Origin of the sequence: Stenotrophomonas maltophilia group sp. Smal13, assembly GCF_030236855.1 — a bacterium.
GTDB classification, from domain to species: Bacteria; Pseudomonadota; Gammaproteobacteria; order Xanthomonadales; family Xanthomonadaceae; genus Stenotrophomonas; species Stenotrophomonas maltophilia_A.
The window spans coordinates 1-56,293 of record NZ_JASJSQ010000010.1 but is presented as its reverse complement, the minus strand read 5'-3'; the positions used below and the strand labels follow the sequence as shown (position 1 = coordinate 56,293).

General features: G+C 67.4%; 49 protein-coding genes, 1 other RNA gene, 1 pseudogene and 1 riboswitch (1 of these 52 cut by a window edge). Of the genes and pseudogenes, 34 read left to right on the top strand and 17 right to left on the bottom strand.

The features are described from left to right. The 4 genes from ribB to thiL all read left to right on the top strand — a co-directional run. Positions 1-97: the end of a 3,4-dihydroxy-2-butanone-4-phosphate synthase gene (gene ribB / locus QRO95_RS05590; protein WP_004143417.1), read on the top strand. The gene continues 1,004 nt to the left of window position 1, outside the view; the window shows 97 of its 1,101 coding nt (coding positions 1,005-1,101); its start codon lies off the left edge, out of view; the stop codon is at positions 95-97. A 194-nt stretch (positions 98-291) separates the two neighbouring features. Then, on the top strand, positions 292-759 hold the full coding sequence (ribH, locus tag QRO95_RS05585; protein WP_005408061.1) for a 6,7-dimethyl-8-ribityllumazine synthase: 468 nt from the start codon (positions 292-294) through the stop codon (positions 757-759). Next, entirely contained in the window at positions 756-1,235 is a 480-nt protein-coding gene (gene nusB / locus QRO95_RS05580; RefSeq protein WP_005408062.1) for a transcription antitermination factor NusB, read from the top strand. The genes ribH and nusB overlap by 4 nt, the downstream gene beginning before the upstream one ends. Positions 1,236-1,355: 120 nt before the next feature. Then, positions 1,356-2,318, top strand: a complete 963-nt coding sequence (gene thiL, locus QRO95_RS05575; protein ID WP_080355242.1) for a thiamine-phosphate kinase — start codon at positions 1,356-1,358, stop codon at positions 2,316-2,318. A gap of 230 nt (positions 2,319-2,548) precedes the next feature. Here thiL and QRO95_RS05570 read toward each other — a convergent pair whose 3' ends face one another. The 5 genes from QRO95_RS05570 to QRO95_RS05550 form a co-directional block, all read right to left on the bottom strand. After that, positions 2,549-2,734, bottom strand: a complete 186-nt coding sequence (locus QRO95_RS05570) for a hypothetical protein (protein WP_032128040.1) — start codon at positions 2,732-2,734, stop codon at positions 2,549-2,551. 341 nt (positions 2,735-3,075) lie between these two features. Then, positions 3,076-4,461: an FAD-binding oxidoreductase gene (locus tag QRO95_RS05565; RefSeq protein WP_285301875.1), complete on the bottom strand. Its 1,386-nt coding sequence runs from the start codon at positions 4,459-4,461 to the stop codon at positions 3,076-3,078. Further along, positions 4,458-5,213 carry a metal-dependent hydrolase gene (locus QRO95_RS05560; RefSeq protein ID WP_285301874.1) on the bottom strand — a complete coding sequence of 252 codons (756 nt, stop codon included), beginning with the start codon at positions 5,211-5,213 and terminating at the stop codon, positions 4,458-4,460. The genes QRO95_RS05565 and QRO95_RS05560 overlap by 4 nt, the downstream gene beginning before the upstream one ends. A 110-nt stretch (positions 5,214-5,323) precedes the next feature. Next, positions 5,324-5,692, bottom strand: a complete 369-nt coding sequence (locus tag QRO95_RS05555) for a YraN family protein (RefSeq protein WP_285301873.1) — start codon at positions 5,690-5,692, stop codon at positions 5,324-5,326. Next, positions 5,682-7,403, bottom strand: a complete 1,722-nt coding sequence (locus QRO95_RS05550) for a penicillin-binding protein activator (RefSeq protein WP_285301872.1) — start codon at positions 7,401-7,403, stop codon at positions 5,682-5,684. Before QRO95_RS05550 ends, QRO95_RS05555 begins: the two co-directional genes overlap by 11 nt. A gap of 81 nt (positions 7,404-7,484) precedes the next feature. Here QRO95_RS05550 and rsmI point away from each other — a divergent pair, with 81 nt between their 5' ends. Both rsmI and rnpB read left to right on the top strand, forming a co-directional pair. Then, positions 7,485-8,303 carry a 16S rRNA (cytidine(1402)-2'-O)-methyltransferase gene (gene rsmI, locus QRO95_RS05545; protein ID WP_005412235.1) on the top strand — a complete coding sequence of 273 codons (819 nt, stop codon included), beginning with the start codon at positions 7,485-7,487 and terminating at the stop codon, positions 8,301-8,303. 179 nt (positions 8,304-8,482) lie between these two features. Next, positions 8,483-8,834, top strand: an RNA gene (gene rnpB / locus QRO95_RS05540) — RNase P RNA component class A. A gap of 123 nt (positions 8,835-8,957) precedes the next feature. Here rnpB and QRO95_RS05535 read toward each other — a convergent pair. Beyond that, the gene (locus QRO95_RS05535) at positions 8,958-9,437 is read right to left on the bottom strand and encodes a DM13 domain-containing protein (protein WP_049461627.1); all 480 of its coding nucleotides are present in this window, start codon (positions 9,435-9,437) and stop codon (positions 8,958-8,960) included. A gap of 284 nt (positions 9,438-9,721) precedes the next feature. After that, positions 9,722-10,510: an NRDE family protein gene (locus QRO95_RS05530; RefSeq protein WP_049425018.1), complete on the bottom strand. Its 789-nt coding sequence runs from the start codon at positions 10,508-10,510 to the stop codon at positions 9,722-9,724. A 323-nt stretch (positions 10,511-10,833) separates the two neighbouring features. Between QRO95_RS05530 and mraZ the strand changes: the two genes are divergently transcribed. The 15 genes and pseudogenes from mraZ to lpxC all read left to right on the top strand — a co-directional run bounded on the left by mraZ (position 10,834) and on the right by lpxC (position 27,681). Then, entirely contained in the window at positions 10,834-11,280 is a 447-nt protein-coding gene (gene mraZ, locus QRO95_RS05525; RefSeq protein WP_004143635.1) for a division/cell wall cluster transcriptional repressor MraZ, read from the top strand. Positions 11,281-11,294: 14 nt separating this feature from the next. Next, a complete protein-coding gene (rsmH, locus tag QRO95_RS05520) occupies positions 11,295-12,263 on the top strand; it encodes a 16S rRNA (cytosine(1402)-N(4))-methyltransferase RsmH (protein WP_049425020.1) in 969 nt (322 codons plus the stop codon). After that, positions 12,260-12,523, top strand: coding sequence for a cell division protein FtsL (ftsL, locus tag QRO95_RS05515; protein ID WP_005412242.1), 264 nt, complete (start codon positions 12,260-12,262; stop codon positions 12,521-12,523). The genes rsmH and ftsL overlap by 4 nt, the downstream gene beginning before the upstream one ends. Beyond that, a complete protein-coding gene (locus QRO95_RS05510; protein ID WP_049425022.1) occupies positions 12,520-14,364 on the top strand; it encodes a penicillin-binding protein 2 in 1,845 nt (614 codons plus the stop codon). Before ftsL ends, QRO95_RS05510 begins: the two co-directional genes overlap by 4 nt. Then, positions 14,361-15,869 (top strand): UDP-N-acetylmuramoyl-L-alanyl-D-glutamate--2,6-diaminopimelate ligase, encoded by a 1,509-nt coding sequence (locus QRO95_RS05505; protein ID WP_049425024.1) that lies wholly within the window; start codon positions 14,361-14,363, stop codon positions 15,867-15,869. The genes QRO95_RS05510 and QRO95_RS05505 overlap by 4 nt, the downstream gene beginning before the upstream one ends. Then, positions 15,866-17,260, top strand: a complete 1,395-nt coding sequence (murF, locus tag QRO95_RS05500) for a UDP-N-acetylmuramoyl-tripeptide--D-alanyl-D-alanine ligase (protein WP_285301871.1) — start codon at positions 15,866-15,868, stop codon at positions 17,258-17,260. The genes QRO95_RS05505 and murF overlap by 4 nt, the downstream gene beginning before the upstream one ends. Then, positions 17,250-18,335, top strand: a complete 1,086-nt coding sequence (mraY, locus tag QRO95_RS05495; protein WP_010481929.1) for a phospho-N-acetylmuramoyl-pentapeptide-transferase — start codon at positions 17,250-17,252, stop codon at positions 18,333-18,335. Before murF ends, mraY begins: the two co-directional genes overlap by 11 nt. A gap of 1 nt (position 18,336) precedes the next feature. Then, positions 18,337-19,659 (top strand): putative lipid II flippase FtsW, encoded by a 1,323-nt coding sequence (gene ftsW / locus QRO95_RS05490; protein ID WP_049399807.1) that lies wholly within the window; start codon positions 18,337-18,339, stop codon positions 19,657-19,659. Beyond that, positions 19,656-20,744 carry an undecaprenyldiphospho-muramoylpentapeptide beta-N-acetylglucosaminyltransferase gene (gene murG, locus QRO95_RS05485; protein ID WP_285301869.1) on the top strand — a complete coding sequence of 363 codons (1,089 nt, stop codon included), beginning with the start codon at positions 19,656-19,658 and terminating at the stop codon, positions 20,742-20,744. Before ftsW ends, murG begins: the two co-directional genes overlap by 4 nt. A gap of 40 nt (positions 20,745-20,784) precedes the next feature. After that, positions 20,785-22,221, top strand: coding sequence for a UDP-N-acetylmuramate--L-alanine ligase (murC, locus tag QRO95_RS05480; RefSeq protein ID WP_012510048.1), 1,437 nt, complete (start codon positions 20,785-20,787; stop codon positions 22,219-22,221). Continuing rightward, entirely contained in the window at positions 22,218-23,180 is a 963-nt protein-coding gene (locus tag QRO95_RS05475) for a D-alanine--D-alanine ligase (protein ID WP_285301868.1), read from the top strand. The genes murC and QRO95_RS05475 overlap by 4 nt, the downstream gene beginning before the upstream one ends. Continuing rightward, positions 23,177-23,854: pseudogene (locus QRO95_RS05470) on the top strand (cell division protein FtsQ/DivIB); the annotation flags it as partial. The gene QRO95_RS05475 and the pseudogene QRO95_RS05470, both read left to right, overlap by 4 nt. Positions 23,855-23,922: 68 nt before the next feature. Next, complete coding sequence (ftsA, locus tag QRO95_RS05465; RefSeq protein WP_005408083.1) at positions 23,923-25,158, top strand: cell division protein FtsA; 1,236 nt, start codon at positions 23,923-23,925, stop codon at positions 25,156-25,158. A gap of 170 nt (positions 25,159-25,328) precedes the next feature. Next, entirely contained in the window at positions 25,329-26,564 is a 1,236-nt protein-coding gene (gene ftsZ / locus QRO95_RS05460; RefSeq protein ID WP_043397963.1) for a cell division protein FtsZ, read from the top strand. A 205-nt stretch (positions 26,565-26,769) separates the two neighbouring features. Continuing rightward, positions 26,770-27,681 carry a UDP-3-O-acyl-N-acetylglucosamine deacetylase gene (gene lpxC / locus QRO95_RS05455; protein WP_005408085.1) on the top strand — a complete coding sequence of 304 codons (912 nt, stop codon included), beginning with the start codon at positions 26,770-26,772 and terminating at the stop codon, positions 27,679-27,681. A 282-nt stretch (positions 27,682-27,963) separates the two neighbouring features. Here the strand turns inward: lpxC and QRO95_RS05450 are convergent, their stop codons facing one another. Further along, positions 27,964-28,413, bottom strand: coding sequence for a DUF721 domain-containing protein (locus QRO95_RS05450; protein ID WP_005408086.1), 450 nt, complete (start codon positions 28,411-28,413; stop codon positions 27,964-27,966). 12 nt (positions 28,414-28,425) lie between these two features. On the opposite strand from QRO95_RS05450, the gene QRO95_RS05445 reads away from it, so the two are divergent. From QRO95_RS05445 to QRO95_RS05435, 3 genes are all read left to right on the top strand, one after another. After that, a complete protein-coding gene (locus tag QRO95_RS05445) occupies positions 28,426-29,382 on the top strand; it encodes a M23 family metallopeptidase (RefSeq protein WP_107432410.1) in 957 nt (318 codons plus the stop codon). A 341-nt stretch (positions 29,383-29,723) separates the two neighbouring features. Beyond that, on the top strand, positions 29,724-32,456 hold the full coding sequence (gene secA, locus QRO95_RS05440; protein ID WP_285301867.1) for a preprotein translocase subunit SecA: 2,733 nt from the start codon (positions 29,724-29,726) through the stop codon (positions 32,454-32,456). A 113-nt stretch (positions 32,457-32,569) separates the two neighbouring features. Beyond that, positions 32,570-33,526 carry a Nudix family hydrolase gene (locus tag QRO95_RS05435; RefSeq protein ID WP_134951140.1) on the top strand — a complete coding sequence of 319 codons (957 nt, stop codon included), beginning with the start codon at positions 32,570-32,572 and terminating at the stop codon, positions 33,524-33,526. An 87-nt stretch (positions 33,527-33,613) separates the two neighbouring features. Here QRO95_RS05435 and QRO95_RS05430 read toward each other — a convergent pair whose 3' ends face one another. Both QRO95_RS05430 and metF read right to left on the bottom strand, forming a co-directional pair. Further along, positions 33,614-34,198, bottom strand: a complete 585-nt coding sequence (locus QRO95_RS05430; RefSeq protein WP_285301866.1) for a DUF4124 domain-containing protein — start codon at positions 34,196-34,198, stop codon at positions 33,614-33,616. Positions 34,199-34,238: 40 nt separating this feature from the next. Continuing rightward, positions 34,239-35,066, bottom strand: coding sequence for a methylenetetrahydrofolate reductase [NAD(P)H] (metF, locus tag QRO95_RS05425; protein ID WP_049399801.1), 828 nt, complete (start codon positions 35,064-35,066; stop codon positions 34,239-34,241). Between the two features lie 203 nt (positions 35,067-35,269). On the opposite strand from metF, the gene QRO95_RS05420 reads away from it, so the two are divergent. The 3 genes from QRO95_RS05420 to QRO95_RS05410 are packed head-to-tail and all read left to right on the top strand — an operon-like array spanning position 35,270 to position 37,995. Then, positions 35,270-36,196, top strand: a complete 927-nt coding sequence (locus QRO95_RS05420) for an alpha/beta fold hydrolase (protein WP_121504881.1) — start codon at positions 35,270-35,272, stop codon at positions 36,194-36,196. Positions 36,197-36,220: 24 nt separating this feature from the next. Beyond that, on the top strand, positions 36,221-37,267 hold the full coding sequence (locus tag QRO95_RS05415) for a sensor histidine kinase (RefSeq protein ID WP_285301863.1): 1,047 nt from the start codon (positions 36,221-36,223) through the stop codon (positions 37,265-37,267). Further along, a complete protein-coding gene (locus QRO95_RS05410; protein WP_285301862.1) occupies positions 37,264-37,995 on the top strand; it encodes a LytTR family DNA-binding domain-containing protein in 732 nt (243 codons plus the stop codon). Before QRO95_RS05415 ends, QRO95_RS05410 begins: the two co-directional genes overlap by 4 nt. Positions 37,996-38,001: 6 nt before the next feature. Here the strand turns inward: QRO95_RS05410 and QRO95_RS05405 are convergent, their stop codons facing one another. After that, positions 38,002-39,519 carry an amidohydrolase family protein gene (locus QRO95_RS05405; protein ID WP_285301860.1) on the bottom strand — a complete coding sequence of 506 codons (1,518 nt, stop codon included), beginning with the start codon at positions 39,517-39,519 and terminating at the stop codon, positions 38,002-38,004. Positions 39,520-39,655: 136 nt separating this feature from the next. Between QRO95_RS05405 and QRO95_RS05400 the strand changes: the two genes are divergently transcribed. Beyond that, positions 39,656-40,213: a DUF3228 family protein gene (locus tag QRO95_RS05400; RefSeq protein ID WP_065722784.1), complete on the top strand. Its 558-nt coding sequence runs from the start codon at positions 39,656-39,658 to the stop codon at positions 40,211-40,213. A gap of 91 nt (positions 40,214-40,304) precedes the next feature. Continuing rightward, positions 40,305-40,937, top strand: a complete 633-nt coding sequence (locus QRO95_RS05395; RefSeq protein ID WP_175392800.1) for an energy transducer TonB — start codon at positions 40,305-40,307, stop codon at positions 40,935-40,937. Here the strand turns inward: QRO95_RS05395 and QRO95_RS05390 are convergent. From QRO95_RS05390 to ahcY, 3 genes are all read right to left on the bottom strand, one after another. Then, on the bottom strand, positions 40,934-41,437 hold the full coding sequence (locus QRO95_RS05390) for a hypothetical protein (RefSeq protein ID WP_049425051.1): 504 nt from the start codon (positions 41,435-41,437) through the stop codon (positions 40,934-40,936). The genes QRO95_RS05395 and QRO95_RS05390 overlap by 4 nt on opposite strands. After that, positions 41,437-41,910: a Cys-tRNA(Pro) deacylase gene (gene ybaK, locus QRO95_RS05385; RefSeq protein ID WP_110714254.1), complete on the bottom strand. Its 474-nt coding sequence runs from the start codon at positions 41,908-41,910 to the stop codon at positions 41,437-41,439. Before ybaK ends, QRO95_RS05390 begins: the two co-directional genes overlap by 1 nt. Positions 41,911-42,159: 249 nt before the next feature. After that, positions 42,160-43,605: an adenosylhomocysteinase gene (gene ahcY / locus QRO95_RS05380; protein WP_014036003.1), complete on the bottom strand. Its 1,446-nt coding sequence runs from the start codon at positions 43,603-43,605 to the stop codon at positions 42,160-42,162. A 36-nt stretch (positions 43,606-43,641) separates the two neighbouring features. Then, a riboswitch (S-adenosyl-L-homocysteine riboswitch) is annotated at positions 43,642-43,725 on the bottom strand. A 119-nt stretch (positions 43,726-43,844) separates the two neighbouring features. Between ahcY and QRO95_RS05375 the strand changes: the two genes are divergently transcribed. Both QRO95_RS05375 and ppc read left to right on the top strand, forming a co-directional pair. After that, positions 43,845-46,361, top strand: a complete 2,517-nt coding sequence (locus tag QRO95_RS05375; protein WP_285301857.1) for a prolyl oligopeptidase family serine peptidase — start codon at positions 43,845-43,847, stop codon at positions 46,359-46,361. A 172-nt stretch (positions 46,362-46,533) separates the two neighbouring features. Then, entirely contained in the window at positions 46,534-49,245 is a 2,712-nt protein-coding gene (gene ppc / locus QRO95_RS05370) for a phosphoenolpyruvate carboxylase (protein WP_285301891.1), read from the top strand. A gap of 126 nt (positions 49,246-49,371) precedes the next feature. On the opposite strand, the gene QRO95_RS05365 is transcribed toward ppc, so the two are convergent. Beyond that, the gene (locus QRO95_RS05365) at positions 49,372-49,878 is read right to left on the bottom strand and encodes an acyl-CoA thioesterase (protein ID WP_049399791.1); all 507 of its coding nucleotides are present in this window, start codon (positions 49,876-49,878) and stop codon (positions 49,372-49,374) included. Positions 49,879-50,016: 138 nt separating this feature from the next. After that, complete coding sequence (metK, locus tag QRO95_RS05360) at positions 50,017-51,228, bottom strand: methionine adenosyltransferase (RefSeq protein WP_012510070.1); 1,212 nt, start codon at positions 51,226-51,228, stop codon at positions 50,017-50,019. 336 nt (positions 51,229-51,564) lie between these two features. Between metK and QRO95_RS05355 the strand changes: the two genes are divergently transcribed. The 3 genes from QRO95_RS05355 (at position 51,565) to QRO95_RS05345 (ending at position 55,289) form a co-directional block, all read left to right on the top strand. Beyond that, the gene (locus tag QRO95_RS05355) at positions 51,565-53,280 is read left to right on the top strand and encodes a lysophospholipid acyltransferase family protein (protein WP_164079793.1); all 1,716 of its coding nucleotides are present in this window, start codon (positions 51,565-51,567) and stop codon (positions 53,278-53,280) included. Beyond that, complete coding sequence (locus tag QRO95_RS05350) at positions 53,277-54,077, top strand: UDP-2,3-diacylglucosamine diphosphatase (RefSeq protein ID WP_032129692.1); 801 nt, start codon at positions 53,277-53,279, stop codon at positions 54,075-54,077. The genes QRO95_RS05355 and QRO95_RS05350 overlap by 4 nt, the downstream gene beginning before the upstream one ends. Positions 54,078-54,221: 144 nt before the next feature. After that, positions 54,222-55,289, top strand: coding sequence for a metal-dependent hydrolase (locus QRO95_RS05345; RefSeq protein WP_285301856.1), 1,068 nt, complete (start codon positions 54,222-54,224; stop codon positions 55,287-55,289). A 172-nt stretch (positions 55,290-55,461) separates the two neighbouring features. On the opposite strand, the gene QRO95_RS05340 is transcribed toward QRO95_RS05345, so the two are convergent. Next, on the bottom strand, positions 55,462-56,289 hold the full coding sequence (locus QRO95_RS05340; protein ID WP_285301890.1) for a class I SAM-dependent methyltransferase: 828 nt from the start codon (positions 56,287-56,289) through the stop codon (positions 55,462-55,464). Positions 56,290-56,293: the final 4 nt, after the last annotated feature.

The window sequence follows — 56,293 nt, the reverse complement described above, 5'->3', positions numbered from 1 at the left end:
CCTGGGCCTGGGCAAGCTGCGCGTACTGGGCACCCCGCGCCGCCAGATCGGCCTGGCCGGCTACGGCCTGGAAGTGGTGGAGACGGTGACCCTGTAAGGGGTAGTGCCGGCCGTTGGCCGGCAACCGCAGTCCCCGTGATTGCCGGCCAGCGGCCGGCACTACCGGTGGGTGGCGACCCCGTGCCACCGGTGGGTGCCGACCGTTGGTCGGCACGCCCCGGGCCCCCATCGGCCACGGCCGGGGCCCATCCACGCTAGAATTACCCCCTTATCGAGTCCCCCAAGCCGCATATGAGCCACTTCGAAGGCGATCTTCGCACTCCCGAATCGGCGCGCTTCGCCATCCTGGCCAGCCGCTGGAACGCCCGCATCACCGACACGCTGGTCGCTGGCGCCCGCCAGAGCCTGGCTGGCAACGGCATCACCGAAGCCAACATCGACGTGATCCGCGTGCCGGGTGCCTGGGAACTGCCGCTGGTGGCCGCGCGCCTGGCCGCCGCCCATGAGCACGCCGCCATCCTCACCCTGGGCTGCGTGATCCGTGGCGATACCCGTCACTACGAACACGTGGCCGACCGCTGCGCCGAAGGCCTGATGCGCGTGCAGCTGGACTTCGGCGTGCCGGTGCTGAACGGCGTGCTGGCGGTGGAACGCGTTGAAGACGCCGAGGCCCGCGCAGGCGGGAGCCACGGCAACAAGGGCGAGGAAGTCGCACTCGCCGCATTGGAAATGGTCAATCTTCTGGAGCAGCTGCCATGAACAAGAACACCCAGGGCAAGCCCTCCGGTAAACCCGTCCGCCGCGATGGTGTCGATCCGGTGCTGCGCTCGCGCGCCCGCCGTCGTGCTGTGCAGGCCATCTACGCCTGGCAGATCTCCGGCGGCAACGCCCAGTCGCTGATCGCCCAGTTCGCCCACGAGCAGGCCCGCGAAATCGCCGACCTGGCGTACTTCGAAGCACTGCTGCACGGCGTGCTCGACAACCGCCGCGACATCGACGAAGCGCTCGGCCCGTACCTGGACCGTGGCATCGAAGAAGTGGACGCGATCGAACGCGCGGTGCTGCGCCTGGCGGCGTACGAGCTGCGCTACCGCTTGGACGTGCCGTACCGCGTGGTGATCAACGAAGCCATCGAATCGGCCAAGCGCTTCGGTTCCGAGCATGGCCATACCTACGTCAACGGCGTGCTGGATCGTGCCGCCGTGGAATGGCGGAAGGTCGAATCGGGTCACTGACCCACCTGTGGTAGTGCCGGCCGCTGGCCGGCAGCTGCAGGGATCCTGAGGTTGCCGGCCAGCGGCCGGCACTACCGCCCACCGCGCCCTGCGCGGCACGTACAACAGCGGGAGCACCCCATGTCCCTGGCCGAATTCGCCCTCATTGACCGCATCCGCGCCCGCACCCTCGAGCGCGACGACATCCTGCTCGGCATCGGCGACGACGCTGCGCTGCTGCAGCCGCGTGCCAATGAGCAACTGGTGGTCACTGCCGACACGCTCAACAGCGGCGTGCATTTCCCGGTGGAAACCCCGGCCTTCGATATCGGCTGGAAGACCCTGGCGGTCAACCTGTCGGACCTGGCCGCGATGGGCGCGCGCCCGGCGTGGTGCACGCTGGCGTTGTCGCTGCCGGAAGCCTCCGAAGACTGGATCGATGCGTTCGCCGATGGCTTCTTTGCCCTGGCCGATCAGCACGACATTGCGTTGATCGGCGGTGACACCACGCGCGGTCCGTTGTCGCTGTCGGTGACCGCGATGGGCCAGGTGGGACGTGGCCAGGCGCTGCGTCGCGACCGCGCGCAGGTGGGCGATGACATCTGGGTGAGCGGCACGCTCGGCGATGCCGCCGGTGCGCTGCGCCTGTGGCAGCAAGCTGCGCTGAGCATCGCCACCGCCACGCTGCTGGCCGACTACGAAAGCCTGCGCCTGCGCCTGCTGCGGCCGACGCCGCGTGTGACCCTGGGCCTGCGCCTGCGTGCGTTCGCGCACGCGGCGGTGGATGTGTCCGATGGCCTGCTGGCCGATCTGGGTCACATCACCACGCGCAGCAACGTGGCCGCACATGTCGATGCCGATTCGTTGCCGATCTCGCACGCGCTGCGCGAGCTGCTCGGCCGCGATGGCGCGCGCGACTGCGCACTGCGCGGTGGCGACGACTACGAACTGTGCTTCACCGCCGCCGCTGACCAGCGCGACGCGCTGCACTACCTGGCCGAATCGCTGGACGTGCCGCTCACCCGCATCGGTCGCATTGCCGAAGGGCAGGGCGTGCATGTGGATGGCGAAGCCGCCGACGGCGGATACCAGCACTTCGTCTGATTGATGACGCCGGGCATGGCCCGGCGCTGCCACGCGACTGAAACCGCCGGGCATGACCGGGTGCTGCCGTATCGGTGCGCGGTTGCTGGATGACATCGACGCTGCAGAGCCGAGCCTACGCTCGGCTCACGCGCGAAGCGCGGCTTTCATCGCGATGTGCCCCATGGCAGCCGAGCATGGGCTCGGCTCTGCAAATGTCGCTAAGCTGCCTGCAACTGCACATCCAGTACTCAGTCAGCCTGCGGCTGCCTGCCGCGACGCTGCTGCAGGCAGGACTCACACGTGACCGTTGCCAGCGACCGCGCATCGTTGACCGCGGCCAGGGCCTGCTCCAGGATCGGCGCGAGGTCATGTGGCAGGCGCGCAGCGGCTTCGCCAAGAGTGGTGATGACATGGGGATAGAGAGGCTTGTACATCTCGGCATCCTTGTTCGCAGGGCGTGGGCGCTGTTGCTTCGACCCAACCCATTCGGCGGTTGCCAACGGCTCACAGAGATGCCGATGGTGCTGTCACTGCAGGCTCGCTGGACCAGGCAGCTGGCGCTCACGACGGGCGTGGGTCAGAGCTGTGTGGTGCTGTTGGCGATATGGTCCTGGCAAAGGAGCAGTTTTCCCATGCAACAAGTTGCAAAGCACACTGGACACCGGATGGAGCTTCAGTTGACGGCTGGCAGCGTGAAGGTCCGTAGCGGGTACAGTGCGACGCCTCCAGCTGGGGAGGGCTCCTGCGGGTCGTCGTCAACACATTGGCAGTGGCACTACACCGGCGGCAGCACCTTGCCGGGGTTGAGGATGCCGTCCGGGTCCAGCGCGGCCTTGATCGCTCGCATCGTCGCCAGCGTTTCTGCGGTGAAGGCCTTCGCCATGAAATCTCGCTTGGCCAGGCCAATGCCGTGTTCTCCCGACAGCGTGCCGCCCAACGCCAGCGTCAGCTCGAAGATCTTTGGCAGCGCGGCATGCGCGCGCGCGTTCTCGTCGGCATCATCCGGGTGGTAGAGGATGTTGACGTGCAGGTTGCCGTTGCCGGCATGGCCGAAGGTGACGATGGTCAACGTGTACTCGCGTGCCAGCGCCTGTACCCCGGCGACCAGATCCGGAATGCGCGACACCGGTACCACCACGTCTTCGTTGATCTTGCCCGGCGCGACGCTGCGCAGTGCGGGCGACAACGCTTTGCGTGCGGCCCACAGCTGATCGCGTGCACGACCTTCCATCGCCACATCCAGTTCGATCATGCCGTCGCCCTCTGCGGCGCTGGCCAGCGCCTGCAGCAGGTAGGGCAGGGTGTCGTGGTCACCATCGGCTTCGACCAGCAGCATCGCACCAGCCTCCGGCACGTCGGCACCATTCAGCCGCAGCAGCTCCAGGCTGCGTGCGTCCATGAACTCCAGGCGGGTGGGTACCACCGGCTGCGACATCAACCGCGACACGGCGGCCGCAGCAGCATCGGCATCGCGGTACAGCACACGCAGGCCGGCCTGGCTGACTGGCAACGGGGTCAGTTTGAGCGTGGCTTCTACGATCAGTGCCAGCGTGCCTTCGCTGCCCACCAGCAGATGCGTGAGGTCATAGCCGGTGGCGTCCTTGGTGTAGGCACCGCCGCAGCGGATCACGTCGCCGGTGCCGGTAACGGCAACCAGGCCCAGCACGTTGTCGCGGCTGGTGCCGTACTTCACCGCGCGCGGGCCGCCGGCATTGCAGGCCAGGTTGCCGCCGATGCTGCAGATCTCGGCGCTGGATGGATCCGGCGCCCAGAACAGGCCATGCGGGGCCAGCGCCTGCTGCAGGGCGCCGTTGTGCACGCCCGGTTGCACCACCGCGCAACGGTCACCGGCGCGGATCTCGACGATGCGGTCCATGCGGGTGAACGACAGCACGATACTGCCGGGCAGCGGCACCGCCGCGCCGGTGGTGCCGGTACCAGCGCCACGTGCGACCAGGGCCACGCCATGCGCACGGCAGGCCCGCACCAAAGCCTGCACCTGTTCGATGTCGGCTGGCAGCGCCACCGCCGCCGGGCGCTGGTGACGCCATGAGTTGTCCTGCGCGTTCGCCTCCAGCGCGCCGTCATCCATGCGCCAGCCCTCCGCGCCCAGCAGGGCGGACAGTTCGGCAACCAGTGCAGCAGGCAGGGCAGGACTCATGACGGATCTCGTGGGGCAACGGGAGCGGGTTGGATCAGTTTCCAGGCAACAACGGCGCCGGCTAGTGGCAGCCACACCCAGCGCAGTTCCGACATTACGGTGGCGAGGCCACGCGCGCTGAAGAACTGTGGCGCGAAGGGTGAAACGCGGATGGGTCGCCACGGCGCGAAGAAGCGCTGCTCACTCCATGGCCAGGCCAGGGCGACACCGAGGCCGCCGGAGGTCATCGCATCCAGCAACGGATGGCTGGCGGCGCAGACGAAGACGAACACCGCCGCTTGTAGGGTCGATGCTACCGTTGGCCCTGCCTTGGTGGGTGCCAACCTTGGTTGGCACGAAACCGCCGACCAAGGTCGGCGACTACCTAAGCTGCGTGGTGCCGACCAAGGTCGGCTGCTACCAGAGCGTGCCATTGCCTCTTCGGTAGGTGCAAACCTTGGTTGGCACAGAAGCGCCGACCAAGGTCGGCGGCTACCGGAGCTGTGTGGCGCCGACCAAGGTTGGCGGCTACCAAAGAACGCCAACACCGCGGCCAATGCCGCCAGCACGCCGGCAAACAGCAACGAATGGCTGGCACCGCGATGTCCGAACGCATCGGCGTAGGGAATATGCAGTGCAAAGGCCAGCACGTCGGCATCGGGCAGCATCGCAGCGATCACACCGGCCGCCAGCAGGCGCGGTGGGATGCGGCCACGGTCAGCGGCGCACCAGAGCGCCAACGGCACAGCGGCATGGGTGATGATCGACGGCATCAGTCACGCACCGTGGTCGTGCCGGCCAGGCTGCGCTCTGGTAGGTGCCAACCTTGGTTGGCACCGAGGCGCCGACCACGGTCGGCCTCTACCAGAGCGGACGGTAACCATCAGCAGTCATCCAGTCGGAACGCATCACGCAGCCACCGCAGCTGCGGCGGTTCACCACTGGCTTCAACCACATCAAAACGGCAGGGTGCATTGGCCAGCGCCGGGTTGTCCTGCAGGTACAGCTGTGCGGCATGCGCCAGTCGTCGGCATTTGCGCACATCCACCGAGGCAGCGCCGCCACCGAAATCGGAGCGCGCGCGATAGCGCACTTCCACGAACACCACGGTGCCGGCGTCATCCATCACCAGGTCCAGTTCACCGCCGCGATAGCGCACGTTGCGCGCACGTCGCTGCAGTCCGGCCTGTTGCAGATGCAGCTCGGCGGCGGCTTCCACCGCCGAGCCACGTTGGCTGCGCTCAGCGACCACCGACGATCGGCATCGGCCGGCCGCCATTGAAGGTGGACCATGCCGGCTGGCGCAGGATGTTGCCGTTGCTGTCCAGGAACAGCGTGCCGGTGGCACCGTCCAGGCCGCCCTCGTTGGACAGCTTGTCCAGATAGGCGGTGATCTTCCAGGCATCGGCACCGAAAGCGAACAGGCGGCCAGCGGCGCCGCGAGCGCTGGGCAGCGCGCTGGCCACCTGGCTGGCCGACGGCAGGCCGGACACGCTGCGCACATTCCAGGCTTCGTTCGGGTACACGATGCCGTCCAGCGCCACGTCTTCTTCCACCTTGCCGCTGCCGACGGTCAGCTGCGAGGTGCCGACGCGGGTCGCGCCACCGGCACCGGCCAACGCCAGCTGCGGCGCCAGCAACCGGGCCTGCGGGGCGCGCACGGCGAGGAACACGGCATCGACCTGACCGGCATTGCGCACCTGCGCGCCGACATCGCCGACGGCTTCGCTGACATTGACCGTGGCCACCACCTGGCCGCCGCGCTGTGCGAAGCGCTGGGCAAAGGCGGCGGCGGAACGGCGGCCGGTGTCGTCGTTGCTGCTGATCACCAGCGCGCGGTTGCGCTCGCGGCCACGCAGGTACTCGGCGGCGACGATGCCGTCGTCTTCCGGTGCCAGCGAGAAACCAGCGCTGCCGGCCGGCGGTGCATCCTTGCCGCGGTTCAGGGCCAGCACCGGTACCTGCAGCTGCTGGCGGCCGTACACGGCGTCCACTTCGTCGCGGCCCAGCGGGCCGACCACGAAGTCGGCACCGGAGGCGACGGCCTTGTCGTAGGCGGCGAGGGCACCAGCCGGGGTGCCAGCGGTGTCGAAGAAATTGATGTCCGGGCGGCGACGGCTTTCACCGTAGTAGGCGCTCAACAGGCCGTCGCGCACCGGCTGCGCGGCGGTGGCCAGGCGGCCGCTGAGCGGCAGCAGCACGGCCAGCTTGGCCGGCGGTCGGTAGCCGTCGCTCATCGCCGGCGGACGCTTGCTGGTATCAAACTGGGCCGCGCCATCGCGGTCGAACGGGCGCGGCAGCGGCAGGCCGCGCGCGATCAGCGCACGGCCGGCGAAGTTGTACAGAGGATCGTTGGCCGGCAGGGCAGCGGCACGGCTGCGCAAAGTGGCGTCGTCGAGGGTACCGAGCAGGCCGGAGATGGCGGCCTGGTTCTCGCTGCGCGCACTGCCGGTCAGGCTGGCATGGGCGCGTGCACGTTCGGTGGCGGCGCCGAAGGCATCGCCGGTGCCCTGCAGCGCGTTGGCGCGGGCCAGATACCAGCGCGTACGCAGCGCCGGCAGCACGTTGTCGCCGTGGTCCTTCAGCAGGGCCAGGGCCTGCGCCGGCTGCTTGTCGGCCAGTGCCAGCTCGGCGCCGGTCAGCTGGTAGCGCTGCAGGCTGGCGCCGGACAGCTGGCGGGCGGTGAGCTGGCCCAGCAGGCTGCGCGCGCGCGCACTGTCACCGGCCAGGTGCCAGGCCCAGGCCGCGTCGGCCAGCGCGTTGCTGCGAGCGCCGCCGCGCAGGGTGGCGGCCAGGGCTTCCAGCTGCAGCGCGGCGTCGCGTGGCTTGCCCTGTTCGATCAGCGCCAGCGCCTGGCTCTGGGCCGGCGAATCGGGCGTGCTGGTCAGGCTGGTGGTGGCACAACCGGCCAGCAGCATCAGCGACAACGACAGGGCGGAGATCCGTGCGGCGGGCTTGTTCATGATCGGGTCCATGCGATGAGGGCAGCGGCCTTGGCCGGGTACACGCTACGATTCTACCCTTGCCCCGTGAGTACCGCTGAAATGAGTGTGCCAACCCTGTACGTCGTCGCCACCCCGATCGGCAACCTGGCCGATCTGAGCCCGCGCGCGCAGGAGGTGCTGCGGTCGGTGGCGGCCATCTGTGCTGAAGACACCCGCCGCAGTGGCCAGCTGCTGTCCCATTTCGGCATCCAGCAGCCGTTGGTGGCCCTGCACGAACACAATGAAGAGGCCCTGGCCCAGCGCCTGGTCTCGCGCCTGCAGGCCGGTGAATCGCTGGCGCTGGTCAGTGATGCCGGCACCCCGCTGGTCAGTGACCCCGGTTTCCGCCTGGTGCGTGCTGCGCGCGCGGCGGGCATCAAGGTCAGCCCGATTCCCGGCGCCTGTGCCGCCATCGCTGCGCTGAGCGTGGCCGGCCTGCCCAGCGACCGTTTCAGTTTCGAGGGTTTCCTGCCGGCCAAGGCCAGTGGCCGCCGCGACCGCCTGCAGGCGCTGGCCGGTGAAGTACGCACCATGGTGTTCTACGAATCCTCGCACCGCATCGCCGAATCGCTGGCCGACATGGCGGCGATCTTCGGCGGTGAGCGCCCGGCGGTGTTGGCCCGCGAGCTGACCAAGCTGTTCGAGACCGTGCTTGATGGTGACCTGGCCGGCCTGCTGGCGAAGGTGGAAGCTGACGAGAACCAGCGCAAGGGCGAGTTCGTGGTGATGGTGCAGGGTGCTGGCGACGATGAGGAAGCGCAGCTGGCGCATGGCCGCCGTGTCTACGCCAAATTGAGCGAGCATCTGCCGCCGTCGACCGCCGCCAAGCTGGCTGCCGAGCTGACCGGCGCACCGCGCAAGGCGTTGTACGGGAGTTGATGGATCGTGCGGACCAAGGTCCGCACCCACCAGAGCGGAATCCGCACCCACCAGAGCCGCGCGGGTTTCGCCGGCCCTGTCCAGTGAATCGGTAGATCCACGCCATGCGTGGATGGCTGAACCTGACGCCGCGATCAGCACGGCAGGAAGGGCGTGCGTAGGCTAGAATGTGCACTGGCGGAGCCGGCCAGACAGTCGCGTCATCCCTTCGGGGGTGCCGAGGAAAGTCCGGGCTCCATAGGGCAAGGTGCCAGGTAACGCCTGGGCGGCGCAAGCCGACGGAAAGTGCAACAGAAAGATACCGCCTACGTCTTCTTCGGAAGGCCGGTAAGGGTGAAATGGTGCGGTAAGAGCGCACCGCGAGTCTGGCAACAGACCGGCACGGCAAACCCCACCTGGAGCAAGACCAAATAGGGATCCTTTGGCGCGGCCCGCGTTGGATCCGGGTAGGTTGCTTGAGCGTTGCGGTGACGTAACGCCTAGAGGAATGACTGTCCACGACAGAACCCGGCTTATCGGCCGGCTCCGCCTCTTTCTTCCATATGCGTGAACCGCGCATCGGTAGTGCCGGCCGCTGGCCGGCAGCTTCACGATGCCTGCAGGGCGGACAGAGTGCCGGCCAGCGGCCGGCACTACCTCGACGTCGCGCGTTCGTCAGCCCGGCGTACGGTACTGTCCTGCGGAAATGAACTGCGAGAAGCGCTCGCACCACACCACGACCGTGGTGTAGTCGTCCACGTTGACGTCATCGGGTACATCGACCAGGAAACGGTTGAAGGTCTTCACCTCGCCGATACGCCGGGCCTGCGCCTTGATCTTCAGGAAGTCCGCCTTGTTGTCGACGAAATCGCGGACCAGGTAGACCTTGTAGTCCGGGCCGGGTCCCATCTTCCCGTCGAAGGCCACCTGGCGTGCGCTGACGCTGACCTTGCCTTCCGCCCAGTGCACCGCGTCGCTGCCCTTGAGGTCGCGGCGGAACGTGGTGTGGTGGGTGGCGTCGTTCATGGCGGCCTGCACCTGTGCCGCCGGCGGATCATCAGGAGCGATCAGGATCGGCAGGAAGTACACGCCCAGGCCGAAGCCTAGGCCGAGGGTGAGCAGATGGGTGGCGAGCAGGATGAGGGTGCGGCGCATGGGGCCTCCATGTGGATGTGGATCGCGCGGCATGGTGCCGGGCATGACCACCTTGGGAGGTTGCGGGCGGCATTTATAGACACAGTGCCAAGCGCAAAAAGGGCACAGTGGGGTGGCTGCGGCAACGCAGGCCCTGTGGCGCGGGCGGAAAGGCGCTGCGTCGGGAAGCTGAAGGACGTTGGCAGCCTTGGATCGCAGTGACGGGTAGTGCCGGCCGCTGGCCGGCAACGGCGTGGCCTGCCCGAAGATCCGGAGGTTGCCGGCCAGCGGCCGGCACGACCCGGTCAGAAAATGACGTGACTCTGTCCGTTGGCTGCGCCCTGTGGGCCAAAGCGTCGCTCGTGGATCTGGCCGTGGCCGTCGGCGTCGATCAGCAGCACGGTGCTGGCGCGGGTGCCGTAGTCGTCGCCGCGGATGAAGGCGGGGCTCAGCCAGCGCTCGCGTTCCAGGCCGATGCCAGTGTCGGGCAGGTCGCTGTCGGCGGGGCGATGCTCGTCGGCCAGGGCGGCCCAGAGCGGGGTCAGGTCCGGGGTCAGATCCTTTTCGCTTTGCGAAAGGGATCTGACCCGGTCTTCCTGCAGCCAGGCTTCAAGGGCCGCCATCAGCCGCCGGGTCTTCGGCCAGGGCGCGTCCAGCGCACCGTTGGACATGCCATGCACGCCCGGGCCCAGACTCTGCCGCTCGGCGGGGTGGTTGCCCAGGAACTCCAGGCTGTGGCCGTCGGCCAGCAACAGGTTGAACGGCGCGTAGGCGCCGGCCACGGTTGCCAGTCGGTCGATATGCACGGCGGCCGGGTCGCGGCCGCGCAGGAAGTCGGCCACCAGCGCGCCCCGTGAAGGACCGGTCTGGGAGGCCAGCGGATCACGCACATTGGTGACCACCGCCATCCGGCCTGCGGCACCGACGCCCGCCCAGCCGCCGCCGGAGCGCAGGTCGCGCCCCCCGATGACGGAGGTCTCATCTTGCCAGGGGGCCAGCGCCGCCGTCGGGCGGGCGTGGAACTCATCACGGTTGCCGGTCATCACCAGCCGCCAGCGCGGGTGGTGCATCCAGCCAAGAGCGAGCAGGCACATGGCCTCATTGTGCACGGTTTGCGCAGTCTGGCGCCGCTTCCAGCCCGTTTTGGATGAATGCGCGGCCGATGTTTCACGCGCTGTCCACAGCCCTGAACTTCCGTTCAATCTCAAAAATTGAGACGGATCAGCAACTTGTGGATAAGCCTTGAGCAATTCTCTAAAGGTTGTTGCAAGCCATTGATGTGGCTGGCGATTTCCCCGCTGAAAAGTTGTTGACAACCCTTCGGCCGCTGCTAAGGTGGGCATCAGAGGGAAATCCGGGTGTTTTGTGGGTTTTCGTGGTTCAATGTTTCACCGGGCGAAGGATAGGTGCACGCGTCGTGTTCCAGGGCGAGACGGCCATCACAGTTGACGATAAAGGGCGCATGGCGGTTCCCACCGCTTACCGCGACCTCGTCGCGCGCGCCAGCAACAACCGTCTCGTGCTGACCTACAACCCGTTCGAAGCCGGCTGCCTGTGGCTGTATGCAGAGTCGGAATGGGAGCGGGTCCGCGACGACGTGATGTCCAAGCCCAACACCCAGCGCGTCGTGCGCCTGTTGCAGCAGAAGCTGGTCGGCTCGGCCGCCCATCTTGAGCTGGACGGCAACGGTCGCATCAGCATCCCCGCCAGCCACCGCGGTGCGGTGGGCATTGAGAAGAAGGCGGTATTGCTCGGTATGGGCGACAAGTTCGAATTGTGGAGCGAGCAGGCGCATCGGGCCCTGATCCAGCAGACATTGTCTGACGAGGATCTGGGTGATGGGTTGCTCGACCTGAAGTTGTGAGCCGGGGTGCCCGGATGCGCCCAGAAGCGCAGGCCGGTCACCTTCCGGTGTCGCAGTCGCCGGCGGTGCACCTGCCGGTCCTGTACACCCAGGTCCTTGAAGGCCTGAGGGTGATCGAAAACGGACGTTATCTGGATGGCACGTTCGGTCGTGGCGGTCATGCACGTGGCGTGCTCACCCAGCTCGGTCCCGAGGGGCGCCTGCTGGTCATGGACAAGGATCCGGAAGCCATCGCCGTAGCCGAGCGCGATTTCGCGCCGGACCCGCGCGTGTCCATCTTCCGTGGCAGCTTCGCCCAGCTGCTGCAGTGGGATGCGACGGCTGAAGGCCTGGACGGCGTCCTGTTCGACCTGGGCGTGTCGTCGCCGCAGCTGGACGTGGCCGAGCGTGGCTTCAGCTTCGGCAAGGACGGCCCGCTGGACATGCGCATGGACCCGGACAACGGTGAAAGCGCCGCACAATGGATCAACCGCGTTGAAGAACGCGAGATTGCCGACGTGCTGTGGACCTACGGCGAAGAGCGCCAGAGCCGCCGTATCGCCCGTGCCATCGTGGCCCGCCGCGAGAAGCAGCCGTTCTCCCGCACCGCCGAACTGGCTGAGCTGATCGCCTCGGTGATGCCGCGCGGCAAGGACAAGATCCACCCGGCCACGCGGAGCTTCCAGGCCATCCGCATCCACATCAACCGCGAGCTGGCCGATCTGGAAGCCGGGCTCGATGCGGCCGTGGAACGGCTCAAGCCCGGCGGCCGCCTGGCGATCATCAGCTTCCACTCGCTGGAAGATCGAATCGTCAAGCAGTACATGAACCGCCTGGCCAAGGCGCCGCCGGCCAACCGCCGCCTGCCCGAGGCGGAGGTGTTCGTGCCGACCCTGGATCTGATCGGTGGCGCCATCAAGGCTACCGACGAAGAACTGGCGGCCAACCCGCGTGCCCGCAGCGCCGTGCTGCGCGTGGCCCAGAAGCGGGAGGCTGATGCATGAGCCGGCTGCTGCTGATCATCCTGTTGGCCTCGACCGTGGCCTCGGCGATCGGCGTCGTGTTCGTGCGTCACCGTCACCGGCAGACGTTCATCGAGCTGTCGCGCGCTGAGCGCAAGCGCGATGACATCAATCTGGAATTCGGCCGCCTGCAGCTGGAGCAGGCCACCCTGGCCGAAGCCAACCGTGTCGATCGCATCGCCCGCGAGAAGCTCGGCATGAAGTTCCCCGAGGCCGCCGACATCGTGGTGGTGCGCCCATGAGCAAGACCGGCCGCAACCGCCCGCGCAACGCCTTCAACCTGCGCCAGCGCCTGCGTTGGGTTGCCCTGGCGCTCGGCCTGTGCTCGGTGTCGCTGGTGGGCCGTGCGGCCTACGTGCAGATCATCAACAGCGACTTCTACCAGCGCCAGGGCGAGGCCCGCTACCTGCGCGAGCTGCCGATCAAGACCTCGCGCGGCATGATCACCGACCGCAACGGCGAGCCGCTGGCGGTGTCGACCCCGGTCGCTTCGATCTGGGTCAACCCGCAGGACCTGCTGCGTTCGCCTGAGCGCATCCCTGAGCTGGCCCAGGCGGTCGGCATGTCGGTGGATGAACTGAGCAGCCGCCTGTCGCAGAAGTCGGACAAGGAATTCATGTACCTGCGCCGCCGGATCAATCCGGACGAGGCAGAGAAGGTGGTCGCGCTGAAGATTCCGGGCGTGGCCGCGCAGCGCGAGTTCCGCCGCTTCTACCCGCAGGGTGAGGCGATGGCGCACGTGCTGGGCTTCACCAACATCGACGACCGCGGCCAGGAAGGCCTGGAGCTGGCGTTCGACGAATGGTTGCGTGGCAAGGCCGGCGCCAAGCGGGTGATCCGCAACCGCAAGGGCGAGACCGTCGAAAGCGATCTGCTGCGCGCCGCCGAACCGGGCAAGGACCTGACCCTCAGCATCGACCGCCGCATCCAGTACCTGGCGTTCAAGGAACTGCGCAACGCGCTGGTGGCCAACAAGGCGGCCGGCGGTTCGATGGTGATCATGGACGTGACCACCGGCGAGATCCTGGCCATGGTCAACCTGCCGACCTACAACCCGAATTCGCTGACCGGCGCGCTGCCCGATGCGCGCCGTAACCGCGCGGTGACCGACCTGGTCGAGCCGGGTTCGACGATGAAGCCGCTGACCATCGCCACCGCATTGCAGGCCGGTGCGGTGACCAAGGACACCGTCATCGACACCAATCCGGGCTACATGCAGGTGGCGCGCTTCACCATCCGCGACGTGCCGCGCAACAACGGCGTGTTGAACGTGACTGGTGTGATCACCCGCAGTTCCAACATCGGCGCGGCCAAGGTCGCGGCGAAGATGCCGGACCAGGTGTTCTATGACGGCGTGCGCCGCTTCGGCTATGGCTCGGTGCCGCACAGCGGCTTCCCGGGTGAATCCGGCGGCGTCGTGCGGCGCCCGGCCAACTGGGACGGTGCCACCAAAACCACCATGTCCTACGGCTACGGCCTGAATGTGACCCCGCTGCAGATCGCCACCGCCTATTCGGCGCTGGCCAATGGCGGCAAATTGATCGCGCCGACCTTTGTCAAAGGCCAGCGCAACGAAGCGCATCAGATCATCGATGAGAGCGTCGCCAGGCAGGTGGTGGCGATGATGGAAACGGTTGTTACCCAAGGCGGCGCCAAGCAGGCGGCGGTGCTGGGTTACCGCGTGGCCGGCAAGACCGGTACCGCGCGCAAGACCGGCCCGGGTGGTTACGAGCGTGGCCATTACAACGCGCTGTTCGCCGGCGTGGTGCCGGCCACCAATCCGCGCTTCGCGACCGTCATCGTCATCAACGACCCGCAGGCCGGCAAGTTCTACGGCGGCCTGGTGTCGGCGCCGGTCTACCACAACGTGATGGAAGGCACCCTGCGCCTGATGGACGTGCCGCTGGACGACCTGCAGTCGTGGCTGGCCGCACAGCAGTCCGGCAAGGTCGGTCACTCGGCCTCGATCCTGCCCGCGCCGCCGGCCGAGGCCGCGCTGCCGGTGGATGCCGCCGCTGAATTCGACGCTGCGCTGCCCAGCGCGCAAGCCCAGACGCCGCCCGCTACGGGAGGCACGCAATGAGTCCTTCGATGTTGCTTTCGCAGTTGCTTCCGGATGTGGCCCTGGCGGGCCACGATCCCGTTCTGACCGGCCTGGTGCTGGACAGCCGCGCCGTGCGCCCCGGCAATGCCTTCGTCGCCATCGCCGGTTTCGGCGCGCATGGCCTGGGCTTTGTCGAGCAGGCCCGTGCGGCCGGCGCTGGCGCCATCCTGTTCGAACCGCCGGCACCGGTCGAACTGCCGGCACCGGACGATGCGATCGCTGTGCCGGGCCTGCGCGCGCGCATGGGTGCGATGGCCGACCAGTTCCATGGCGCGCCGTCGCGGGCGATGGCGATGGTGGGCGTGACCGGCACCAACGGCAAGACCTCCACCGTGCAGCTGCTGGCCCAGGCCTGGCACCTGCTCGGAACGCCCAGTGGCAGTATCGGCACGTTGGGCGCCGGACTTTATGGTTCGGTTGAGCCGACCGGTTTCACTACGCCGCTGGTGCTGCAGATGCATGCGCTGCTGGCGCAGCTGCGTGATGCCGGTGCGCGCGCGGTGGCGATGGAAGTCAGCTCGCACGCGCTGGACCAGGGCCGCGTGGATGCGGTGCACTACGACGTGGCGGTGTTTACCAATCTCACCCGCGACCATCTGGACTACCACGGCGACATGGCCAGCTACGGCGCGGCCAAGGCACGGCTGTTCCATCGCCCGGGACTGAAGGCCGCGGTGATCAATCTTGACGACGCGTTCGGTCGCCAGCTGTTCGCCGGCCTCCCGGCGGGCGTGCAACCGATCGGCCTGAGCTCGCGCGGTGCCACCGATGCCAGCGTGCGCGCCGAGGCGCTGCAGCTGGACGGCCGTGGCATTGCCTTCGAACTGGTCATCGACGGCCAGCGCGCGGCGGTGCAGTCGCCGCTGCTGGGCCGCTTCAACGTGGACAACCTGCTGGCCGTGGCCGGCACCCTGCACGCGCAGGGTCAGCCGCTGCCGCGCATTGCCGAGGTGTTGTCGGCGCTGCAGCCGATCCGTGGCCGCATGAACCGCCTGGGCGGCGAAGACGGCCTGCCGACCGTGGTGGTCGATTACGCGCATACCCCGGACGCACTGGAACAGGCGCTGGACAGCCTGCACGGCCACCTGCAGGGCACGCTGTTCTGCGTGTTCGGCTGCGGTGGCGAGCGTGATACCGGCAAGCGCCCGCAGATGGCCGCGATCGCCGAGCGCTTGGCCAACCAGGTCATCGTCACCGACGACAATCCGCGTGGCGAAGATGGCGACGTGATCGTAGCCGACATCCTGGCCGGCTTCACCGATGCCTCCGCCGTGACCGTGCAGCGCAGCCGCGCGCGTGCGATCGGCCTGGCGGTGAAGCGTGCCGGTGCCGGCGACATCATCCTGATCGCTGGCAAGGGCCACGAGCCGTACCAGGAAGTGAATGGCGTGCGCCATGACTTCGACGACACCGAAGTGGCCGCCGCTGCGTTGGCCGCCAAGGCCGGTGTGCTCAGCGCGCAGGCCGGGGAGGGCATCGCATGAAGCGCACTCTGCTTTCGCTGATCGCACACTGGGCCGGCGGCGAGATCCACGGCGACGACGTGGCCATCGATGCGGTCAGCAATGACACCCGCAGCCTCGGCCCGGGCAGCCTGTATGTGGCGCTGCGCGGTGAGCGTTTCGATGGCCATGACTTTGCCGCCGACGCGCAGGCGCGCGGTGCCAGCGCGCTGCTGGTCGAGCGCCTGCTGCCGATCGAACTGCCGCAGGTGCTGGTGGCCGACAGCGAACTGGCGCTGGCGAAGATCGCCACCGGCATGCAGCGTGACCGTGATACCGAGGTGTTCGCGATCACCGGCAGCAACGGCAAGACCAGCGTGAAGAGCCTGCTGCTGTCGATCCTGCAGCAGGTGGCCCGTCATGCGCACAAGGTGGTCTACGCCAACCCGGGCAACCGCAACAACGAGATCGGCCTGCCGCTGGCAGTGATCGATGCCCCGGAAGATGCCGACTACGCTGTCTACGAGATGGGCGCGGGCAAGCCGGGTGACATCGCCTACCTGACCGATATCGCCCGCCCGCGCTATGCGCTGGTCAACAACATCGCCCCGGCGCACCTGGAACGAATGGGCAGCCTGCTCGGCGTGGCAGTGACCAAGGGCGCGATCTATGCCGCGCTGCCGGCCGATGGCGTGGCCGTGATCAACGTCGACGATGCCTACGGCCGCTGGTTCGAACAGCACTTCGTCGGCACCCCGCCGCGCTGCCGCGTACTGCGCTATGGCTTGGAGCACACCGCGGACATCACCGCGCGCGACATCCGCGCCGGCGCGCAGGGCAGCCAGTTCACCCTGGTCGCACCGGGCGGCGAAGCCCGCGTGGTGCTGGGCCTGCCGGGTCGCCACAACGTCAGCAATGCGCTGGCCGCTGCCAGCCTGGCGCTGGCCGCCGGTGTCGATCTGGCGCTGATCGCGGCCGGCCTGGCCGAAGCACAGCCGGTACCGGGCCGCCAGATCGCCCATCAGCTGCGCAACGGCGCGGTGCTGGTGGACGACAGCTACAACGCCAACCCCGGTTCGCTGGCCGCGGCCATCGACGCCCTTGCCGCCGCACCGGAAGATGGTTGGCTGGTGCTGGGCGACATGCGCGAGCTGGGTCCGGACGCCGAAGCGCTGCACGCGCAGGCAGGGCTCCGCGCGCGCGCTGCTGGCCTGAAGCGCCTGTATGCGCTGGGCCCGCTCAGCGCCGCTGCCGCCACCGCCTTCGGTGAAGGCGGCCGTCATTTCGCCACCCATGACGCGCTGTCGCAGGCGCTGAAGGACGAGCTGCACGCCGGCGTGCGCTGCCTGGTCAAGGGTTCCCGTGGCAGCGCCATGGACACGATTGTCAAAGCGCTGCTGGCGCAAGGAGAGGAATCCCCGCATGTTGTATGAACTGGCTCGATGGTTGCAGCAGTTGGAGAGCCTGTTCGGGCTGTTCAACTACCAGACGTTCCGCGCCATCCTTGCCGCGTTGACGGCCCTGTTCCTGTCGCTGTGGCTCGGCCCGGCGATGATCCGCAAGCTTGCCCAGTTCAAGGGCGGCCAGCCGATCCGCAAGGACGGTCCGCAGACCCATTTCTCCAAGGCCGGTACGCCGACCATGGGCGGTTCGCTGATCCTGCTCACCATCACCCTGTCGGTGCTGATGTGGGCCGACCTGCGCAACCGCTACGTGTGGCTGGTGCTGGCGGTGATGCTGTGCTTCGGCGCCATCGGCTGGTATGACGACTGGATCAAGATCGTCCGCCGCGACCCGAACGGCCTGAAGTCGCGCTGGAAGTACCTGCTGCAGTCGATCTTCGGCCTGGCCGCGGGCCTGTTCCTGTTCTACACGGCCGACGTGCCGGCAGCACTGACCTTCTACATCCCGATGTTCAAGTCGATCGCGCTGCCGCTGGCCGGCATCGGATTCGTGGCCATCGCCTACTTCTGGATCGTCGGCTTCTCCAACGCGGTGAACCTGACCGACGGCCTGGACGGCCTGGCGATCATGCCGACCGTGCTGGTGGCCTGCGCACTGGGCGTGTTCGCCTACGCCTCGGGCAACGTGGTGTTCGCCAACTACCTGCAGATCCCGCAGATCCCGGGCGCCGGCGAGCTGGTCATCATCTGCGCGGCCATCGCCGGTGCGGGCCTGGGGTTCCTGTGGTTCAACACCTATCCGGCCATGGTGTTCATGGGCGACATCGGCGCGCTGGCGCTGGGTGCGGTGCTGGGTACGATCGCAGTGATCACCCGCCAGGAGCTGGTGCTGGTGATCATGGGCGGCGTGTTCGTCATCGAAACGCTGTCGGTGATGATCCAGGTCGCCTCGTTCAAGCTGACCGGCAAGCGCGTGTTCCGCATGGCGCCGATCCACCACCACTTCGAACTGAAGGGCTGGCCGGAGCCGCGCGTGATCGTGCGCTTCTGGATCATCTCGGTCGTGCTCGTGCTGATCGGCCTGGCCACGTTGAAGGTGCGCTGAGATGAACGACCTGTCCCGCCAGGCAACACGCCTTGAGGCCATCGAAGGCAGCTACGACAAGTGGCTGCTGGGCGCGATCATCGCGCTCACGGGCATCGGCGTGGTGATGGTGGCGTCCAGCTCGATCGCTCTGATGAGCAGCCCGTTCTACTACCTCAACCGCCACCTGATCTTCCTGGCGGTGGGTATCGTGCTGGCGGTCGTTGCCGCCCGCACTGAACTGAAGTCCATCGAGCAGTACAACCAGATGCTGCTGCTGGGCTGCTTCGTGCTGCTGTTGGCGGTGTTCGCACCGGGCCTGGGCAGCACGGTCAACGGCGCACGCCGCTGGATCAATCTGGGCATCTCCAAGTTCCAGACGGTGGAAGCGGTGAAGGTGCTCTATATCGTCTGGCTGTCCAGCTACCTGGTGCGCTTCCGCGACGAGGTCAACGCGACCTGGCCGGCGATGCTCAAGCCACTGGGCGTGGCCGGTGCGCTGGTGCTGTTGCTGCTGCTGCAGCCGGACTTCGGTTCCTCGACCCTGCTGCTGGCGATCACCGCCGGCATGCTGGTGCTGGGCGGTGTGAACATGCCGCGCATGTCGATGCCGGTGATCATCGGCCTGGTCGGCATGAGCGCGCTGGCGATCATCGAACCGTACCGCATGCGCCGCATCACCTCCTTCCTCGACCCGTGGGCCGACCAGCAGGGCGACGGCTACCAGCTGTCCAACGCGCTGATGGCCGTGGGCCGCGGCGAGTGGACCGGCGTTGGCCTGGGCAACTCGGTGCAGAAGCTGTACTACCTGCCGGAAGCACATACCGACTTCATCTTCTCGGTTACTGCCGAGGAATTCGGTTTCCTCGGCACCTGCGTGATCGTGGCCCTGTACGCGCTGCTGGTCGGCCGCACGTTCTGGCTGGGCATGCGCTGCGTGGAAATGAAGCGCCACTTCTCCGGTTACATCGCCTTCGGCATCGGCCTGTGGATCAGCATGCAGACCTTCGTCTCGATCGGCGTGAACCTGGGCATCCTGCCGACCAAGGGCCTGACCCTGCCGCTGATCTCCTCCGGCGGTTCGTCGGTGCTGATGACCTGTGTGGCGATGGGCCTGCTGCTGCGCGTCTCCTATGAACTCAAGCGCGCCGAGCGTCGCCAGGCCGTGCGCATCGGTGGTGGCGACGAGGCCGTGGCCGATGCACCCGTGGACGCGCCGGCCGCACCGGCTGCGGCCAGCGTGCCGATGAGCGCCGAGCCGACGGCTGCCGCTGCAGCGAACGCCGCACGCGGTACCAGCCGCCTGCAGTCGCGCATCGAACCGACCTTCGGGAGGCTGTCATGAGCGCAGCCACCGATAACGTGCGCCCGGTGATGATCCTGGCCGGTGGCACCGGCGGTCACATCTTCCCCGGCCTGGCCGTGGCCCGCGTGCTGCGCGCCCGCGGCGTACCGGTCACCTGGATGGGCGCCGATGGTGCGATGGAAACCCGCCTGGTGCCGCAGCACGACATTCCGATCGACACGCTGGCCATCACCGGCCTGCGCGGCAAAGGCAAGCTGGCCCTGCTGGGCGCGCCGTGGCGGCTGATGCGCGCGCTGCGTGCCGCCGGCATGATCATCCGCAAGCGCCAGCCGCGTGCGGTGGTCGCCTTCGGTGGTTTCGCGTCCGGCCCGGGGGGCATGGCCACACGCCTGCACGGCCTGCCGCTGCTGGTGCACGAACAGAATCGCGCTCCCGGCATGACCAACCGCATCCTGTCGCGCTATGCGCGCCGGCTGCTGACCGGTTTCCCGGGCACCTTCGCCAAGGGCGAGGAGTTCGTCGGTAACCCGGTGCGCGCCGAAATCGCCGCCATCGCACCACCGGAACAACGCTTCGCCGACCGTCATGGCCCGCTGCGCGTGCTGGTGGTGGGCGGCAGCCAGGGCGCGCGCGCACTCAACACCGGCATGCCGCAGGCGATCGCCGCACTGGGTACCGGGGTTCCGGTGCAGGTGCGCCACCAGAGCGGCGAGAAGATGCATGCCGAAGCGGTCGAGGCGTATGCCAAGGCCGGCGTGCAGGCAGAAATCACGCCGTTCATCGCCGACATGGCCGAGGCCTTTGCCTGGGCCGATCTGGTGGTGTGCCGTGCGGGCGCTTCGACGCTGGCCGAGCTGTGTGCGGTGGGTGTCGGCAGCGTGCTGGTGCCTTTCCCCGCTGCCGTCGACGATCACCAGACCCGCAATGCAGAGTACCTGGTCGAGCGCGGCGCGGCGGTTTTGCTGAAGCAGGACGGAACGCTGGCCGACGGCATTGCCGCACTGCTGCGCGATCTGTCCGAAAATCCCGCCCGCCGCATGCAGATGGCGCAAGCCGCGCGTGCCCTGGCCAAGGTCGATGCCGCCGAGCGCATCGCCGATATCATTCTTGAGGAAGCTGTATGAAGAAGGCATGCCACCGCGCCTGCCCTGCGCGAGGCCGCGCATGATCCGTCGCCTGCACGACACCAACGACCTGGTGCGCGCGTTCCCGCGCGTGCATTTCGTCGGCATCGGCGGCACCGGCATGAGCGGTATCGCCGAAGTGATGCTGACGCTGGGCTATGAGGTGTCCGGCTCGGACAACGCCGACAACGTGGCGACCCGTCGCCTGGCCAGCCTGGGTGCGCGCATCATGCGCGGCCACTCCGCAGCCAACGTGCTGGGCACCGACTGCGTGGTGGTCTCCAGTGCCATCCGCGAAGACAACCCGGAACTGATGGAAGCGCGCAGCCAGCGCATTCCGATCATGCCGCGTGCGGCGATGCTGGCCGAGCTGATGCGCTTCCGTCGCGGCATCGCCGTGGCCGGTACCCATGGCAAGACCACCACCACCAGTCTCACCGCGGCGGTGCTGAGCGAAGGCGGCCTGGACCCGACGTTCGTGATCGGTGGCCAGCTGCTGGCTGCCGGCGCCAACGCCAAGCTGGGCGGTGGACAGTGGCTGGTGGCCGAGGCCGACGAAAGCGATGGCAGCTTCCTGCGCCTGAACCCGCTGATGTCGATCATCACCAACATTGACGCCGATCACCTGGAGAACTACGGCAACGACTTTGCCCGCGTGCAGGCGGCGTTCGCCGAGTTCCTGCAGCGCCTGCCGTTCTACGGCCTGGCGGTGCTGTGCATCGACGATCCGGAAGTCGCGGCTCTGGCTGCCAAGACCCCGCGCCACGTGATGAGCTACGGCATGAGCCCGCAGGCCGACGTGCGCGCCGAGAACGTGGTGCAGGAAGGCTCGCGCATGCGCTTCACCCTGCGCCTGCCGCAGGGCACCAGCCAGGAAGTGGTGCTGGCGCTGCCGGGCAAGCACAACGTACTCAACGCGCTGGCCGCCGCTGCGGTGGGCTGGCAGCTGGGCGTGGCACCGGACGCGATCGCGCGCGCACTGGAAGGCTTCGCCGGTGTCGGCCGTCGCTTCAACGATCTGGGCGAAGTGACCACCGCCAGCGGCGCCAAGGTCCGCATCATCGACGACTACGGTCATCACCCGAGCGAGCTGGAAGCGGTGTTCGCCGCCGCCCGTGGTGGCTGGGCCGACAAGCGCCTGGTGGTGGCCTTCCAGCCGCACCGCTACAGCCGTACCCGCGACCAGTTCGACAAGTTCGCCGCGGTGCTGTCCAGCGTCGATGCACTGGTGCTGAGCGAGGTCTACCCGGCCGGCGAGGAACCGATTGCTGGTGCCGATTCGCATGCGTTGGCCCGCGCCATCCGTGCGCGTGGCCGCAGCGAGCCGGTGGTGGTGGGCAAGGCCGCCGAGCTGGCCAGCGTGCTGCCGGACGTGCTGCAGGACGGTGACCTGCTGCTGATGATGGGTGCCGGCGACATCGGTGCCGTGGCCACCCATATCGCGGTGGAAGGCTTCAAGGGGGAGGGCGAGGCGTGAGCGCGCTGACCTTCCGGCCGCTGCGCGTGACCGACCCGGCCGTGTTCGGCCGCGTCGCCGTGCTGCTCGGCGGCAGCTCCAGCGAACGCGAGGTGTCGCTGGACTCCGGCCGCAACGTACTGGAAGCGCTGCAGTCGCGCGGCGTCGATGCGTTCGCGGTGGATGGCATTCCGGCGCTGGCCAAGGCGCTCGCCGCCGGTGGCATCGATCGCGTGTTCAACATCCTGCATGGCCACAACGGTGGCGGTGAGGACGGCATCGTGCAGGGCCTGATGGACGCCTTCGGCGTGCCGTACACCGGCTCGAACGTGCTGGGCTCGGCGCTGAGCATGGACAAGATCCGCACCAAGCAGGTGTGGCTGTCGCTGGGCCTGCCCACCCCGCAGTACCGGAAGGTGGACGCGACCACGGTGCATGCACTGGCAGCCGAACTGGGCCTGCCGGTAGTGGTGAAGCCGGCCAATGAAGGCTCCAGTGTGGGTATCAGCCGGGTCACCGACGATGCCGGCCTCGATGAAGCCGTGGCGCTGGCCGCGCGCTACGACGGCCAGCTGCTGATGGAACAGATGGTGGTGGGCGACGAGCTGACCGTGGCCATCCTCGGCGATGTCGCACTGCCGTCGATCCGCATCGTGCCCAAGGGCCAGTGGTACGACTACAACGCCAAGTACATCGCCGAGGACACCCAGTACCTGTGCCCAGGCCTGGACGGTGACGACGAAGAGGAAATCCGCCGCATCGCGCTCGCCGCGTTCCGTGCCGCTGGCTGCCGTGGCTGGGGCCGTGTGGACGTGATGCGCGATCGCAGCAGCGGCCGCTTCTTCCTGCTGGAAGTGAATACCGCGCCGGGCATGACCAGCCATTCGCTGGTGCCCAAGGCCGCAGGCCAGGCCGGCATCAGCTTCGAAGAGCTGGTGTGGCGCGTGCTGGAACAGACCCTGGAGGCCTCGCACGCATGAACGCGGTGCTGCGCATCTTCGTCTGGCTGTTGGCGCTGTCGGTGGTTGCACTGCCGGTGGTGGCCGTGGTCAATGGCTGGGTCGGCGCCGAGCGCTGGCCGCTGGCGAAGCTGCGCGTGCATGGTGAGTTCAAGCGGGTGCCGGCCGAGCAGTTGCAGCAGGTGCTGCTGCCGTACGCGCACGCGGGCTTCTTCGCGGTCAAGCTGCAGGACGCGCAGGACGCCCTGGAGCAGCTGCCGTGGGTGGAAAGCGCGCAGGTGCGCAAGCAGTGGCCGGACGTGCTGGAAGTGACCCTGGTCGAGCACAAGCCGTTCGCGCGCTGGGGCAACGACCGCCTGGTTTCCGAGCAGGGCAAGTTGTTCCCCACGCCGAAGAAGCTGGCCGATCTGGCGCTGCCCGAACTGGACGGCCCCGACAGCCAGACCGAAGAAGTGATGAAGCTGTACAGCGACTCGCGTGCATTGTTCGCACCGGCCGGCGTCGACGTGCGCCGGGTGACGATGGATGCGCGCGGCAGCTGGTCGCTGGTGCTGAGCAACGGTACCGAAGTGGTGGTCGGCCGCGACGACGCGCGCTCGCGCATGCAGCGCTTCGTCAAGGTGCTGCCGCAGCTCAACCGTCAGGACGCGCCGATCGAGCGCGCCGACCTCCGTTACACCAATGGTTTCACGCTGAGCTGGGGTACCCCGGCCACGCCGGCGAAAACGCCGGCGACCCCAGCCAGCAGGACGCAGGAAAGGACATGAATCGCAAGGGTGACAAATCGCTGATCGTTGGGCTGGACATCGGCACCTCCAAGGTGGTGGCGCTGGTGGGCGAGTACTCGCCGGGCAACCCGATCGAAGTGATCGGCATCGGCTCGCACGAGTCGCGCGGGCTCAAGCGTGGCGTGGTGGTGGACATCGAATCGACCGTGCAGTCGATCCAGCGCGCGGTGGAAGAAGCCGAGCTGATGGCCGGCTGCGAGATCCGCTCGGTGTATGCCTCGATTTCCGGCAACCACGTGCAGTGCAAGAACTCGCCGGGCATCGTGCCGATCCGCGACGGCGAAGTGACCTGGGGCGACCTGGATCGCGTGCTCGATGCGGCCAAGGCCGTGGCGATTCCGGCCGACCAGAAGATCCTGCACGCGATCCCGCGCGAGTACGTGCTGGACGATTCGCAGGAAGGCATCCGCAACCCGGTCGGCATGACCGGCGTGCGCTTGGAAGTGCATGCCCACCTGGTGGTGTGCGCGCAGTCGGCTGCGGCCAACATCAGCAAGTGCGTCCAGCGCTGCGGCCTGCAGGTGGACGACCTGGTGCTGTCCTCGCTGGCCTCCAGCGTGGCGGTGCTGACCGCTGACGAGCGCGAGCTGGGCGTGGTGCTGGTCGACATGGGCGCCGGCACCACCGATATCGCGGTGTTCGTGCAGGGCGCGATCTGCCACACGGCTTCGCTGCCGATCGCCGGCGACCACGTCACCAATGACATCGCGCACATGCTGCGCACGCCGACCCCGGAAGCCGAGCAGATCAAGGTGCGCTATGCCTGCGCCCTGGCCCAGCTGGCCACCGCCGAGGAAAGCATCCAGGTGCCGTCGGTGGGCGACCGCCCGCCGCGCCGCATGCCGCGCCATTCGCTGGCGCAGGCCGTGCAGGGCCGCTACGAGGAAATCTTCGAGATGGTGCAGGCCGAACTGCGCCGCTCCGGCTTCGAGGAACTGGTACGCGCCGGCATGGTGCTGACCGGTGGCGCTTCGAAGATGGAAGGCGTGGTCGAACTGGCCGAGGAAATGCTGCAGATGCCGGTGCGCGTGGGCATCCCGCAGCACGTCACCGGCCTGGGCGAAGTGGTGGGCAACCCGGTGCATGCCACCGGCGTGGGCCTGCTGCTGATGGGCAGCCAGATCGAGCACCCGCGGCGGCCGTCGCTGCCGACCGGGCGCGCCGGAAGCATGTTCAAGAAACTCAAGACCTGGTTCCGCGGCGAGTTCTGACGCGGAACCCGTAACACCGGGCATCGCCCGGGCGCAGCACCCGCAGTACCCGTAGCACAACGCAACACCGGCAACACACAACCCACACAGCCGCAACGTCGGCATGCAGCAGGACGGCAGGACGCCCGAATGCCCATGCCAGCCAAAGCGGATACAACGAGGACACGGACATGGCGCATTTTGAACTGATCGAAAAGATGGCACCCAATGCGGTGATCAAGGTGGTTGGCGTGGGCGGCGGCGGCGGCAATGCCGTGGCGCACATGGTCAACTCGGCGGTGGACGGCGTGGAATTCATCACCGCCAACACCGACTCGCAGGCCATCAAGAATTGCGGTGCCAAGCTGCAGCTGCAGCTGGGTACCAACGTGACCAAGGGCCTGGGCGCAGGCGCGAACCCGGAAGTCGGCCGTCAGGCCGCGCTGGAAGACCGTGAGCGCATCATGGACGCCCTGCAGGGTGCGGACATGGTGTTCATCACCGCCGGCATGGGCGGTGGTACCGGCACCGGCGCTGCGCCGGTGGTGGCACAGCTGGCCAAGGAAATGGGCATCCTGACCGTGGCCGTGGTCACCAAGCCGTTCCCGTTCGAAGGCCGTCGCCGCATGCAGGTGGCGCTGAAGGGCATCGAGGAACTGAGCCAGCACTGCGACTCGCTGATCACCATCCCGAACGAGAAGCTGATCACCGTGCTGGGTCGCAACGCGACCATGATCCAGGCCTTCCGTGCCGCCAACGACGTGCTGCAGGGCGCCGTGCAGGGCATCGCCGACCTGATCGTGCGTCCGGGCCTGATCAACGTCGACTTCGCCGACGTGCGCACCGTTATGTCCGAAATGGGCCTGGCGATGATGGGTACCGGCACCGCCCGTGGCGATGACCGCGCCCAGGCCGCGGCAGAAGCCGCGATCCAGAACCCGCTGCTGGACGATGTGAACCTGGCCGGTGCCAACGGCATCCTGGTCAACATCACCGCCGGCGCCGACTTCACCATGGCCGAGTTCGACGAGATCGGCCGCACCATCGATGGCTTCGCTTCCGAGGACGCCACCGTGGTGGTCGGTACCGTGCTGGATCCGGACATGCAGGACGAAGTGCGCGTGACCGTGGTCGCTACCGGCCTGAACCGCGTGTCGGCCAGCAAGACCCAGCGTCCGGGCGAGCGTGCGCCGATCAAGCTGGTCCGCAATGCCACCACCGGCCAGCCGGAATTCGGTGACTTCGACAACGGCGGCGACGCCGTGTCCAAGGCCGTGGGCGGCATGGGTCTGGGCCTGCGTCGCGCCAGCAGCGATACCGCGGCAGCCTCCGCTCCCTCGGCCCCGGCCGCTTCGGCCCCGGCGGCGGCGGAACTGCCGAACGATTACCTGGACATCCCGGCGTTCCTGCGCCGCCAGGCGGACTAAGCGGGGCGCCCGGGGCTTGTCCTCCCCGGGTTGCGCCACCATGTCCTGAAAACGCGGGCGCCGGGCCAGGATGGGTCCGGCTGCCCTGCTTCACGCGCGTCCCCGCGGCGTGCCGGTGCATCCTGCCGGCAGCCTTCACTGGCGTTTCAGCCAGGGTAGGGGAGGGCGCGTGTTAATCTAATGTGTCACTTCCGGCCCATCCCCCATGATCCAGCAACGCACCCTCAAGAACACGATCCGCGCCACCGGCGTTGGCCTGCACAGCGGTGACAAGGTCTACATGACCCTGCGCCCGGCACCGGTCAACCATGGGATCGTGTTCCGTCGCGTGGACCTGGACCCGGTGGTGGAAGTGCCGGCCAAGGCCGAACTGGTCACCGAAGTGACCCTGTGCACCGGCCTGACCTGCAACGACGCCAAGATCCAGACCGTCGAACACCTGATGTCGGCGCTGGCCGGCCTGGGTGTGGACAACATCATCGTCGAACTGTCCTCGGCCGAGCTGCCGATCATGGACGGTTCGGCCGGCCCGTTCGTGTTCCTGCTGCAGTCGGCAGGCATCGTGGAACAGGACGCGCCCAAGCGCTTCATCCGCGTGCTGAAGACCGTGGAAGTGACCGAGGGCGACAAGGTGGCCCGCTTCAGCCCGTACGAGGGCTACAAGCTGGGCTTCACCATCCAGTTCGATCACCCGATGATCCCGGCCAAGCAGTCGCGCCAGGAAATCGAGTTCTCGACGCTGGCCTACACCAAGGAAATCTCCCGCGCGCGCACCTTCGGTTTCATGCGCGACCTGGAATACATGCGCGAGCGCAACCTGGGCCTGGGCGGTTCGATGGACAACGCCATCGTGCTGGACGAGTTCCGCGTGCTCAACGAAGACGGCCTGCGCTACGCCGACGAATTCGTGCGCCACAAGATCCTCGACGCGATCGGCGACCTCTATCTGGCCGGTGGCCAGGTGCTGGGTGCCTACGAAGGCTTCAAGTCCGGTCACGCCCTCAACAACAAGCTGGTGCGGGCGCTGATGGCCGACGCCACCGCCTGGGAATGGGTCAGCTTCGACTCGCCGGCCACCCCGGACCCGGTGGAATATGCCACTCCGGCCTACGCCTGATTCCTGTAGATCGTTGAATTGAAAGACAAAAGCGCCGCCTTCCAGGGCGGCGTTGTCGTTTCAGGCGTGTCCGGCGCATTCAGCATGCTTGACGCGCGTCAAGGCCGGTTCGAGGTCACGGTTTTGTGAACCTGTTGGATCGGAAGCCTGAATTTAACGTAGTTTTAACAACAATCTAACGACAGGCCCCCGGATGGCAGCTAGGATGCGACCCGGCCCCCGAAATGTTTCACGCCGTGGTGACACGCGCGACGGGGAGCGGAGCCGGATGCTCCGTTGTCGTCAGGACCGCTTCTTCGGCTTCGAAGGAACGTCCTGCAGGCAAGCCAAGGCGTCGCGTAGCCCTTTGTGCGTGGCGGCTGAAACTGCGTGGGGTCCATTCCGGTTGTCGAGCGCTGGGGAGCGCGTGGGAGTGGGAGACGCAGTCTTGATGGTCACCCTGGTGGCCTTCAGCCCGATGGAACGGGCCGCGTCGAGCAACTGGGCTTCGGCAAGCCGCAACTTGGCATGCCAGACCGGGGACTCGACGAGAAAAACGAGGTGTTCCCCGTCCACATTGGCCAGCCGGCAACGGCTGCGCAGAGGTGGCGGCAACTGGGGGCGCAACTGACGGTCCAGCGCGTCGAGCCACAAGGCACGCCGCAGCGGGTTCCCGCTTTTGTCCGCCATCACCGCATCCAGCGCCGGCTTCGGCACTGACGCGGGGCGAACGCTGGATTTCGGCTCAGACATGAAAACTCACTGATGGCATTCAAAAAGATCGTAATCAAAACGCGTGAAGGACAGGCCAAAGCGTCGCCGATCGCGCGTTTGCGGTTCTATTTCGAGGACCGCCCCCGCGCCCTGCTGGGCAGCGTGCTCGGGGTAGGCTGCATTATCGGCCTTGCCGGCGGCATTGGCGCCAGCGCGCTGAATGATTCCCGCCTGCAGGCCAAGGTCGAGCGCCAGGATGCAGAGCTGGCCAAGGTCAAGCGCGATGCGCAGACCCAGGTCAACGCGCTGGCGGCCCGCCTCGGCGAGCTGCAGGCCCAGGCCACCCGCCTCAACGCCCTCGGCGAACGGCTGACCCAGATGGGCAAGCTGGAAGACGGCGAGTTCGACTTCAACGAGACCCCCGGTCTCGGTGACGGCGACGCCGGCGGCCCGACCAGCGACATCCCGGTCAAGGACGTCAACGCCGACTTACAGGTGCTGGAGCAGCGCTTCGCAGCTTCAGGCCGCCAGTTGTCGGTGATGGAATCGCTGATGTTCGACCACCAGCTGCAGCAGAACGCCGTGCCGTCGCGCATGCCGATCCGCAACAGCTACGTGACCTCCGGTTTCGGCACCCGTGCCGACCCGTTCGGCCGCGGTGCCGCCACCCACAAGGGCATGGACTTCCACGCCAGGGTCGGTGACCCGGTGATGGCCGTGGCCGAAGGCGTGGTCAGCTTCTCCGGCGTGAAGGGCGGCTACGGCAACGTGGTCGACGTCGACCACGGTAACGGCTACGTCACCCGCTACGCGCACAATTCGCGCCTGGTGGTGAAGGTCGGCGACCTGGTCCGTGCCGGGCAGGAAGTGGCCAAGGCCGGTTCCACCGGTCGTTCGACCGGCGCCCACGTGCACTTCGAGGTGTGGGAGAACGGCAACGTGGTCAACCCGCGCAAGTTCCTCGGCGACGGCGGCAACACGCCGGTCGGCCGCGTCAGCCGCGGCTGATGCCCCATTGGGGTGCCGGCTGCCGTCGGCACTACCGCCCCCGGAGTACGGGGGCAGCGCCGTAGGCGCGGGGGTGTGGAGGCGAGGTAAGTGGGGCCCACGGTTCGCGCAGCGAAGCGTGGGAGCGCCAGCGCGCATGCGCTGACGCGTACCCGGCCAGCGGCCGGCACTACCGGGAGTGTTCGGATGCCATTGCCGCCAAAGGGTTGAAACCCCTTGCGGCCGTCCCAAGCTACAATGGGTGTTGCCATCGACAGGGCGCCAGGCGCCCTGTTTCGTTTGCGGCGGACGGATCCCAAGGGGGAGGCCGGGCGTCGTGTCCATCCAACCCGGTTCCTTCAATGATCAACAGCCTGCTTACCCGCGTATTTGGCAGTCGTAACGAACGACAGCTGCGCCAGCTCAACCGCATCGTCGCCAAGATCAATGCGCTGGAGCCGGAGATCGAGAAGCTTTCCGACGAGCAGCTTCAGGCCAAGACGCCGGAGTTCAAGCAGCGCATCGCCGACGGTGAAGCCCTGGACAAGGTGCTGCCGGAAGCGTTCGCGGTCTGCCGCGAAGCCGGTCGCCGCGTGCTGGGCATGCGCCACTACGACGTGCAGCTGATCGGCGGCATGGTGCTTCACCTGGGCAAGATCGCAGAAATGCGCACCGGTGAAGGCAAGACCCTGGTGGCGACCCTGCCGGTGTACCTCAACGCGCTGGAAGGCAAGGGCGTGCACGTGGTCACCGTGAACGACTACCTGGCCCGCCGCGACGCCGCGCAGATGGGCAAGCTGTACAACTGGCTGGGCCTGAGCGTGGGCGTGGTGTACCCGGGCATGCCGCACAGCGACAAGCGTGAAGCCTACGCCTCGGACATCACCTACGGCACCAACAACGAATTCGGCTTCGACTACCTGCGCGACAACATGGCGCTGTCCAAGGCCGACCGCTACCAGCGCGGCCTGCACTACGCCATCGTCGACGAAGTCGACTCCATCCTGATCGACGAAGCACGTACCCCGCTGATCATCTCCGGCCCGGCCGACGATTCCCCGGAGCTGTACATCCGCGTCAACCGCGTCGTGCCGAACCTGGTCAAGCAGGAAGCGGAAGACGGCGAAGGCGACTTCTGGGTCGACGAGAAGGGCAAGCAGGTGCACCTGTCCGAAGCGGGCATGGAGCACGCCGAGCAGCTGCTGGTCGAGGCCGGCATCCTCGACGGCGAGACCGAAGGCCTGTACGCGCCGCAGAACCTGACCGTGGTCCACCACCTGAACGCCGCGCTGCGCGCGCACGCGATCTACCAGCGTGACGTGGACTACATCGTGCGCGATGGCGAAGTGGTCATCGTCGATGAGTTCACCGGCCGCACCCTGTCCGGCCGCCGCTGGTCCGATGGCCTGCACCAGTCGGTGGAGGCGAAGGAAGGCGTGCCGGTCCAGCGCGAGAACCAGACGCTGGCCAGCATCACCTTCCAGAACCTGTTCCGCATGTACAAGAAGCTGTCCGGCATGACCGGTACGGCCGATACCGAAGCCTTCGAATTCCAGAGCATCTACGGCCTGGAAGTGGTGGTGATCCCGACCAACCGCCCGACCATCCGCAAGGACAGCCCGGACCAGGTGTTCCTGAACCGCAAGGGCAAGTTCAATGCGGTGCTGGCCGACATCGAAGAGTGCGCCAAGCGTGGCCAGCCGGTGCTGGTGGGTACCACCTCGATCGAAACCTCGGAAATGCTGTCCGAGCACCTGCGCAAGGCCGGCGTGAAGCACGAAGTGCTCAACGCCAAGCAGCATGATCGCGAAGCGACCATCGTCGCCAATGCCGGTCGTCCGGCCGCGGTCACCATCGCCACCAACATGGCCGGTCGTGGTACCGACATCGTGCTGGGCGGTTCGCTGGAAGCGGAAATCCACGAGCTGGGCGAAGGCGCGACCGACGAACAGAAGGCCGCGGTCAAGGCCGATTGGCAGAAGCGCCACGAGGCCGTCAAGGCTGCCGGCGGCCTGCACATCGTCGGTACCGAGCGCCATGAGTCGCGCCGTATCGACAACCAGCTGCGCGGCCGTTCGGGCCGCCAGGGTGACCCGGGTTCGTCCCGCTTCTACCTGTCGCTGGAAGACAACCTGATGCGCATCTTCGCCTCCGACTGGGTGCAGAAGGCCATGCGCATGATGGGCATGAAGGAAGACGACGTCATCGAGGACCGCCTGGTCAGCCGCCAGATCGAGAAGGCGCAGCGCAAGGTCGAGGCCCACAACTTCGACATCCGCAAGAACCTGCTGGACTTCGACGACGTCAACAACGACCAGCGCAAGGTGATCTACGCACAGCGCGATGAACTGCTGGACGCCGAGTCGGTGAAGGACAACGTCGACGGCATCCGCGACGACGTGATCTTCGACGTGGTGGCCCGCTTCGTGCCGCCGAACTCGATCGACGAGCAGTGGGACCTGCGTGGTCTGGAAGCGACCCTGGAGTCGGACTTCGGCCTGCAGATGTCGCTGACCGACCTGGTCAAGTCGCACGAAGAGCTGGACGCCGAAGCCATCGCTGCCAAGGTGCAGGAGCGCGTCAACCAGCACTTCGCCGAGAAGGAAGCCGGTGTCGGTGAGGAAACCATGCGCGCGCTGGAGAAGCACGTGATGCTGACCGTGCTGGACCAGAGCTGGAAGGAGCACCTGGCGCGCATGGACTACCTGCGCCAGGGCATCTACCTGCGTGGTTACGCGCAGAAGCAGCCGAAGCAGGAGTACAAGAAGGAAGCCTTCGAGCTGTTCTCGGACATGCTGGAGAACGTCAAGCGCGAAGTGGTGACCCTGCTGTCGCGCGTGCGCATCCGCAGCGACGAGGAAGTGCAGGCGCTGGAAGCAGCCGAACGCCAGCAGGCCGAAGCGCGCCTGAGCCAGTCGCAGTTCCAGCACCAGGACGTAGGCGGCTACAGCGCCGACGAGGAAGCCGCGCAGGTGCAGGCTGCCCAGCAGGGCATTGCACAGGCGCAGCGCGATGAGCCGAAGATCGGCCGCAACGATCCATGCCCGTGCGGCAGTGGCAAGAAGTACAAGCACTGCCACGGCCAGCTGAGCTGACCCCGAAGAGCCCCGCGAAAGCGGGGCTCTTTTTTCATGGCGGCTGTTTCGCGGGGCTGATCCGGCCCGATCCGAGATTGCGCGGGCCGCCCTGTTCTGGGCATGCTTCCCCCATGGCTCCCCCCACCCGATCGATCCACGTCGTGGCCGCCGTCATCACTGACGCCCGTGGCCGCGTGCTGCTCAACCGTCGTACCGAGAACCGCGACATGGCCGGCCTGTGGGAGTTCCCCGGCGGCAAGCGCGAATCCGGCGAGACCTCCGAACAGGCGTTGGTTCGCGAGCTACGCGAGGAACTGGGCATCGAAGCCGATGTCGGCGAATGGCTGATGGATGTGCCGCAGCGCTACCCGGACAAGCACCTGACCCTGGAAGTGCGCCACGTGCGCAGCTGGAAGGGGACGCCACGTGGCCGCGAGGGCCAGGCCATTACCTGGGTGGCGCCGGACAAACTGGGTCGCTATTCGATGCCACCGGCCGATCTGCCGGTGGTGGCCGCGCTGCGCCAACCCGACAGCTACCTGATCACCCCGGCGCCGTCCGATGACGCCGACGGCGTGCAGCACTGGCATGAGCAGCTGCAGCGTGTGGTGGCGGCGGGCCAGCAGCGCATCCAGCTGCGGTTGCCGACGGCACATCCGCAGCGCCAGGCGATGGTCGAACAGGCCGTGCGCACGCATCGTCGCAGCGGGGTGCAGTGGCTGCTCAACCGCGATATCGAACGCGCGCGCGTACTGGGCGTGGGGGTGCACCTGGGCAGCGAGCAGCTGCTGGAGTTGTCGCAGCGTCCGCTGCCCGAAGGCCAGCTGGTGGCCGCGTCCTGCCATGACCTGCAGCAGCTGCAGGCCGCACAGCGGTTGGGCTGCGACTTCGCCGTGCTGGGCCCGGTGCAGGCCACGGCCAGCCATCCCGATGCCGTGCCGCTGGGCTGGAACGCGTTCGCCGAGCTGCGCGCGCAGGTGTCACTGCCGATCTATGCGCTGGGCGGCATGGGCCGCGGTCACATCGCCGAAGCGCGTCGCCATGGTGGGCAGGGCATCGCCGCGATTCGCGCGCTGTGGCCGGAGTAAGGCTGCTTCGCTCGCCGGGCATGGCCCGGCGCTACCGTGTGGGATGGGGGCAGTAGATCCACGCCATGCGTGGATGGATGCTCGCGATCACAACGTGATCCAGAAACACCCGTACTGCCGCCGCAACCCCAGCACCGTCGAAGCGCGCGACGCGCTGCCGGGCAGGGTCTGCTCCAGGCGCAGGCCGATGGGATGCCGCGCCACAGAGGCCACAGGGTCGGATCCCAACGCGGCAGGGCTCTGATCCTCATCCTGCGATTGCGGCAGCGCCTGTGACGGATACACCGGCACCACGTCCACCAGGGGCCGCCGCGCCAACGATTCCAGCTGGCCGAGGATGCGCTGCGCGCTCGCATCGGAAACCGCGCCCCACAGATACAGTGAGGACAGCCGATTCACATCGTTGCTGACGATGCCGACGCGCAGCGCGTCCACCAGTTCACTCAGCCGCCGCGGGCAGCGTGCCCCCAGGGTGTCGCGCTGCAGGGTGTTGCCGGCGGGCGCAGGCGGTGGCAACCGCGACCGCGCGCCCAGGCTGTCGCAGGGCCTGTCGGTGTAGACGCTTTGGCCCTGGGCATCGGTGCAGCGGTTCAGGCGCGTGGACTGTGCGTGGGCGGCGCTCGACAGAACGCACAGCGGCAGCAGCAACAGCAGGAAGGAAAGCCGGATCATCCTCGCAGGGTAGCGCCGATCACGCTTGCGCGCCGTGCTTTCAGCCCTGCAGCAGCTTCAGCACCGAAGTGGTCGGCTTGGCCAGGTTCAAGGTGTAGAAGTGCAGGCCGGGTGCGCCGCCTTCGATCAGGCGCTGGCACAGCTTGGCCACCACTTCAGTGCCGAATGCACGCACCGACTCTGCATCATCGCCATAGGCCTGCATCTTGCGGCTGATCCAGCGCGGGATCTCCGCACCGCACTGTTCGGAGAAGCGGCGCAGCTGGCTGAAGTTGGCGATCGGCATGATGCCGGGCGTGATGGGTACCTGCACGCCCAGCCGCCGCACTTCGTCGACGAAATGGAAGTAGGCATCAGGGTTGAAGAAGTACTGGGTGATCGCCGCATCGGCACCGGCGTCGATCTTGGCCTTGAAATGCTTCAGGTCGGCCAGTGCGTCGGAAGCCTGCGGGTGCGTTTCGGGGTACGCGCCCACTTCGATATGGAACGCATCGCCGTGCTCGGCGCGGATGAAGTCGATCAGTTCGGCGGCATAGCGCATGTCACCGGGGAAACCCATGCCCGACGGCAGATCGCCGCGCAGCGCGACCAGGCGGCGGCAGCCGATGGCGCGGTACAGCTTGAGCAGCTCGCGGATTTCCTGACGGGTGCCACCGACGCAGGACAGATGCGGTGCGGCATCGAAGCCATGGTGCTGGTTGAGATGGCGCACGGTCTCGGAGGTATAGCTCAGGGTCGAGCCACCGGCGCCGAAGGTACACGACACGTACTCGGGACCGTAGTCCTTCAGCCTGGCCGCGGCGCGGTCCAGCTGGCTGCGCTGTTCGTCGGTCTTGGGCGGATAGAACTCGAAGCTGATGGCGGTCATGGCACGGGCGGCAGCGGCGGGTGCGGATTAGTATATCGCTTCATCAAGATGGATGTTGTCAATTTGTGCGGGCGTACATCGTCAGCCGCCTGCGACCGTTCGCCCCGGCGATCGGCCGCTGCTCCGAAATCGCCCCCCGGGTGCCATGGCCGGCGGCACGCTGAGCCCATCCCGGCACCACCCACCTGATGAAGGAGCAGACGATGAAGATCTTCCTGGCACTCTGGTACGCAATGAAGGCGCTGGCCCGGCTGGCGATGATCGGCATGGCGATGGCCGTGCTCGGCTCCGGCTCGGCGCACGCCGCCAGCGCCCCGGCGGCGGGCAAGGTGCAGGTCGAGGTGGTCGGCAAGGGCCGCCCGCTGCTGATGATTCCCGGCCTCAACAGCAGCGCCGAGGTGTGGCGCGAGACCTGCCTGGCCCTGAAGGATGTGCAGTGCCATCTGGTGCAGCTGCCCGGCTTTGCCGGTGCGCTCGCGGCCGATCCGCGCCCGGTCGAGTTCCTGCCGGCGATGCGCGGGCAGCTGCTGGCCTACCTGCATGACCAGCATCTGGGCCCGGTGGTGGTGGTTGGCCACAGCCTCGGTGGCCTGCTGGGCCTGCAGATGGCGCAGGCCGAGCCGAAGGCGGTCAGCGCGCTGGTGGTGGTTGACGCCCTGCCATTCCTGCCGGCCGCGCGTGACCCGAAGGCCACCGCTGACAGCGTGCGGCCGGTGGCCGACCAGCTGCGCAAGGGCATGCTGGCCGCCGACGCCGCGCAATGGCAGGCGCAGTTGAAGGCGGGCCTGCCGGGCATGACCCGCGATCCGCAGCGCCAGGCCGAACTGGGCCGCTGGGGCGAAGACAGCGATCGCCAGACCACGGCCGATGCCATGCATGCGGTGATGACCACTGACCTGCGTGACAGCATTGCCTCGATCACCGCACCGACGCTGGTGCTGGGCAGCTGGGCCGGCTACCAGCCGATGGGTGGCACCGAGGACGGCACCCGGGCGGTGTTCCAGTCGCAGTACGCGAAACTGCAGGGCGTACAGATCGCGATGAGCGCGCAGGGTTTCCACTTCCTGATGTGGGATGATCCGCGCTGGTTGCAGGAACAGGTGCAGGCCTTCCTCGACCGCCACCACTGAGTTTCAACACGCCTCGGAATGGACATGCCGGATTCCTCCTCGACGGTACGCTTCTGGCTGCTCAATGCGCTGGTATGGGCGCTCTATGGCGTTGCCGGAATCGGCCTGCGCCAAGCCTATTTCAGCGATGCCGGAAGCGCAGGCGTGTTGATCACGCTGGGCCTGGCGTTGGCCCTGTTCGGATGCAGCGGTGCCATCCGCGCGCTGGCGCTGCGTGCAGACTGGTGGGCGCGCGGAACGGCCGGGCTGTTGCTGCGGCTGGCGCTGTCGGTGGCATTGGGCGCGGCAGTGGCGCAGCTGCTGGTGAACATCGCGCTGCACTCGGCGCTGGCCTGGAACTGGGTGAGCCTGGGGCGGCAGACGGCCGACTTCAGCCCCAAGGCGCTGCTGCTCTACTGGTACACCACTGCGGTGATGCTGGCCCTGTGGGCAGCGCTTTGGGCAAGCCTGCACAGCCTGCGCCGGATACGCGGGGCGGAACTGGCCCGCCTGCGCGCCGAAGCCGAGCGCAGTGCGCTGGAACGCGATGCGCTGCGTGCACGGCTCAACCCGCACTTCATGTTCAATGCGCTGAACAACCTGCGCGCGCTGATCCTGGAAGATCCTGAGCGTGCGCGCGACATGGTCACCCGCCTGTCACGCACGCTGCGCCAGGCGCTGGCGCACAACCGCAGCGAGCAGGTCACGCTGGCCGAGGAACTGGCGGTGGTCGACGACTATCTGGCAATCGAGGCGATCCACTTCGAGCAGCGCCTGCAGGTGCGGCGGCAGATCGATGCCGATGCCATGCAGGCGCAGTTGCCGGCGATGGCACTACAGCTGCTGGTGGAAAACGCGATCAAGCACGGCATCGCCAGCCGCCCCGGCGGCGGCGAGGTGCAGATCCGTGCCACGCTGGACAATGACGTGCTGCGCCTGCAGGTGGATAATCCGCTGGGCAGCGCCAACGAGCCCACCCCTGGGCATGGCGTCGGCCTGGCCTACCTGCGTGCGCAGCTCGGTACGCAAGGTCGTTTCATCCTGCAGCCGGTCGGCGACCGCATGCGGGCCCTGCTGGAGATTCCGCAATGAATGGCGTGCTGCGCGTGTTGATCGTTGATGATGCGCGGCTGGCGCGGCAGGAGCTGCGCACGCTGTTGTCGGCGCTGCCGTGGGTGCAGTGCGTGGGCGAGGCCGACGATGTGCCGGCCGCGCGCGAGGCGATCGCCACACTGGCGCCGGACCTGGTGCTGCTGGATGTGCAGATGCCCTCCGGCAGTGGCTTCGATGTGCTGGATGGGCTGGAGACGGTGCCGGCGGTGATCTTCGTTACTGCCTACGACGCCTACGCGGTGCGCGCGTTCCAGGCCAATGCGCTGGACTATCTGGTGAAGCCGGTCGAGGCACCGCGCTTGCTGGAAGCGTTGCAGCGGGCGCGCCAGCGCGAGGTGGTGGCGGGCGAAACGCCGGAGCCGCGCAGCACGCTGGGCGCGCAGGACCAGGTGTTCGTGCGCGAGGGCGAACGCTGCTGGTTCGTGGCGGTCTCGGAGATCCGCCGGCTGGTAGTGGATGGCAACTACACGCGGCTGTGGTTCCGCGACCAGAACGCGTTGCTGACCCGCAGCCTGAGTGCGCTGGAGGCACGCCTGCCGCCGGATCTGTTCTTCCGTGCCAACCGCAACACGCTGGTCAACCTGCGCCGTATCCGAGGCGTGACGCCCAGCATCGCTGATGGTTATGACCTGGCGCTGGATGACGGCAGCGAGGTGGAGGTGTCGCGGCGGCAGGCGCGTGAACTGCGCGAGCGGATGGCGTTGTAGTTGCCGCTACAGCTCGGCACTGACCGGGCTGGTGATGAAGCCCCACAGCAGGCGCGCCATCACCGCCGGTGAACGTGCCTGCGCGCGGGCGTAGGCGAGCAGTGCATCCAGCCGCGAGCGGTCGTAGAGGTGTCCGGCCAGCAGCACCGCGTGCACACGACGGGTGTTGGCGGTGTCCTGCAGCGGGTTGCCGTCGAGCAATACCAGGTCGGCGGCTTTGCCGACCTCGACACTGCCATGCGATGCCTGCAGCTCCAGATGACGCGCCGCGTGCAGCGTTGCCGCGCGCAGCACGTCGGCCTGGCTCAGGCCTGCCTGCCGCAGCCACTGCAGTTCCTCGTGATAGCGGAAGCCACCCAGCCCGGTATCGGTGCCGACCAGCACACTGACGCCGGCACGGTGCGCGGCACCGGTGAGGGCCAGTCCATGCTCGAAGTACGCCTTCAACGCGTCTTCGCCGCGCAGGCCAGGATAGCGTTCGGTGGTGGCCGTCAGATCATCGCGCCATGCCCAGCGCGAAAGTGGATCGAGATAGGCCAGACGTGGATCGTTGATGAAGACGGGGTCGCGCGCACGCGCATCCTCTTCGCGGGTGACATGGGTGGGTACGAACGCGGCGCCGCTGGCCTGCATCAAGCCGAACGCCTCATTGCACACGGAAGGCTGGTAGCCACCGACCATGCGTTCGGCCAGTGCGGTCGGATCTTCGCCATCCAGCGTACCGCCGCGCCACGCGGCGGCGTTGTCGAAGCAATGACGCACGAACAGGTGCGCATGCTCGAAACTGCGCTGGCCTGCCTGAAGCGCGCCCTCCAGCGGCACCGCCCTGGGCAGGTGGCCGACCAGCGGGCGATGCAGGTGCCGCGCTTCGCTGGCCAGCCGCTGGTAGGTATCCGCACGCAACCGGTTGTAGACCTTCAACGCGTCGACACCGCGCGCGCTGTACGTGCGCGCACGCTGTGCCGCGGTGTCCGGCGCCAACGCTGGATCTTCGAAATAGAAGCTGGCGATCTGCACGAAGCGCGGTGCGACCTGCTGGCCGGCAACGGCCTGTGCGGTCCAGCGGCGCTTGTCGGCCACGCAGGCGATCAGCGGATCGGTAGCCTGCGGGCAGTCCATCATGTCGCGGGTGCCGGTGATGCCATTGGCCAGCATCAGCGGGAACTGCAGCTGCGGCGACAGCTGCAGGGCGTGGGTGTGCATGTCCCAGAAGCCAGGCAGCAGCCAGCGGCCGCCGGCGTCGAAGACCGGCAACGCTGCATCGGCAATGCCTTCGCCGACGGCGGTGATCGTGCCGTTGCGGATGGTGACCGTGGTGGGTTCGCTGACCTGGCCGCGCGCGACGTCCACCACCCGCGCGTTGACGATCATGCGGCTGTTACCCGGCTCGGGCAACGGCGGTGCCGACAGCGGCCAGAGCAGAGCGGCGGCGAACAGCAATGGCGGCGCCAGCAGCAGAATGGTCAGGACGATCTGCCATCGCCGACGGTGGGCGGAACGGGGCAACGCGCGTGCTACATCCATGAGCCGGCGATCCTTGCATTGGGTCGCCCGCAGGGTGCTGCAAGCCGGACGCGGGCGCCAGTGACCATCGGCATCCGCCCCTGCCTGTCGCCGGGGCGGTTACCCTGTGCGGTGGAACCCCTGATCACGCCCCGCCATGTCCATCGTCCTCACCGACTTCGCCCGTCCCCGCCTGTTCCCGCGCGTGCCGCGCGGCAACACCATCCAGGATTGCACTGCCGAGCAGTTCGAGGCACACCTCAATGCGCACGCGCCGCTGAAGGTGCTCGATGGCTACGCGCCGTTCTGCAAGCTGTTCGTCTACGAGAACTGGACCAGCACGCGTTGCCTGACGGTGCCGGTCACCGACGCCAACCGCCACCAGCTGCGCAGCGGCTACGAGGCGCGCAACCGAGAGGAACTGCCGGTACTGGTGCGCTGGTTCGAGGGCGTGGAGTCGCCGCGCGCGAACTATCTGGTGGTGATCCTGTACAGCGCCGGGCAGCTGGCGAAGGAGGGTTCGCCGATCGAGGCCGACTGGGGCATCGTCGGCTGTATCTACACCGCCGAACCCGAAGAGGTACCGATGGCACCGATCACCATGATGCGCAATGCACTGGGCGTGGAGGAGGGCGGTTCCGGTGTGCCGCTGGATCGCGAGGCTTACCAGCGCTCCGTCGCGTTCTGGGAGAACAACGCCAACTGGCGGCCGTGAGCCCACGCTGCGGCCGGACAGTCGGCATGTGAACAGGGAAGATTGCAGCGGGGCGCTACCATGGCGGTGGATCAACGCAGGGAGCACAGGGATGGATGTTCGCAGTTGGATGCCGTTCGCATGGGTCGCCGCAGGCCTGCTGGCCGCGTGTGAGGGCTCTGCAGCAAAATACGATGCAGGCGCTGCCTGTGGTGCTTTGTCCGACGTGACGCCGATCCGCGATGCCGGCGTGGGTTCACTGCAGGCGCAGGCAACGTCGGGGCGCTGCACGTTCCATGTGGAAGCGGATGACGCTGCAGCGCTTTCGCGTCAGCAGTCGTTGCTGCAGAGCGTGTCTGCGATCGCCTGTAGTGCGCCAGCCACCACCCGGCCTTCGCAAGGGGCTGCAGGCTTCGACCTGCAGATGCCTGCGCGTTGCCCACTCTCTTCCAGCACGCCCTTGATTGCCCGGGAAGGAGGCTGGCACCAGCGGCGACTTTCGTCGGTCCCGACGTATCCTGCGGCCGCCATGCGCGAGGCCCAGCAGGGAGGTGTCGAGCTGATGCTGCTGCTGGATGCGCAGGGCAAGACCCAGGCGATTATCCTGTCCCGATCCAGCGGCTACCCGCTGCTCGATGCGGCGGCGCTCAAGCACGCGCGTGACTGGCGCTACGAGCGTGAAGCCGCAGGCAAGGCACCAAGCATGAGCCTGATACGCGGCACGGTCACGTTCAAGCTCAACTAAGGCGTCTGCAGGGCGGGCTCGGGCTTCCACTCCCACCAGGTGTAGTGGTATTCGCGCTCGGTCGCGCTCCATTGCTGCGCGCAGCAGGTGCACGTCAATCGGTAGCATTCGCCCCAGCCGTCCTCCGCTTCGCCCCGTGCACGCAGCTGCACGTGACCTTGTTCCAGCAGCGGCTCGGGGCTGAAGAACACATAGGATGGGTAGAGCGCGCACAGGCAGCCTTCGCGTGCCTGCCAGTAGCGCAGCCGTTGCAAGGCCGCCTTGAGGTGCGCCTGGTTGCTGATCAGCATGCCGCCAAGGGCGATGCCTTGGCAGCTGCGTTCGATCGTATCCACATGCGCGACCAGCGCGTCCAACGATGAGGCGCTGAACAGCCGAGCGACCGTACGCGCGGCATCGGTGATGCGCGTTGCATCGCGCGACAACAGGTCCTGCAGCAGCACATCGGCCTGTGCATCGTCGAGCCGGGGTATCGGCGCTGCAGACCAGGGCCAGCGCATCAGCGGGCCTTGCCGATGGCGGCGTAGTGGCCGGCCGTCAATCGCAGCAGGTCGGTCGGCGCCAGTTCCACCTCGAGGCCGCGGCGCCCGGCGCTGACATGCAGTGCGGGCAATGCCTGCGCGCTGGCGTCCAGGAACGTGCGCAGGCGCTTCTTCTGCCCGAGTGGGCTGATGCCGCCGACCAGGTAACCCGTCGCGCGCTGTGCAGCGTCAGCAGCGGCCATCTCGCACTTCTTGCAGCCGGCCGCTTCGGCCAGGGCCTTCAGGTCCAGCTGGCCGGCCACCGGCACGATCGCGACCAGCAGTTCGTGGGTCTCGGTGCTGGCCAGCAGGGTCTTGAACACCTGGGCGGGGTCGAGGCCGAGCTTGTCGACGGCTTCGCCGCCATAGGATTCGGCGTGAGCATCGTGCACGTAGCTGCGCACGGTATGGGCGATCTTCTCGCGCTTGAGCAGGTTGATGGCCGGAGTCATGGGGGCATCGTAGCGCGGCACGGCGGCGTTGCCTTGACCGAGGCTATTGTTCCCGCTCCGGGTGGGGAACATCCACGCATGGCGTGGATCTACTGGGGCCGGACGATCAGTAGATCGACGCCATGCGTGGATACGTGGTGTACGACTACAGGCGAACGCAGAACGGGCACCCGAAGGCGCCCGTTCTTTCTGCTTCCATTGCTGGGGTCAGAGCCCTTTCCTGCGGAAAGGGATCCGACCCCGCCACGATCAGTAGCGGTAGTGGTCCGGCTTGAACGGGCCTTCCACCGGCACGCCGATGTAGTCGGCCTGTTCCTGGCTCAGGGTGGTCAGCTTCACGCCGATCTTTTCCAGGTGGAGACGGGCCACTTCTTCGTCCAGCTTCTTCGGCAGCAGGTAGACCTTCTTCTCGTAGCTGTCCTTGTTCGCCCACAGGTCGATCTGTGCCAGGGTCTGGTTGGCGAAGCTGTTGGACATGACGAAGCTCGGGTGGCCGGTGGCGCAGCCCAGGTTCACCAGGCGGCCTTCGGCCAGCAGGAAGATCGCGTTGCCGTTCGGGAAGATGTACTTGTCCACCTGCGGCTTGATGTTGACGTGCTTGATGCCGGCGAACGACACCAGCGCATCGACCTGGATCTCGTTGTCGAAGTGGCCGATGTTGCAGACGATGGCCTGGTCCTTCATCGCGCTCAGGTGCTCGATGCGGATGATGTCCTTGTTGCCGGTGGTGGTGACGTACAGGTCGGCACGGCCCAGGGTCGATTCGATGGTGTTGACTTCATAGCCTTCCATCGCCGCCTGCAGGGCGCAGATCGGGTCGATCTCGGTGACGATGACGCGCGCGCCGTAGGCACGCAGCGAGGCCGCACAGCCCTTGCCGACGTCGCCGTAGCCGCAGACCACGGCCACCTTGCCGGCCAGCATCACATCCATCGCGCGCTTCAGGCCATCGGCCAGCGACTCGCGGCAGCCGTACAGGTTGTCGAACTTGCTCTTGGTGACCGAGTCGTTGACGTTGATCGCCGGGATCAGCAGGGTGCCGGCCTGGGCCAGCTGGTACAGGCGGTGCACGCCGGTGGTGGTCTCTTCGGAGACGCCCTTCCAGTCCTTGACCACGCGGCCCCAGTAACCCGGGCGCTCCTTGGCGACGCGCTTGAGCAGGTTCTTGATGACCTGTTCTTCGTGCGAGGCAGAGGCGGTGTTGACCCAGTCGCTGCCGTTTTCCAGCTCGTAGCCCTTGTGGATCAGCAGGGTCACGTCACCACCGTCGTCGACCACCAGCTCCGGGCCGGTCAGGGTGCCGTCGGCCAGGGTGAAGGTCAGCGCGTCCAGGGTGCAGTCCCAATACTCTTCCAGGGTTTCGCCCTTCCAGGCGAACACCGGGGTGCCGGTGGCGGCGATGGCGGCAGCGGCGTGGTCCTGGGTCGAGAAGATGTTGCACGAGGCCCAGCGCACGTCGGCGCCGATGTCCTTCAGGGTCTCGATCAGCACGGCGGTCTGGATGGTCATGTGCAGCGAGCCGGTCACGCGCACGCCCTTCAGCGGCAGCTCGGCCTGGTACTTGCGGCGGATCGACATCAGGCCCGGCATTTCGTGCTCGGCAATGTCCAGTTCCTTGCGGCCCCAGTCGGCCAGCGTGATGTCGCGGATCTTGTAATCACCTTCGGTGGAGAAGGTCTTGGCAACAGCGTTCATTCGTGTGCTCCGGTTGTGGGCGAGCGGGTGCTCGCATCTAGCCGGGCGCCGTTGTTACAAAGCCACCTTACCGAGCCTGGCCGGGCCTCGTGGGATCCGGTCGCAGCGCCCCTCGGCAGGGGAGAACCCCATTATATCGCGGCCCCGGCATGACATCCGGATGACCCAACCATCGGCAGATGGGGCGGCGTGCACGGCCTGTTAAGGTCGGTGTTTTCACGCATCACACAGGTGGAACGATGAGCATGCACGCGCGCCGCACACGGCGCTGGACCGGCCTGGTCCTGTCGATGGGACTGCTGGCGGTGGCCCCGCTGGCCTGGGCCGCGGCCCCGCAGCCCGCCCAGGTACAGGCCCAGGGCGTCAATGGCTACGAACTGCCTTCGGCGGCGCTGCAGGCGGTGGTGGACGCGCCGCGCGCGCCCTTGCTGTACCTGTCGCCGCGCCGCGATGTCGCCGCGATGATGCAGATGCCGTCGCTGCCGTCGATCCAGGTGGTGGCGCAGCCGGAACTGAAGCTGGCCGGTCTGCGCATCAACCCGCGCACCTTCTCCGACAGCCGCTTCAGCTTCGGCGAGAAGTTGTGGCTGATGAACGTGGCCGACGGCAAGGAACGGCAGATCAGCGGCCTGCCGGCCAAGCTGTCGATCGCCAGCGTGATGTGGTCGCCGGACCAGAAGTGGCTGGCCTTCAACCAAGTCGACGCCGCCAGCGGCGCCAATGAACTGTGGCTGGTGGATGTGGCCGGCGGCAGCGCCCGTCGTCTCGTCGCCGGCCTGAACACGGTGATCGGCAGTGGCTACCAGTGGTTGCCGGACAGCCGCGGCCTGGTGGTGTTCACGCGCCCGGCCAACCTTGGTGCGGCCCCGGCCGCCGATGGCATTCCGACCGGCCCGGCCGTGCAGCAGACCAGCCAGGGCGGCGGCGTGGTGTCGATCCGTACCTACCAGGACCTGCTGAAGAACGAGGCCGACGCGCGCCAGTTCGATTACTACGCCACCACCCAGCCGATGGAAGTCAGCCTGGATGGCAACACCCGCGCGATCGGCGCGGCCGGCATCTTCATGGGCTTCTCGGTGTCGCCGGATGGCCGCTTCGTGCTGCGCCAGCCGGTGCAGCGGCCGTATTCCTACGTGGTGCCGGTGAGCAGTTTCCCGCGCCGTATCGAAGTGATCGACCGGGCCAGCGGCAAGCTGGTGCACACCGTGGCTGTGCGTCCGCTGGTGGAAGGTCTGCCGACCGGCAACGACGCTGAAGTGACCGGCGTGCGCGATATCAGCTGGCGTGGTGATGCCGACGCCACGCTGGTCTGGGCCGAAGCCCAGGACGGCGGCGACCCGAACAGGGACGCCAAGGTGCGCGATGCGGTGCTGATGCAGGCTGCGCCGTTCGACACGCCGCCGGTGACGTTGGCCCAGCTCGGCAGCCGTCTGGTGGGCATCAACTGGGGCCGTGGCGACCTGGCCCTGCTGACCGAGTCGTGGTGGAAGACGCGCAAGACCAAGACCTGGCTGATTGCCCCGGACAATGCCAGCGCCGAGCCGCGCCTGCTATGGGATCGTGACGGGCAGGACCGCTATTCCGATCCGGGCCGGCCGCTGTTGTCCAGCGACGACCGCGGCCGCTCGCTGCTGCAGACCAGCGCCGATGGCAGCAGCCTGTATCTGGCCGGTGCCGGTGCATCGCCGGAAGGCGATCGTCCGTTCGTGGACCGCTTCGACGTCGCCACGGGCAAGGCCACCCGCCTGTTCCACTCGCAGGCGCCGAGCTATGCGCTGCCGGTGGCGCTGCTGGACAACCAGGCCAGCTCGCTGCTGCTGAGCCGCGAGAGCCCGGATGAGCCGGCCAACTTCTACGTGCAGTCGCTGGCCGACGCTGGTGCTGCGCCGCGTGCGCTGACCCACTTCGCGCATCCGCTGCCGCAGTTGAAGGGCGTGCAGAAGGAGCAGATCCGCTACAAGCGCAAGGATGGCGTCGACCTGACCGCGACCCTGCTGCTGCCGCCGGGCTACGACCCGAAGCGCGACGGCCCGCGGCCGCTGCTGATGTGGGCCTACCCGGGCGAGTTCAAGAGTGCGGCTGCGGCCAGCCAGGTGACCGATTCGCCGTACCGCTTCAATGCGGTCAGCTACTGGGGCCCGCAGGCGTTCCTGGCCAAGGGGTATGTGGTGCTGGCCAGCCCGTCGATGCCGATCATCGGCGAGGGCGACAAGGAGCCGAACGACACCTACATCGAACAGTTGGTGGCCAACGCGCAGGCAGCCGTGGATGAAGTGGTGCGCCGTGGCGTGACCGATCGCGATCACATCGCCATTGGTGGCCATTCCTACGGTGCGTTCATGACCGCCAACCTGCTGGCGCATACGCGCCTGTTCAAGGCGGGCATCGCGCGCAGCGGCGCCTACAACCGCACGCTCACCCCGTTCGGCTTCCAGGCCGAGGAGCGCAACTACTGGCAGGCGCAGGACGTCTACCAGAAGATGGCGCCGTTCAACTACGCCGACAGGATCAAGGATCCGATCCTCTTCATCCACGGTGTGGACGACAACAACTCCGGCACGTTCCCGATGCAGAGCGAGCGCATGTTCGCCGCGGTGAAGGGCCTGGGTGGCACCGCGCGTCTGGTGATGCTGCCGAACGAATCGCATGCCTACCGTGCACGCGAGTCGATCATGACCATGCTGGCCGAAAGCGAGCGCTGGCTGGAACAGACCATCGGCCCGGCCGAGCAGGGCAAGGCGAAGAAGAAGCGCTGACGTGACCCGGTAGTGCCGGCCGCTGGCCGGCAACCTCATGGACCCACGCGACCTGAGGTTGCCGGCCAGCGGCCGGCACTACCAGATGAAACCATTTTTGCATCGCAGCACGATGCCCGTTCTGGGATAGGCTTGGGGTCTGGATCCGTTGACCGAGGCCTGTGCGTCGCCGATGAACGAGTACCGCAGCAGCATCGAGTTTGCTTCCCCCGATCTTCCGCTTCGCGATGATGTGCGCCGGCTCGGCGCGCTGGTTGGCGACCTGCTGGTTGAACAGGTCTCCGCCGCCTTCCTCGACGATGTGGAAGACGTGCGCACCCGCGCCATCGCCCGCCGCGAGAACCAGGCGCCGTTGTCGGAGCTGGCCGATGGCCTGGCCGGGCGCACGCCGCAGCAGGCGGAAACCATGGTGCGGGCCTTCAGCACCTACTTCCAGGTGGTCAACATCGCCGAGCGCGTGCATCGCATCCGCCGTCGCCGTGACTACCAGCGCGCCGGTACCGCAGGGGCGCAGCCCGATGGCCTGCAGGATGCACTGCAGCACCTGAAGGCGCAGGGTGTGGGCCTGGACGAGCTGGCGCAGTGGCTGCCACGCATCGACATTGAACCGGTGTTCACCGCACACCCGACCGAAGCAGTGCGCCGCGCGCTGCTGGAGAAGGAGCAGCTGATTGTGGCCAGCCTGGTCGACAATCTCGACGGCCAGCGCACGCCGGGTGAAGCCGCCGCCGATGCCGCGCGCTTCCGTATGGCGCTCACCGCGTCGTGGCAGACCACCGATTCTTCGCCGGTGCGGCCCACCGTCGATGACGAACGCGAGCACGTCGGCTTCTATCTGGTGCAGGTGCTGTACCGGGTGATTCCGGTGCTGTACGAATCGCTGCAGCAGGCGTTGCGCGATACCTATGGCGAAGAACTGCCGCTGCCGCGCCTGCTGCGTTTCGGCACCTGGGTGGGCGGCGACATGGACGGCAACCCGAACGTGGATGCCCATACCATCCGCAATACGCTGGATGCGCAGCGGCAGGCGGTGCTCGCGCGCTACCAGAAGGAACTGCTGCAGCTGGCCAGCCTGCTCAGCCAGTCCACCGAGCGGGTGGGTGTGAGCGATGCGCTGCAGGCACGGGTGGCGCACTACCAGCAGCTGCTGCCGCAGGTGCAGTCGCGCCCACGCCATGCCGACATGCCCTACCGCCTGCTCAATGACCGCATGCGTGCACGCCTGCAGGCCACACTGGATGACGGCGTAGGCGCCTACGCCGGTCCTGATGAACTGATCGAGGATCTGCAGCTGATCCTCGACAGCCTGCGCGCCAACCGCGGCGAACATGCCGGTGGCTTCGCCGTGCAGCGCCTGCTGTGGCGGGTGAAGACGTTCGGTTTCCATCTGGCGCGGTTGGACGTGCGCCAGGAATCGAGCGTGCATGCGCGCGCGCTGGCCGCCGTGCTGGGCGGCGACGCAGCGTGGGACAGTCTCGATGCCGTGGGGCGTGCGCGTCTGCTGGCGCCGCATGCCAGTGGTGACGCGCCGTTGCCGAAGGGCGACGACAAAGGCAACCAGCGTCTGGATGCGGTATTTGTTGCGTTGGCCGATGCGCGTGCGCGCCATGGTGGCGATGCGCTGGGCAGCTACATCATCTCGATGGCACACGACCGCAGTGACGTGCTGGCCGTGCTGGCGCTTGCACGCCGTGGCGGCCTGGTGGAAGAGGGCGGTTCGGTGCCGCTGGATATTGCGCCACTGTTCGAAACCGTGGACGACCTCAAGCGTGGCACCGCCACCCTGCGTGACCTGCTGGCCGACCCGATCTATCGCGCGCACCTGCACGCACGCGACGACGTGCAGATGGTGATGCTCGGCTATTCGGACAGCAGCAAGGACGGTGGCATCGCCGCTTCGCGTTGGGGCCTGCAGCGTGCGCAGGTGGAACTGCTGGAGGTGGCGGCCGAGGCCGGCATCCGCCTGACCTTCTTCCATGGCCGTGGCGGTTCGATCAGCCGCGGTGGCGGCAAGACCACGCACGCGGTCGATGCGTCGCCCCGCGGCAGCATTGATGGCCGCCTGCGGGTGACCGAGCAGGGCGAAGTGATCCATCGCAAATACGGCATCCGTGCGCTGGCGCTGCGCTCGCTGGAACAGGCCACCGGCGCGGTACTGCGCGCCAGCCTCCGCCCGCGGGCTGCCGAACCCCGCGAGGATGAGTGGCGACCGGTGATGGATGTGGTCGCTGGCTCCAGCAGCGAGGTGTACCGCGCCTTCGTCGGCCAGTCTGGCTTCATGGACTACTTCCGCACGGCCACGCCGATCGACGTGATCGAGCGGATGACGCTGGGTTCGCGTCCGTCGCGCCGGCTCGGTCAGGACGCAGCACTGGGCAACCTGCGTGCGATTCCGTGGGTATTCGCCTGGAGCCAGGCGCGTGCGGTCATTCCCGGGTGGTACGGGGTGGGCAGCGGCCTGCAAGCGGCGGTCGATGCTGGCCACGAACAGACGCTGCGCGAGATGGCGCGTGACTGGCCGTTCTTCCGTACCTTCCTGGATGACATCGCGATGGTGCTGTCCAAGGGCGATATCACCATTGCCGAGCAGTTCTCGAAACTGTCCGGCGAGCTGCACGGGCGCTTCTTCCCGCAGGTGCAGCGCGAACTGGAACTCACCCGGCACTGGCTGCTGGCGCTGATGGACCAGCGGACGCTGCTGGACCACGATGCGCGGCTTGCGCTGTCGATCCGCCTGCGCAATCCCTACGTCGATCCGATCAGCGTGCTGCAGGTGGATCTGCTGCAGCGTTGGCGCGAAAGCGGGCGCGAGGATGACGACCTGCTGCGCGCGCTGGTGGCCTGCGTGAACGGTGTTTCGCAGGGTGTGCAGAACACCGGGTGAAATGCATCCGCCGGGCGTGGCCCGGCGAATTCGAAATGGTAGTGCCGGCCGCTGGCCGGCAACCTCATGATGTCTGGCAGCACGCGCGAGGTTGCCGGCCAGCGGCCGGCACTACCGGGTTCACGCTCATTCTTCCGGCGACGGCGGGTTCGACGCCAGCAGTTCCAGATGGCGCTGCTCCATTTCCTGGCGCAGCTGGCGGCGGATCAATGCGGCCGCCTGGCGGCGCTTCTCGTCCGACGTGACCGGCTGCAATGACGGCACCGGTGTCGGCCGGCCCTCCTCATCCACGGCCACCATGGTGAAGAAGCAGCTGTTGGCGTGGCGCACGCTGCGCTTGAGGATGTCCTCGGCCACCACCTTGATGCCGATCTCCATCGACGAGGTGCCGGTGTAATTCACCGAGGCCAGGAAGGTGACCAGCTCGCCCACCGCGATGGGCTGGCGGAACATCACCTGGTCCACCGACAGGGTGACCACGTAGCTGCCGGCGTAACGGCTGGCGCAGGCGTAGGCGACCTGGTCGAGCAGGCGCAGGATGGCGCCGCCGTGGACCTTGCCGGAGAAATTGGCCATCTCCGGCGACATCAGCACGGTCATGGACAGCTGGTGGGTTTTGAGTTCGGTCGACATGGGGCGATTGTATCGGCAACCGGTAGTGCCGGCCGCTGGCCGGCAACCACGCGATTGTTTCCGGAGGCCATGAAAAAGCCGGCCAGCGGCCGGCTCTACCAGAAGCAGAAGGGCCGCGTGAGCGGCCCTTCGTGTTTCTTACTTCAGCTTCGCATCGGCGCGCAGGGCGGCAGCGCGGTCGGTCTTCTCCCAGGAGAAGGCCGTGGCGTTGACGGTCTCGCCTTCGCCGTTGAGGTAGCTGAACTCCTTCGGCTTGCGGCCGAAGTGGCCATAGGCCGCAGTCTGCTGGTACATCGGGTGCACCAGGTCCAGCATCTTGATGATGCCGTACGGGCGCAGGTCGAAGTGCTTGCGGATCAGCTTCTCGATCTTGTCGTCGCTGATCTTGCCGGTGCCGAAGGTGGTGACCGAGATCGAGGTCGGCTCAGCCACGCCGATGGCGTAGGAAACCTGCACTTCGCAGCGGTCGGCCAGGCCAGCGGCAACCACGTTCTTGGCGACGTAGCGGGCCGCGTAGGCCGCCGAACGGTCGACCTTGGACGGGTCCTTGCCGGAGAAGGCGCCACCACCGTGACGGGCCCAGCCGCCGTAGGTGTCGACGATGATCTTGCGGCCGGTCAGGCCGCAGTCGCCCACCGGGCCGCCGATCTCGAACTTGCCGGTCGGGTTGATGTGGAACTTGGTGCCCTTGTGCAGCCACTTGGCCGGCAGCACCGGCTTGATGATCTCTTCGCGGACGGCCTCGATGAGGTCCTTCTGCTTGATGCCCGGGGCATGCTGGGTCGACAGGACCACCGCGTCGATGGCCGAGACCACGCCGTTTTCATAGCGCAGGGTGACCTGGCTCTTGGCGTCCGGGCGCAGCCACGACAGCGGCGAGTTCTTCTTCTTGCGGATCTTGGCCTGCTGCTCGACCAGGCGGTGCGACAGGTGGATCGCGGCCGGCATGTAGCTGTCGGTCTCGTTGGTGGCATAGCCGAACATCAGGCCCTGGTCGCCAGCGCCCATTTCTTCGGGCTTCTTGCGGTCCACGCCCTGGGCGATGTGCGGCGACTGCTTGCCGATCAGGTTCAGCACGCCACAGGTGGCGCCGTCGAAGCCGACGTCGGAGCTGTCATAGCCGATGTCCACGATGACCTTGCGGGTCAGCGCTTCCAGGTCGATCCAGGCGCTGGTGGTGATTTCACCGGCCACAATGGCAACACCGGTCTTGACCATGGTCTCGCAGGCCACGCGGGCGCGCTGGTCCTGGGTCAGGATCGCGTCCAGCACCGCATCGGAGATCTGGTCGGCAACCTTGTCCGGATGGCCTTCGGAGACCGACTCGGAGGTGAAGAGATAGCTGGACATCAGGCGTAATATCCCTTGATTCGGATGGAAAGATGGGCGCGAATGATACACGGGGTGCGCCGCCTGTGCATTGTGAACCTGTACCGGTTGCCGGTGGTTAAGCCCGCGTAGGCCCGGCAGGGGCCGTCCGGCCGGGATTGGGGCTCAGCCTCGAGGCCCAGTGTTCCACCAGCGTGACAACGCAGCGGGCGGCTACCGGCCCCGACTGCGCGGGCCACCTCGCCCGCCCCAGGACCGGCCAGCCGTCATCGTTCTGCCCCAAAACCGCCATCTGGCTGCCGCCTGCCGGGCGCAGGCTGTCGGCCAATCCGGCCGCCGGGCATGAGTGGATCCGCCATGCAGGAACTTGAACAGCGTCTCCAGCAACGCTTCCCCGATTGGTTCCATGGTCGCCGGGGCCAACTGGCGCGGCCGTTGCTGCGCAGCGTCGGTCGCTGGTCGCGGCTGGACCAGATCGAAGCCTTCCTGCAGCGCAGCTCAGGCCTGCGTGGCTTCGGCTTCGTCGCCGCCGGCCTGGAGTTCATCGACGGCCAGTACCAGGTGGACCCGGCCGCGCTGGCCAGGATCCCGGCCACCGGCCGCCTGCTGATCGTCGCCAACCATCCCTCCGGGGCACTGGATGCCCTGGCCCTGCTGGACGCGGTCGGCCGCATCCGCCGTGACGTGCGGATCGTGGCCAACGACCTGTTGGGGGCAATCGCGCCACTGCAGGACCTGCTGCTGCCGGTACGCATCCTCGGTGGCAAGGCCCAGCGTGGCAGCCTGCATGCCGTCGAAGAGGCGCTGGCCGCCGAGCAGTGCGTGATCGTGTTCCCGGCCGGCGAGGTCTCGCGGCTGTCGCTGCGCGGCATCCGTGATGGTCGCTGGCAGCGCGGTTTCGTCCGCTTTGCCCGTGCCGCTGGCGCGCCGGTGCTGCCGGTGCGTGTGGAGGCGCGCAACTCGGCGCTGTTCTACGGCGCCTCGACCCTGTTCAAGCCGGCGGGCACCGCGCTGCTGGCGCGCGAGATGTTCACCCGTCGTGGCCGTCCGCTGCGGCTGAGCATCGGAGAGCCGATGCAGCTGGGCAAGGGCGGCGACCCGGGCGCACAGCTGCTGGCGGTGCGCCGCGCGCTGTATGCGCTGGGCCGTAATGGGGCCGCGGGCGATGCAGCTGCTGTAGCAGGCCCCGAGCCGCTGGCGTCCCCGGTGCCGCCTTCACAGGTGGCCGCAGGCATCGCCGCGGCGACCCAGCTGGGCCAGACCGCCGACGGCAAGCAGATCCTGCTGGCGACCTGTACCGCCGATTCGCCGCTGCTGCTGGAGCTGGGGCGTCTGCGCGAGCTGACCTTCCGCCAGGTAGGCGAGGGCACCGGGCGCAGCCGCGATCTGGATGATTACGATCCGCGGTACGAACACATCGTGATCTGGGACGCGGCCGCGCAGCGCATCGCCGGCGCCTACCGGATCATGCGTGGTGCCCACGCGCTGGCCCGGCACGGCCTGTCCGGGCTCTACAGCGCATCGCTGTTCCGCTATTCCGACGACGCCATCACCCACATCGCCGAAGGCCTGGAACTGGGCCGCAGCTTCGTGGTGCCTGATTACTGGGGCAGCCGCAGCCTGGACTACCTGTGGCAGGGCATCGGTGCCTACCTGCAGTGCCGGCCCGGCATCCGCTACCTGTTCGGCGCCGTGTCGATCAGCGCAGCGCTGCCACGCGATGCACGCGAGCAGCTGGTGGCGTACTACCAGCGCTACTACAGCGGTACCGCCGGCCTGGCCGAATCGAACCGCCCGTTCCAGTACTTCGCCGCGCCGCCAAGTTTCGGCGAGCTGGATGCAGGTGCCGCGTTCGATGTGCTCAAGGCCAACCTGGCCGCACTCGGCACCGGCGTGCCGACGCTGTATCGCCAGTACACCGATCTGTGCGAACCCGGTGGCGCCCGTTTCCTTGCCTTCGGTGTCGACCCGGACTTCAGTGATTCGATCGACGGCCTGATTGAAGTGGACCTGTGCGCGATCAGGCCGAACAAGCGCAAACGCTACCTGCGCGACGCGGGGACGCCGGCATGAGCGCGCTGGCGAACCTGTCGCCGCACCGGCGCGCAGTGTTCGTCTCCGACGTGCACCTGGGGTCACGTCATTGCCATGCCACCGAGCTGGCGCGGTTCCTCTCGCAGCTGCGCTGCGAACGGTTGTACCTGGTGGGCGACATCATCGACCTGTGGTGGATGGCGCATCGCCGCGCCAACTGGCGCCAGTCGCACAGCGAAGTCATCCAGGCCCTGCACGCGCTGCGCCGTGCCGGGACCGAGATCGTCTACATCCCCGGCAACCATGACGCGTCACTGCGCCACGTGTGCGGGCTGATGCTCCCAGCGATGCAGGTGCGCCGCCGCGCCATCCATGTGACCGCCGATGGCCGTCGCCTGCTGGTCGCGCATGGGGACGAGTACGACGGCGTGACCCACTTCGGTGGCCTGCAGGAAAAGTTCGGCGACTGGCTGTACTACCGCATCCTGACCGGCAACCAAGCGTTGAATGCGGTGCGGCGGCTGCTGGGGATGCGCTACTGGTCGCTGTCGGAGTTCCTGAAGAAGCGCAGCGGTGCGGCCGAACGCTACATCGAACGCTTCGTGCAGGCCGGGCTGGACGACGTGCGGCGGCGCGGACTGGATGGCATCGTCTGTGGCCACATCCACCGCGCCGCGCTGATTGAGCGCGATGGCCTGGTCTATGCCAACGACGGCGACTGGGTGGAGAGCCTGACCGCGCTGGCCGAAGACCATGATGGCGCGCTGCGCCTGCTCGACCACAATGGCCAGACCCTGGTGGAACTGCCGGGCGCGCGCATCAAGCAAGCGGCTTGACCCACTCTTGTAGAGTCGAGCCATGCTCGACTGCTCTTCTCAGACTGCCCCGCGTACAGCAGTCGAGCATGGCTCGACTCTACAAAAGAGCGCGAGCGGCTGTGCCATCAAGACGGCACGCCCGCAAGCCGCTAGCATCGGCCCATGGATTCCCTGACCCAGATCGTGCTCGGCGGCGCCGTCGCTGCTGCCATCGCCCCGCCCGGACATCGCCGTGCGGCCCTGCTGGCCGGTGCCGCGCTCGGCGCCCTGCCGGACCTCGACGCCCTGTGGCTCGGCTTCACTGCCGCCGACCCGGTGGCGAACATGATCGAGCACCGCAGCTTCAGCCACTCGCTGCTGGTGCTGCCTTGGGTGGCGGCACTGATCTGGTGGTTGTTCAAGCGCTTCGGCAATGGCCGCGTCGCCCAGTCACCGGTGCGCTGGTTCTGGGCGATCCAGCTGGCGCTGGTCACCCATCCCATGCTGGATGCGTTCACCGTCTACGGCACCCAGCTGTGGTGGCCGCTGCGCCCACACCCGACCATGGGTTCCAGTGTCTTCATCATCGATCTCGGCTACACGGTATGGCTGCTGCTGGGCTGCGTGCTGGCCTGGTTTGGTCGCGCCCGCCCCTGGGCTGGCAAGGTGCTGGGTGTGGCGTTGCTGGTCAGCAGTGCCTACTTGGGTTGGGGCCTGATCGCCAAGGCGCAGGTCGACCGTGCTGCCCAGCAGAGCCTGGCGGCGATGGGCCTGGGCGATGCGCCGCGCTTCTCGGTGCCGATGCCGTTCAACACCCTGCTGTGGCGCGTGGTGGCAATGACGCCGAACGGCTACGTGGTGGGCGACCGCTCGCTGGTGGCCGACCACGGGCCGATGCAGTTCGAAGGCCACGCATCCAACGTGCAGGCCTTGCGCGAAGCGCAGGCCATCCCGGCGGTGCAGCAGCTGACGTGGTTCAATCGTGGCTTCATGCGAGCGCAGGTGGTGGACGGCCGGCTGGTGCTGAGCGACCTGCGTATGGGGCTGGAACCGGACTACACCTTCAACTTCACGGTGGCCGAGCAGGCTGATGGGCAGTGGCGGGCGATCACGCCCGAGCAGGTGCGGGTGGATTACAGCAGCCCGGCTGCACGCGCCGACGTCGGACGCCGGTTGGCCGCGATGTGGCAGCGGATCTGGCAGGAGCCGGCAGCACAGCCGGGTGCGGCCGACCACAGCGCCGTGCATTGATCCGTAGATCCACGCCATGAGTGGATGGCGCGGACATTGGCGAAGACAGCCACGCATGGCGTGGCTCTACTGCCTCCATCGGCAGTGCAGTGTCGCATCCGTAGATCCACGCCATGCGTGGATGGCGGGGTGCATCGGCCAAGGCAGCCACGCATGGCGTGGCTCCGCCGAATCAATACACCGTGGCGCGGCCCTGCACGAACGAATAGAAGAACACCGCATTCGGGTCGTTCTGCACCAGACGGAACTCGCGACGCATGCCTTCCACGGTTTCTTCGTCCACCGATCCGGCCTGCAGCAGCTGGTCGGCAGCCGACAGCAGCAGCTGTTCCCAGAACGCGATCATCGTCTTGCGGCGTGCCGGTTCGCGGTTGTCCAGATGGATGGTCTTGATCTCGGTGTGCACGTCGCGGAAGCCGCCGGCCAGCAGCAGGTTGCCCAGCTTGGCGCCGACGAACGGGTCGCCCCCGTGGTCGTACTGGAAATCGTTGAACGCCATCCAGTAGCGCCAGATATGCGGCGAATACGGGTCGAGCAGGAACGAGGCATTCATCACTTCGGTGATGTAGACCGGCGAACCCGGGGCCAGCACGCGGCGCACCTCGCTTAGTACGCGTGCTGGTGACGGCACGTGCTCCAGCACCCAGCACAGGAACGCCGCGTCGAAGCTGCGTGCTTCGAACGGCAGCTCGCCGGCGTCGGCCTGCTGCAGGGTGTAGCGGTCGCTGCACCACGGTGTGCGCGCCAGGTTCTCGCGCGCGGTGGCCAGCTGTGTTTCGCTCAGGTCCACGCCGGTCACGTGCAGCTCGGGGAAGCGGCGCAGCAGGATTTCGGTCTGCGCGCCGACGCCGCTGCCGACTTCCAGCAGGCGACGCGCGCTGCTGTAGTCGATCTGGCCGAAGATGCTCGATTCCAGCAGCCGTGCCTGGGTCATCAGGCGCTGCTGCTCGGTGCCGGAGAATCCGTGCAGGTAGGTCGGGGAGGAAATCGGCGGGGTCATGGGG

Bases quoted from the DNA above. Each gene is read 5' to 3' on its own strand.
- ribH (WP_005408061.1), top strand. From the start codon at position 292: ATGAGCCACTTCGAAGGCGATCTTCGCACTCCCGAATCGGCGCGCTTC.
- nusB (WP_005408062.1), top strand. From the start codon at position 756: ATGAACAAGAACACCCAGGGCAAGCCCTCCGGTAAACCCGTCCGCCGC.
- thiL (WP_080355242.1), top strand. From the start codon at position 1,356: ATGTCCCTGGCCGAATTCGCCCTCATTGACCGCATCCGCGCCCGCACC.
- QRO95_RS05570 (WP_032128040.1), bottom strand. From the start codon at position 2,734: ATGTACAAGCCTCTCTATCCCCATGTCATCACCACTCTTGGCGAAGCC.
- QRO95_RS05565 (WP_285301875.1), bottom strand. From the start codon at position 4,461: ATGAGTCCTGCCCTGCCTGCTGCACTGGTTGCCGAACTGTCCGCCCTG.
- QRO95_RS05560 (WP_285301874.1), bottom strand. From the start codon at position 5,213: ATGCCGTCGATCATCACCCATGCCGCTGTGCCGTTGGCGCTCTGGTGC.
- QRO95_RS05550 (WP_285301872.1), bottom strand. From the start codon at position 7,403: ATGAACAAGCCCGCCGCACGGATCTCCGCCCTGTCGTTGTCGCTGATG.
- rsmI (WP_005412235.1), top strand. From the start codon at position 7,485: ATGAGTGTGCCAACCCTGTACGTCGTCGCCACCCCGATCGGCAACCTG.
- QRO95_RS05535 (WP_049461627.1), bottom strand. From the start codon at position 9,437: ATGCGCCGCACCCTCATCCTGCTCGCCACCCATCTGCTCACCCTCGGC.
- QRO95_RS05530 (WP_049425018.1), bottom strand. From the start codon at position 10,510: ATGTGCCTGCTCGCTCTTGGCTGGATGCACCACCCGCGCTGGCGGCTG.
- rsmH (WP_049425020.1), top strand. From the start codon at position 11,295: ATGCGCCCAGAAGCGCAGGCCGGTCACCTTCCGGTGTCGCAGTCGCCG.
- ftsL (WP_005412242.1), top strand. From the start codon at position 12,260: ATGAGCCGGCTGCTGCTGATCATCCTGTTGGCCTCGACCGTGGCCTCG.
- QRO95_RS05510 (WP_049425022.1), top strand. From the start codon at position 12,520: ATGAGCAAGACCGGCCGCAACCGCCCGCGCAACGCCTTCAACCTGCGC.
- QRO95_RS05505 (WP_049425024.1), top strand. From the start codon at position 14,361: ATGAGTCCTTCGATGTTGCTTTCGCAGTTGCTTCCGGATGTGGCCCTG.
- murF (WP_285301871.1), top strand. From the start codon at position 15,866: ATGAAGCGCACTCTGCTTTCGCTGATCGCACACTGGGCCGGCGGCGAG.
- mraY (WP_010481929.1), top strand. From the start codon at position 17,250: ATGTTGTATGAACTGGCTCGATGGTTGCAGCAGTTGGAGAGCCTGTTC.
- ftsW (WP_049399807.1), top strand. From the start codon at position 18,337: ATGAACGACCTGTCCCGCCAGGCAACACGCCTTGAGGCCATCGAAGGC.
- murG (WP_285301869.1), top strand. From the start codon at position 19,656: ATGAGCGCAGCCACCGATAACGTGCGCCCGGTGATGATCCTGGCCGGT.
- murC (WP_012510048.1), top strand. From the start codon at position 20,785: ATGATCCGTCGCCTGCACGACACCAACGACCTGGTGCGCGCGTTCCCG.
- ftsA (WP_005408083.1), top strand. From the start codon at position 23,923: ATGAATCGCAAGGGTGACAAATCGCTGATCGTTGGGCTGGACATCGGC.
- ftsZ (WP_043397963.1), top strand. From the start codon at position 25,329: ATGGCGCATTTTGAACTGATCGAAAAGATGGCACCCAATGCGGTGATC.
- lpxC (WP_005408085.1), top strand. From the start codon at position 26,770: ATGATCCAGCAACGCACCCTCAAGAACACGATCCGCGCCACCGGCGTT.
- QRO95_RS05450 (WP_005408086.1), bottom strand. From the start codon at position 28,413: ATGTCTGAGCCGAAATCCAGCGTTCGCCCCGCGTCAGTGCCGAAGCCG.
- QRO95_RS05445 (WP_107432410.1), top strand. From the start codon at position 28,426: ATGGCATTCAAAAAGATCGTAATCAAAACGCGTGAAGGACAGGCCAAA.
- secA (WP_285301867.1), top strand. From the start codon at position 29,724: ATGATCAACAGCCTGCTTACCCGCGTATTTGGCAGTCGTAACGAACGA.
- QRO95_RS05435 (WP_134951140.1), top strand. From the start codon at position 32,570: ATGGCTCCCCCCACCCGATCGATCCACGTCGTGGCCGCCGTCATCACT.
- QRO95_RS05430 (WP_285301866.1), bottom strand. From the start codon at position 34,198: ATGATCCGGCTTTCCTTCCTGCTGTTGCTGCTGCCGCTGTGCGTTCTG.
- metF (WP_049399801.1), bottom strand. From the start codon at position 35,066: ATGACCGCCATCAGCTTCGAGTTCTATCCGCCCAAGACCGACGAACAG.
- QRO95_RS05420 (WP_121504881.1), top strand. From the start codon at position 35,270: ATGAAGATCTTCCTGGCACTCTGGTACGCAATGAAGGCGCTGGCCCGG.
- QRO95_RS05415 (WP_285301863.1), top strand. From the start codon at position 36,221: ATGCCGGATTCCTCCTCGACGGTACGCTTCTGGCTGCTCAATGCGCTG.
- QRO95_RS05410 (WP_285301862.1), top strand. From the start codon at position 37,264: ATGAATGGCGTGCTGCGCGTGTTGATCGTTGATGATGCGCGGCTGGCG.
- QRO95_RS05405 (WP_285301860.1), bottom strand. From the start codon at position 39,519: ATGGATGTAGCACGCGCGTTGCCCCGTTCCGCCCACCGTCGGCGATGG.
- QRO95_RS05400 (WP_065722784.1), top strand. From the start codon at position 39,656: ATGTCCATCGTCCTCACCGACTTCGCCCGTCCCCGCCTGTTCCCGCGC.
- QRO95_RS05395 (WP_175392800.1), top strand. From the start codon at position 40,305: ATGGATGTTCGCAGTTGGATGCCGTTCGCATGGGTCGCCGCAGGCCTG.
- QRO95_RS05390 (WP_049425051.1), bottom strand. From the start codon at position 41,437: ATGCGCTGGCCCTGGTCTGCAGCGCCGATACCCCGGCTCGACGATGCA.
- ybaK (WP_110714254.1), bottom strand. From the start codon at position 41,910: ATGACTCCGGCCATCAACCTGCTCAAGCGCGAGAAGATCGCCCATACC.
- ahcY (WP_014036003.1), bottom strand. From the start codon at position 43,605: ATGAACGCTGTTGCCAAGACCTTCTCCACCGAAGGTGATTACAAGATC.
- QRO95_RS05375 (WP_285301857.1), top strand. From the start codon at position 43,845: ATGAGCATGCACGCGCGCCGCACACGGCGCTGGACCGGCCTGGTCCTG.
- ppc (WP_285301891.1), top strand. From the start codon at position 46,534: ATGAACGAGTACCGCAGCAGCATCGAGTTTGCTTCCCCCGATCTTCCG.
- QRO95_RS05365 (WP_049399791.1), bottom strand. From the start codon at position 49,878: ATGTCGACCGAACTCAAAACCCACCAGCTGTCCATGACCGTGCTGATG.
- metK (WP_012510070.1), bottom strand. From the start codon at position 51,228: ATGTCCAGCTATCTCTTCACCTCCGAGTCGGTCTCCGAAGGCCATCCG.
- QRO95_RS05355 (WP_164079793.1), top strand. From the start codon at position 51,565: ATGCAGGAACTTGAACAGCGTCTCCAGCAACGCTTCCCCGATTGGTTC.
- QRO95_RS05350 (WP_032129692.1), top strand. From the start codon at position 53,277: ATGAGCGCGCTGGCGAACCTGTCGCCGCACCGGCGCGCAGTGTTCGTC.
- QRO95_RS05345 (WP_285301856.1), top strand. From the start codon at position 54,222: ATGGATTCCCTGACCCAGATCGTGCTCGGCGGCGCCGTCGCTGCTGCC.
- QRO95_RS05340 (WP_285301890.1), bottom strand. From the start codon at position 56,289: ATGACCCCGCCGATTTCCTCCCCGACCTACCTGCACGGATTCTCCGGC.